Genomic DNA, 55418 nt, shown 5'->3' on the forward strand with positions numbered 1-55418 from the left:
ACCGGCCGCAAGGCCACGCTGACGGCCCTGCCCATCGCGGCCGGCGTGGGCGCCGTGGCCGGCGGCATCGCCGCCGGCATCGCCCTCCGCCGCCACTACCGAAATTCGATTTAGTCTTTTACGGCTGAGCACGGGCGGCCCCTCACCCGCCGCACGTAGCCGGGCTTCTCCAGCTTTTACGGCTGAGCACGGGCGGCCCCACCCACCGCACGGGGCCGGGCTCTGTCCAGGGGGACGGTTACCAGGTGGGCGGGGCTGAGCGCCGTTACGGCGAGTCGTTACCCTCCCAGGCGGTTGAAGAGCTTGGCGGCCTCCGGTTGTTTCCACTGCAGGCGGTTCTTGTCAGCCGGATACGGCACCCACGGGACCGTTACGAGGTTCAGCTTGGTGCCCGACAGCTCGGTGGCCAGCTCGTATATCGACTCCAGGCTCAGATCGGTCTTGACCGACTTGCGCATCTCCCCCAGGAACGACTCGAGCCGCTCGGGCGACGACAATTCCCCCCGGGCCTTCATCAGCATCGCCAGCACGAGCATCTGCTGCCGCTTCACCCGCTGGACGTCCGACCCGTCGCCGTAGCGCCGCAGCCGTACGTAGCCCAGCGCTTCCTCCCCGTTCAGCACGTGCGTCCCGGCCGACAGCTTGAGCTTCGACGCCTTGTCGTCCACCGCCTTGGGCAGCGTGACCTCGACGCCCCCCAGCGCGTCCACCATGCCCTTGAAGCCCGTGAAGTCCACCTCCACCGAGTGCTGGATCCGCAGCCCGGTCAGGGACTCCAGAGTGCGCTTGAGACAGCCCGCCCCGCCGGTGTCGTACGCGGAGTTGATCACGTCGACCCTGGAGGGTGACGAGCCGCAGCGCGGGATCGTGACCATCGAGTCACGCGGGACGCTGACGATGGTGGTGCGGCCGCGGTCGGCGGGGACGTGAACGAGCATTATGGTGTCGGACCGCTTGCCGCCGTTCTGTCTGGGGCCGTACTTGGCGTTGCCGTCGCCCTCGCGAGTGTCGGAGCCGATCACCAGCAGGTTCCGCGTGCCGCTCATGTCCACGGACTGGGAGCCGGCGGGCGGCGTGGCCGTGTGGCGGCCGCTGACGAGCACCGCGGGCACGGCGACGGCGCTCGCCGTGGCCACCGCCACGAGCCCCGTCGTCCACCAGCCGGACCACCTGCGGCGGGGACGGGCGCGCAGCAGGCGTTCGCGCCGGCGGACGAGGGTCGCAGGCGGCTCGTGCCCGATCTCCTCCCCGAGGTCCCGGAGCAGCTTCAGGTCGTCCATCGTCACTCCTCCTCCATGGGGTTGGTGTCGCCGAGTGCGGCCCGTACCTTCCGCCTGCCCCTGTTGAGGCGGGAGCGCACGGTTCCGATGGGGATGCCGAGCGCCCGCCCGACCTCCTCGTACGTGAGGTCGCCCCAGGCGATGAGCAGCAGCACGTCCCGGTCCTTGGCGGGCAGCGCCGCGAGGGCCCCGGCCAGTTCGGCGCGGACGGCCTGGGCGGTGACCCCGGCGGCCACCCGGTCCGCGGGCGACTCCACCTCGGAGTCCACAGGGGCGCGCAGGAGGGCCCGGTAGCGGGTGGCCTCCTTGCGGTGGTGCCGGGAGATGAGCTTGGTGAGGATGCCGAAGAGCCACGGCCGGGCGTCCGGGTACGCCAGGTCGTAGCTCTTCCTGCGCGAGAAGGCGACCAGGAACGTCTCGCCGACGAGGTCCTCGGCCGGCTCGGGACCGAGGCGTTTGGAGACGTACCGGTAGAGCATCGCGGAGTAGCGGTCGAAGAGCTCGGCGAACGCCTCGGGTTCGGTCCACGAGGCGTTCACGAGCTCCGAATCCGCACCCCTGGTGGCGGGTTGCGTGATCATCTCCGCCCTTCTGTGGGGGATCGGTCACGGATGTCTCGCCACAACCCGCCTAAAGGGTTCACAGTTCCTTGAGCTGACCCCCGTCGATCACGAACTCGGCGCCAGTCGTGCTGCCTGACCGCGGCGACGCGAGCAGGACGACCGCGTCGGCGATCTCCTGCGGGTGGACGAGCCGCCCCGTGGCCAGCTTCATCATGGCAGGAGCGAGCTCGGCGATCACGCTCTCCTTGTCGGAGCCGGTCATGCCCGCGATGACCTCGGCCGCGCCGCCCTCCTTGGTCCACCAGTCCGTGAGCACCGGGCCGGGCATCACCGTGTTGACCCTGACGCCCTGGGGCGCGTACTCCTCCGAGACGGACTTGGTGACCTGGTTCATGGCCGCCTTGGCGGCCCCGTAGTCGACGTTCATGGCGCCGGCCTGCCTGCTCATGGTGGAGGAGACGTTGACGATCGAGCCGCCGCCCCGCTCCAGCATGACGGGCAGGGCCGCCCGGATCATGCGTACGGCCGAGAACAGGTTGAACTCGAACATGGCCGCCCAGTCCTCGTCGGAGGGCGTCAAGAACCCGACGCGCGGCAGCGTCGCCCCGGGCGGCGGGCCGCCGGCGTTGTTGACCAGGATGTCGACCCCGCCGAACTCCTCCACGGCCCGCGCCACGACCCGCGCGGGCGCCTCGGGGTCCATCAGGTCGACGGCCACGTGCACGACCTTGTCGGGCAGTTCGTCCGTACGGGTCCGCGAGGCCGCCACGACGTGGGCGCCCTCCTCGGCCAGGGTGGAGGCCACGGCCAGTCCGATGCCCTTGGACGCGCCGGTGACGACGGCGACGCGGCCGGAGAGCTGAAGATCCATGAGCATTCCTTACGGTGTTCGGCGAATTTGTCGCCCGTTGAACACCGAAGGCGCCCCGCAGGTTTCACACGAAGGGCGGGAAGGCGTGCCCTCGGCGCAGCCGCAGCTCGTGGAGCATCTGCTGGATGACCTCGCGCACGTGGTCGGTGAGGTTGAAGACCAGCATCGGGTCGTCGGCCGCGGACGGCTCGTACTCGTCGGTGCGGATCGGCTCGCCGAACTCGATCATCCACTTGGACGGCAGCGGTATCAGCCCCAGCGGCCCGAGCAGCGGGAAGAACGGCGTGATCGGCACATAGGGCAGCCCGAGCATCCTGGCCAGGAACTTCACGTCGCCGATCTTGGGATAGATCTCCTCCGCCCCGACGATCGCGGTGGGCACGATCGGCGCACCGGCGCGGATGGCCGAGGCCACGAAGCCGCCGCGGCCGAACCGCTGCAGCCGGTAGCGGTCGGAGAACGACTTGCCCACGCCCTTGAAGCCCTCGGGGAACACCCCGACCAGCTCGCCCTTGCGCAGCAGCCGGTCGGCGTCCTCGGGACAGGCCAGCGTGTGGCCGGTCTTGCGGGCCAGGTGGCTGAAGACCGGCAGCTGGTAGACCAGGTCGGCGCCGAGCAGCCGCAGCGCCCTGCCGGCCTCGTCGTGCAGGGCCACCTGCAGCATCAGCGCGTCGAGCGGAAGCGTGCCCGAGTGGTTGGCGACGATCAGCGCACCGCTGTCGTCGGGGATGTTGCCCAGCTCGACCGTCTCGACCCTGAACCAGTCGTTGTAGAGCGGCCTGATCAGCTCCAGGACCACCTTGTCGGTCAGCTCCGGGTCGTAGCCGAACTCGTCGACCTCGTAGTCGCCTTCGACGCGCCTGCGCAGGAAGGCCAGCATCCTGGCCACCCGGTCGGGCTCCTCGAACGACGGCGCCGCGCTGATCGGGATCACCACGGCGTCCTCCTGCTTGCGGGGAACGCTCAACTCCGCACACCTCCGAGCGGGTGCAGGCCGTGCGAGCGCAAGAAGTCGTCGAACGCCGCCCCGGTCGTGAACTTGGGCTTCCATCCGAGCGCCGCCTCCAGCGCGGAGGTGTCGACCGCGCGCCCATGGCACATCAGCTTGACCTGCTCGGGCGAGTATTCGACCAGCCCGATCCTGCGCACGGCGTTGCCCAGCACCTTGAACGCGGGCGAGAACAGCGGCAGCGAAGGCCGGCCCGCCCGCCGGGCGCACTGCGACAGCAGCAGCACCCCTGCCCCGGCCACGTTGAACGTGCCGGGGTGATCTTCGATCGCCATCCGGCGCAACACCTCGACCGCGTCGTCCTCATGGATGAACTGCAGTCGCGGGTCGAAGCCGAACACGGTCGGCAGCACCGGCTGGGTGAAGTAACGAGTCAGCGGCGAGTCGACGCCCGGACCCATGAAGTTGGCGAAGCGCAGCATCGACACCGTCACGTCGGGACGGCGCCGGGCGAAGCCCCGGACGTAGCCCTCGACCTCGGCCGCGTCCTTGGCGTAGCCGTGGGTGGGGCCCTCGTTGGGCTCCAGGTCCTCGGTGAACACCGCCGGATCCCGCGGCGACGAGCCGTAGACGGCGGTGGTGGAGCGCACCACCACGCGCCGCACGGTCGCCGACCGCTGGCAGGCACCGAGCAGTTGCATGGTGCCGATCACGTTGTGCTCTTTCATGGCGGCCCTGCCACCGCTCCTCGACGGAGCGCTGACCAGGCTCATGTGCACAACGGTGTCGATGTCGGCAGCCGCGATCACCTGAGCGATGTCAGGGCTGCGCAAATCCACCCGAACGAACTCAGTCCGGCCGAGAGAGATGCCGCCGTCCCGCATCAGCGAGGGGGGCGGCACGGTGTCAACTCCAATGACGCGGCTGATGTCCGGGTCGGACGCCAGAACGCTCGCCACCCGGGCGCCAATGTGGCGCGAGACCCCGGTGACCAGCACGGTGTGGGTCATCAGCGCCTCGCAGCTGCGTAAGTTACTTCTTGTTACGCCGCTGGATGCGCGTCTTCTTGAGCAGCTTGCGGTGCTTCTTCTTAGCCATCCGCTTGCGGCGCTTCTTGATCACAGAGCCCACGGGACCCCCAGGTACTTATAGCAAGTCTGACCGGTGCGCGAACGCACACCGGCTCACAGACTACCGGCGATCGACGGTGGATCGCCCCACCGGGGGGTGAGAGCCCGGTCGCGTGTGTCGGCGGCCGGGCCTCTCCCGGGACAGCTTGCACGACATTCACGACGTGACATGTCACATCGCTACTTCAGCCTGCCTCGATGTAGGCCTCCCGCAGATAGTCGTGTACCGCCTGCTCAGGCACCCTGAACGACCGGCCGACACGGATGGCCGGCAACTCGCCAGAGTGAACGAGCCGGTACACCGTCATCTTGGACACCCTCATGACCGTCGCCACTTCCGCGACGGTCAGGAACTTCACCTCACTGAGAGGTCTTTCGCCTGCACCCATCGGACGCCTCTTCCGCACGTGTTTCCGGGTTATCCCCACTGGTGCCATTGCTCACGCACGTGTACTGCCGTCAGCGTAAGTCGGGACTCCGGGTGCGCAAACCCCCTAGTTTCTCAGTCGCCGGAGCCGCCTGTCAGCCGAACCAGCGAAATCGCTGGTGAGCAGCCGGGCAGAGCACCTCACCTGGACGTTGGAACTGTCCAAGTTGCCACACATAAGAGTCGCCGGAGCCCCATCAAAAGTTGGCAAAGGGACAGCGAGCCCCTTGGAATGCAGGCGCGAAAAGACGGTATGGGGAGGACCGAATTCGACTCAAAGGGCTCGTGAGACCTGAGTGACGATCCGCTCCGTCAGCGGAGCGTAAAAGCGCGGTAGCACCGCGTCATCAAGCGGGACGACCACGTCAATCTTTCCTTCGGCCTCGCCGACGAAGAGCCCGGGGTCGTTGCTGTCGGCGAACGCCACTGTGCGCGCACCCGCCTCTCCAGCCGCTCCCGCCCAGCCGTGGTCGGCGATGACGAGGTCGGGAAGCTCCCCGTCGAGCTCGTCGATCATGTGGCGCATGGGCGCGGCGTCGTGGGTGTGCACGAACGCGCCCCGGTCGTCGAGCATGGCGACGTCCTGCAGGTAGCGGATATGCCGCCGGCGCCCGAAACCCGGCCCGGAGTAGGCCCATCCCTCGCCCGGCACGAGCAGCTCGGCCCCGCGCTCGGCGCAGAGCCGCGCCAGCGGCAGGTGCACGGCGAGCAGCCCGGTCGGGTGCCCGGTGGCGAACAGGACGCGCGGGTTCTCCCGCGACAGCACGGCGGCGATGGACTCGGCCATGTCGTCGAGCGCGTCGATCGTCAGCTCGGGGTCGATGGTGTCCTGGCCCCAGCGGTGGTCGGGGTCGGGGACCACGCCGGCGGACTTGGCCATCAGCGCCAGGATGTCGCGGTACGGCCAGGGCTGGTCGAAGCTCAGGCCGAGCTTGTAGTGCGGGTCGCCGTTGGCGAGCGAACTGTAGTGATCGAGGTTGTTCTCTCGGGGGGTCGCGACGTCGCCCGCTATTCGGGTCCGGACAAGGTGATCTCGTAGTTGGTCGCGGCTCAGCACAGCACTTCCCTCATTAGGGCATTGGATCGAGGCCGTGCAGGGGGAACACCGCATGTCGGGTCGCCATGAGAGCACGGTCAATGGGGTCCGATGGGTCATAACCACCAGAGATGTCACGAAATTCCGGATTGCGGCCATCCGTCATCGTGAGCGGTGGCGTCTCACCCGTACGTTCCCTGACGAACCGGCGCCAGCTCTCGCTCGTCGGCGTGGCCGGATCGATCGGGTGGCCCGCCAGCTCGGCGATGAGGTGGGTCCACGCCCGCGGCACCACCTGCACCAGCTCGTAACCGCCGCCGCCGGTGGCGATCCACCGGCCGCCGGCCGTCTCGTGGGCCAGGCGATGGAGGGCGGCGTACGCGGCCCGCTGGCCGTCGACGCTCAGCATCAGGTTGGCCAGGGGGTCGAGCGCGTGGCTGTCGCAGCCGTGCTGGGTGACCAGGATCTCCGGACCGAACTCGCGCAGCAGCGGCGGCACCACCGCGTGGAAGGCCCGCAGCCACCCGGAGTCGCCGGTCCCCGCGGGGAGCGCGACGTTGACGGACGTGCCCTCCGCCCCGGTCTCCTCCGGGAAGCCGGTGCCGGGGAACAGCGTGCGCGGGCTCTCGTGCAGGCTGATCGTCAGGACCCTGGGGTCGTGGTAGAAGGCCGCCTGCACGCCGTCGCCGTGGTGGACGTCCACGTCCACGTACGCGATGCGCTCGACGCCCTGCCGCAGCAGCCAGGCGATGGCCAGCGCCGGATCGTTGTAGACGCAGAAGCCGCTGGCGGTGGAGGGCATCGCGTGGTGGAGGCCGCCGGCGACGTTGACGGCGTGCTCGGCCGTGCCCTCCCAGACCGCGCGGGCGGCGGCCAGCGAGGCGCCGGCGATCAGCGCGGAGGCCTCGTGCACGCCCTGGAACGCGGGGTTGTCCGCGGTGCCGAGCCCGGCGCCGAGATCGGGCCGCCCGGAGGCGGACACACCCTTGACGGCCTCGATGTAGTCGCTCGTGTGGACCATGGCCAGCTCGGCGTCGGTCGCGGGCGCGCAGCCGGCCACCTCGACCTTGTCGAGCACGCCGAGCGCGCGGGCGAGCGCCATGGTCAGCTCCACCCGCACGGGTGCGAGCGGATGGCTCGGGCCGAAGTTGTAGGACGTGAGAGCGTCGTCCCAGATCACCCGCGCCGACCGGCTCATCCCCTGTCCCCTTCTCATGGCCTCCACTCCGTGGAGGCGGCTCGGTCGCTGGGGAGCCGTCGCCTTCCCTCGTCGCTCTGGTCGCTACGCTCCCGCCGCTCCTCAGTCCAGGCGACGGCGCTCCCTCGCTCGCTTGGGGCCGACGTTACCGCAGGGCAGACGCGGCGTTGTAGTCCAGGCCCAGCCCGCCGATCTAGAAATTTCGTGATTAGGGTCTTAGCGTGCGGCGAACCTTCCTCAAGATCGTGCGCTACTTCAGACGTCCCAGGGTCTTCGACACGACGCTGGTGATCGTGCTCTCCCTCCCCGCCCTGTTCGCCCTGGTCTACCTGCTCCCCCGGGGCGCCATGGAATCGGTCCGGGGCGCGGCGTTCTACCTGGCGGGCATGCCGTTCCTGCTCATGCGCCGCGCCAGGCCGCGAGTCACCGTCGCGCTGGTGACCGCGATCGACGTCGTGAGCATCGCGACCGGGACCGCGTTCAACAGCAACGTGGCCTCGTCCGTCGCCCTCTACAGCGTGGGCCGGTACACCGCGGGCCGCACGACCGCGATCACGACGGCGGCGGTGTTCGCCGCGTACGCGACGGCGGCGGAAGTGATCAGGCAGTTCACCGGCGGCTGGGTGATCTCCCTGTTCTCCGTCGGCGTGCCCGTGGGGGTGGGGCTGATCGTCCGGCTCAGGGCCGAGCTCGCCGAGCGCGGCCGGCGCGAAGCCGCCGACGCGGCCGTGCGCGCCGAGCGGCGGCGCATCGCCAGGGAGCTGCACGACGTGGTCGCCCACCACATCACCGTCATCAACGCCCTGGTCGGCGGCGCGCGGGCGACGCTCCCACCCGGGCAGGAGGTCACCAGGAACGCGCTGGAGAGCGCCGAGCAGACCGCCCGCCAGGCGATGTCGGAGATGCGCCGCCTGCTGGACGTGCTCAGGGCCGACGGCGGCGAGGGCCCGGACGCCGCGACGGGGGTGGGCGCGGACCGGTTACCCTCGTTGATCAAGGAGGCGAAGTCGGCGGGGCTGCCCGCCAGCCTGACCGTGACGGGCGAGCCCGTCGCCCTGCCCGCGACCGTCGACCACGCCGTCTACCGGATCGTGCAGGAGGCGCTGACCAACACCCGCAAGCACGCGACCAGCGCCAGGGCGAGCGTGCGGCTGGCGTACGAGGACCGGGCCGTGGAGGTCGAGGTGGTGGACGACGGTCTGGCGGTGAGCGGCGGCACGCCGGGGTTCGGGCTCGGCGGCATGGCCGAGCGGGTGGCGTTGTGCGGCGGCCAGCTCTCGACCGGCCCCCGGCCGGAAGGAGGCTTCCGCGTGCACGCCCGCATCCCCCTGGAGGCGACGCGATGATCAAGGTGCTGCTGGCCGACGACCACGAGCTGGTCCGCAAGGGCTTCCGGCTGATGCTCGACGCCCAGCCCGACCTCGGCGTGGTCGGCGAGGCCGCGGACGGGGCCGAGGCGGTGGAGCTGAGCAGGCGGCTGCGGCCCGACGTGGTGCTGATGGACCTGCACATGCCGGGGCTCGACGGGGTGCGCGCGACCGAGCTGATCACCGCGGAGCTGCCGGAGGTGCGGGTGCTCGCGCTGAGCACGTTCGACCTGGACGAGAACGTGGTCGCGGCGCTCAGGGCGGGCGCCGGCGGGTTCCTGCCCAAGGATGTCTCCCCCGAGGAGCTCATCGAGGGCGTGCGCGTGGTGCACCGGGGCGAGTCGGCCGTCGCGCCGCGGCTGCTGACCCGGCTGATCGGCACGTTCATACGTGAGGTGGATCCGCAGCGAAGCGAGGACCTCCACCACACGACGCCGAGCGGAGCTCGGCCAGAAGGCAGGGCCCGCCCGAGACCGGTGCCCGCCTCCCTGAACGGGCTGACCGAGCGCGAGCGGGAGGTCCTCGTGCTGATCGCGCGTGGCAGGTCCAACGCCGAGATCGCCCAGGAGCTGTCCGTCTCCCCCTCGACGATCAAGAACCACGTGACGAGCCTGTTCGCCAAGATCGGCGTCAGGGACCGGGCGCAGGCCGTGATCGTGGCCTACGAGGCGGCGCTGATCCGCCCTGGAGAGTAGGACCAGGCTCCCAGTGCCCCTCGCCTGAGACGGTTCCCGGGCAGGAGGAAAGCAGGGGTGCGCGACGGCACGCTGAAGCCATGAGCGCGATTCGAGCCATGAACCTGAGCAAGCGCTACGGCGGCACCGTGGCCGTCTCAGACCTGTCCTTCGACGTCGAGCCGGGTCAGGTGACCGGGTTCCTGGGGCCCAACGGGGCCGGCAAATCGACGACCATGCGCATGATCCTCGGGCTGGACCGGCCGTCCGGCGGTTCGGTGCTCGTGGACGGCCGGCCGTACGGGGAGCTGACGCATCCGCTGCGCAAGGTGGGCGCGCTGCTGGACGCCAAGGCCGTGCACGGCGGCCGCAACGCGTACAACCACCTGCTGGCCATCGCACAGAGCAACGGCATCCCGGCGGGCCGCGTGAACGAGGTGCTGGAGGCCGTGGGCCTGCGCGAGGTGGCCAGGCGGCGGGTCGGCGGGTTCTCGCTGGGCATGTCGCAGCGGCTGGGCATCGCCGCGACGCTGCTCGGGGACCCGGAGATCCTGATCTTCGACGAGCCCGTCAACGGGCTCGACCCCGACGGCATCCTGTGGATCCGCACGTTCATGCGCAAGCTGGCCGCCGAGGGCAGGACCGTGTTCGTCTCCAGCCACCTGATGAGCGAGATGGCGCAGACGGCCGACCACCTGATCGTGATCGGCAAGGGGCGGCTCATCGCCGACACGAGCGTGCAGGAGTTCATCGGGCGCAGCTCGCAGGGGTACGTACGGATCCGCTCGCCCCGGCTGGCCGAGGTGGCCGAACTGGTCAAGGTCGGCGAGCTGCACCCCGACCACCTGCGCGTGACCGCGATGAGCACGCTCGAGATCGGCACCCTCACCGCGCGGGCCGGGATCCCGCTGGAGGAGCTGACGTTCGTGCAGCCCTCGCTCGAAGCCGCCTACATGGAGCTCACCAAGGACAGCCTGGAGTTCACATCATGATCGACATCCTCAGGTCCGAATGGACCAAGATCCGCTCGGTCCGCTCGACGGTGTGGACGCTGGCCGTCACCGCGCTGCTGATGCTGGGCATGAGCGCGCTCATCAGCGCCGCCGCGAAGAACTCGGCCGACGGGCCGATCCCCGCGGATCAGGCGATCATGATGGGCCTGGTCGGCACCATGTTCGCCTCGCTGTCCATGGCCACGCTGGGCGTGCTGGTCATCTCCAGCGAATACCGCACGGGCGGCATCCGCACGTCGCTGATGGCCGTGCCCAGGCGCATGAGCCTGCTGACCGGCAAGATCGCGGTGTTCACGGCGGTCTCCCTGGTCGTCTGCACGGTCGCCTCCGCGGCCTCGCTCCTCGTCGGCCTGGCGATCACGCAGCCGCCGTCGCTCGGGGCGGGCGAGGTGGCGCAGGCCGCGCTCGGGGGCGGCCTCTACCTGACCGCCTGCGGGCTGTTCGGGCTGGGGCTGGGCACGCTCATCCGGCACACGCCGGGCGCGATCGTGTCGGCCATCGCGCTGATGCTGGTCCTGCCGCAGGTGACGACCATGCTGCCCGGGCAGTGGGGCAAGACCGTGTCCGACTACTTCACCACCAACGCGGGCTCCCAGATCGTGATGCCCCAGGGCGGCAGCTCGCTCGGCCCGTGGAACGGGTTCGGCGTCTACCTCGTCTGGGTCGTGGTCGCCGTGATCGCGGGGGCCGTCCTGATGCGGAAGCGGGACGCCTGAGATCACCCGGGCGTCCTGATGCGGAAGCGGGACGCCTGAGATCATTCGGCGCGGAGGGCGATGACGGGGTCCAGCCGGCCCGCCCTCCGCGCGGGCGCCACGCCGAAGAACACCCCGACCGCCGCCGACACCCCGAACGCCAGCGCGATCGACCACCACGTGATCGACGCCGGCACCTCGGTGAACGCCGTGATGGCCAGCGCCCCGCCCACCCCGAGCACGATCCCGGCGAGCCCGCCGATCGTCGTCAGCAGCACCGCCTCGATGAGGAACTGGGCGAGGATGTCGCGCTGCCTGGCGCCCAGCGCCTTGCGCAGCCCGATCTCCCGGGTCCGCTCGCGCACGCTGACCAGCATGATGTTCGACACGCCGACGCCGCCGACCAGCAGCGAGATGCCCGCGATGGCGGCCAGCACGCCGGTGAGCATGCCGAGCACGCTTCCGATCGTGCCGAGCAGCGCGGTCTGCGTGACCGCCGAGAACTGCTCTCCCGGATATCGCGCCCGCAGCGCCGCCGTCACCTTCTCCGACAACGGGTCGATCTCGTCCGGCCCGGACGCGCCGACCGCCAGGCCGTTGATCCGCTCGATCCCGAACAGCCGCTGCGCCGTCGTCACCGGGATGTGGATCTCCTGGTCACGGGACAGCCCGAACGTCTGCCCGATCTCGGCGTACACGCCCACCACCCGGAACCTGGCCCCGGCCACCGTCACCTGCCGCCCGATCGGGTCCAGGTCGCCGAACAGCCGGTCGGCCACCTCCGAGCCGAGCACCGCCACTCTGCGCCGGGTGTCCACGTCGGTCTCGCTCAGCGGGCGGCCCTTGTCCAGGGGGCGGTCGAAGATGTTGACGAGGTTCTGGTCGGTGCCGATCACCGTGACGAACGCCTCGACCCTGCCGACGCGTACGGTCTCGCCCGACTGCAGCGAGACCGTCACCTTCGACGGGTCGCCGATCACGCGCCGCAGGTAGGCGACGTCGGCCAGGCCCAGCTTGCTCTGCGTCGGAGCCGCGCCCAGGCTGATGCGGCCGGGGACGACGAGGATGATGTTCGTGCCGAGTCCGGAGATCTGCTTCTCGATCTCGTCCTTCGCGCCCGTGCCGATGGCCACCAGGATCACCACGGCCAGCACGCCGATGATCACGCCCAGCATGGTCAGCGCGCTGCGCAGCCTATTGACGCGCAGGGCTTCCAGCGCCATGGCCAGCGCCTCGCCGCCCTTCACGCGCTGTCCCTTTCGATGAGCCCGTCCCGAACGTGGATCTGCCGCCGGGCGTGGGCGGCGACGTCGGGTTCGTGCGTGACGAGCACGACGGCCACGCCGCCCTCGCCGTTGAGGCGGTCGAGGATGGCCATGACCTCGGCCCCGTTGGCGGTGTCGAGGTTGCCCGTGGGCTCGTCGGCCAGCAGCACCTTGGGCTCCCCGACCAGTGCCCTGGCGATGGCGACGCGCTGCTGCTCGCCGCCGGACATCTGGGACGGCCGGTGCTCCAGCCGGTGCCCGAGCCCGACCGCCTCCAGCGCCGCACGGGCCCGCGCGCGCCGCTCGGCCCGGCCGACCCCCCGGTAGACCAGCGGCAGCGCCACGTTGTCCAGCGCCGACGTCCTGGCCAGCAGGTGGAACGACTGGAAGACGAAGCCGATGGTCTTGTTCCGCAGCTCGGCGAGGTCGGTGTCGGACAATCCGGAGATCTCCACCCCGTTGACCTTGAGCACGCCCGAGCTGGGGCGGTCGAGGCAGCCGAGCAGGTGCATGAGCGTGGACTTGCCCGACCCGGACGGCCCGACGATGGCGGCGAACTCGCCCTGGTCGATCCGGAGCGTCACGCCGCGCAGCGCCTCCACGACCACGCCGTCGAGCTGGTAGCGCCGGGTGAGGTCCACCGCCTCGATGGCGGCCGTCATGGGATCGGCTGCCCTTGCCGTACGGAGTCCGCGCCCTTGACCACGATCCGGTCGCCCACGGACAGCCCGCCGAGCACCTCGACCACCGCGTCGCCCTGGGCCCCCAGCTTGACCACGCGGCGCTCCGCCACGCCGTTCCTGATCGCCCAGACCACGCTCTCGCGCCCGCTGGAGACGATGGCCGAGGCCGGGGCGGAGACGGCGGAGGGCGATTCGCGCACGGTCAGCCGCGTGACGGCGCTCATGCCGGGCTTCGGAGTGGGCGCCTTGGAGCCGTCGTCGAAGGCGCCGGGGCCGAGCGTGAGCCGCACCGGGTAGCTGACGCCGCCCGTGGTGCCCTCCATGGGGCTGACGCCGATGCCGGTCACCACCGCCGTGTACGTGGCGCCCGGCACGGCGTCCAGCTCGACGGCGGCCCGCACGCCCTTCTTGACCAGCAGCACGTCGGTCTCGTCGACGTCGGCCTCCAGGGTGAGCTTGGAGATGTCCGTGACCGTGACGATGGAGTCGCCCGCCGAGACGGGGACGCCCGCCGCGACCGGGCTGCCGGAGGTGCCACCGCCCGTCGAAGGCAGGGACGGGAGCTGCTGCCCGCCGCCGGGGAGCTGGCTGAGCAGCCCTTCGACGCCGCTCGCCGCCCCGCCGCCGCCCGAGGCGCGGCCGAGCGTGACGACGCCGCCGAACGGCGCCTTGATCGTCAGCGACCTGACCGTGCTCTCCGCCGCCTTGACCGCGGCCTTGGCCTGCGACTTCGACGCCGCCTGCAGCGAGGCCATGGAGCTGGACAGCCCGCTGGTCATGCCGGACACCAGGCCGCTGATCGAGCGGTTGAGCTGGGCGGTGATCGAGGCCAGGGCCCTGGTCTGCGCCTTGTGCTGGGCCTGGGCGAGGTCGATGGCGTTCAGGAGCTGCCGGCGCGTCCCCGCGTCAGCCACCTTCTTCGCCTCCTTGCGGGCCCTGGCGAAGTGCGCGGCCACCTTGCGGTCGAACGCCCCGGTGTCGAACGACGGCAGCCGGACGTCCGGCGTGGCGAAGCTCACGGGGGTGGCCGCCTTGGAGGCCTGGCGGGCCTGTCGGAGCTGGCTCTGGGCCTGGGGCGAGCGGATCCTGGCCAGGATCTGGCCCTTGCGCACGCGATCGCCCTCGCGGACGTAGAGCTTGGCGATCGTGCCCTGGGCGGGCGAGCGCAGTGTCGCGGAGGCACGCGCGCCGATCGTGGCGGGGGCCTCCACGACCTCGGTGACCGGCCCCCGGGCGACCTCGCCGACCTGGACTCCGGACGGCTCCTCGGACGTGCAGCCGGTCAGTACGAAAAGGACGAGCAGCGGCGCGATGCCGCGACGTAACGTCACCCGACCCATCGTAGGAGTGAGGCCGGCCGGTCTCTCAGCCGGAGGCGAGCTGGCGCCCCCGGTCCCGGGCGGCCTCGATGGCGGCCAGGAACGCGGCCCGCACGCTGTGCCGCTCCAGCTCCGCGATGGCGGCGATGGTCGTGCCGCCCGGCGAGGTGACGGCCTCGCGCAGGATCACCGGGTGCTCGCCCGAGTCGCGCAGCATCACGGCGGCCCCGACGATGGACTGGGTGACCATGTCGAGCGCGGCGGCGCGCGGCATGCCGAGCAGGATGCCCGCGTCGACCATGGCCTCGACCAGGTAGAAGAAGTAGGCCGGGCCGCTGCCGGACAGGGCGGTGGCGGCGTCCTGCTGGGACTCGGGGATGCGCAGCACCTTGCCGACCGGGCTGAGCAGGCCCTCGGTGAGCTTGAGGTGCTCCTCGCCCGCGTGGGCGCCCGCCGAGATCACGCTCATCGCCTCGTCGAACCTGATCGGCGTGTTGGACATCACCCGGACCACGGGCACCTCCACGCCGAGCCGCTGCTCCACGAACGCCGTCGTGATGCCGGCCGCGGCCGTGATCACGAGCCGGTCGGCGGGCACGTACGGGGCGATCTCGGCCAGCAGCGTGGCCATGTCCTGCGGCTTGACGGCCAGGATGAGGGTGTCGGCGGACTTGGCGGCCTCTGCGTTGGAGACGGTGCGCACGCCGTACGTCTCGCGCAGCGCCTGCGCCCGCTCGGCCCGGCGGCTGGTCGCCATGATGTCGCCGGGCTTGAACCCCGCGCGCAGCAGCCCGGACAGCAGGGCCTCGCCCATCTTTCCCGTGCCCAGAATCGCAATCACGCTGGCAGCCTACTAACTGCGCGCCGGTGCCGGGCCCGGGGCCGGTCAGCGGCGTGAGAGCAGCGACCTGAGGAAGAAGGCCAGGTTGCGGGGGCGTTCGGCCAGGCGGCGCATGAGGTAGGCGTACCAGTCGTTGCCGTAGGGGAGGTAGACGCGCACCCTGGCGCCCTGTCCGGCCAGGCGGAGCTGCTCGTCGGGGCGCACGCCGTACAGCATCTGGTGCTCGTAGCCGGTCGCGTCGCGGCCCTCCAGGACGGCGAGCGTGGATGCGATCCGCACGAGCCTGGGGTCGTGGGTGGCGACCATGGGGTAGCCGGTGCCGGCCATCAGGACTCTCAGGCAACGTACGAAGGCGCGATCGATGTCGCCGGGCCTGGTGTAGGCCCCCGGGGCGGTGTACGCGCCCTTGCACAGGCGCACCCGGGCCCCGCCGAGCTTCTCGCAGCGCTCCAGCGAGTCCGGCAGGTAAGCCTGCACCACCACGCCCGCGTCGGGATGGTCCTTGCGCAGCGCGGCGTGCACGGAGTGCAGGCCCGGGATCGTGTCGTGCTCCTCGGCGTCGAGTGTCACGGTGACGTTCCCGGCCGCGGCGGCCCGGCAGATCGTGGCGGCGTGGTCGAGTGCGAGCCGCTCCGACAGCCGCAGCCCGAGCGCCGTGAGCTTGACCGACACGTCGGCGCCGGCGGGCAGCAGGGCCAGCAGCCGCAGGTATTCGGCGACCGCCTCCTCGGCCTGCGCCAGGTCCGTCACGTCCTCGCCGAGGTGGTCGACGCTGACGAGCAGCCCCTTGCGGGTCAGCTCGCCGACCACCGCGCCCACGTCGCCGGCGACATAGCGCCCGACCACGCCCGCGGTCAGCGGCGAGGTCGAGATGACGCGCTCGGCGCGCTCGCTCTTGGAGATGGCCAGCAGGGCCTGACGGAGCACGTGAACCACACTAGACCGCGGCGTGATGAACCGCGGAAGGCTCTTGTCCGTCGAAAGGGTATGCGTGCAATGACTGCGACTCTCCTGGCCGGATGTCTGGTGCTCGCGACGAGTTGCGGCGCGGCGCCACCCGCCGACCGGGCCGCCTCGACGGTCCCGGCCAAACCGCCCGCGGTGGCGAACCCGGTCACCACCACTCCGACGACGAGCCCCAAGAAGGGCCCCGAGCCGGTCAAGCCGACCGGCGACGCCATCAACGTCCACAAGGTCCGCTGGACCAAGGCCAAGGCGGTGTCCAAGAGGAAGATCCAGCTCACGTGGTGGTCGGGCGTCGCCCCGTGCACGGTGCTGGACCGCGTCAAGGTCAAGGAGACGGCCACGCGCGTCACGATCACCCTGTACGAGGGCACCTCGCCCAAGGCCAAGAACGTGTCGTGCATCATGATCGCGATCGAGAAGACCACGACGGTCACGCTCAAGAAGCCGATCGGCAAGCGCAAGATCGTGGACGGCGCCAAGTAACCCCACCGATGCGAACGGCCCCGGCACCGTGCCGGGGCCGTTCGCGTGCCAAGGAACCTTCCGCGGATCCGCCGCCGTTAGAGGGAATGCCGGTGCGCTCACGAGGGTTGAGTCGAGTAGGCTCAAGTCGTTTGACAAAGACGACCGGCATTCGTACCTTGAGTCCACAAGACTCAACTTTGACTACAAGGACGTACTCATGGCACGTGCGGTAGGTATCGACCTTGGGACGACCAACTCCGTCGTCTCGATCCTCGAGGGCGGTGAGCCCACCGTCATCGCCAACGCGCAGGGCTCGCGGACCACGCCGTCCGTGGTCGCCTTCGCGAAGAACGGCGAGGTGCTCGTCGGTGAGGTCGCCAAGCGGCAGGCCGTCACCAATGTGGACCGGACGATCCGATCGGTCAAGCGGGAAATGGGCACCAACTGGTCCCAGGAGATCGACGGCAAGAAGTTCTCCCCCCAGCAGATCAGCGCCTTCGTCCTGCAGAAGCTGAAGCAGGACGCGGAGGCCTACCTGGGCGAGAAGATCACCGACGCGGTGGTCACGGTTCCCGCCTACTTCAACGACGCCCAGCGCCAGGCCACCAAGGAGGCCGGCACGGTGGCGGGCCTCAACGTGCTCCGCATCATCAACGAGCCGACCGCGGCGGCCCTCGCCTACGGGCTCGACAAGGAGCAGGACCAGACGATCCTGGTCTTCGACCTCGGTGGCGGCACCTTCGACGTGTCGCTGCTCGACGTCGGCCAGGAGGACGGCCACGGCTTCGTCGAGGTCAAGGCCACCTCCGGCGACAACCACCTCGGCGGTGACGACTGGGACCAGCGCGTCGTCGACGAGCTCGTCAAGCGCTTCCAGAACGCGCACGGCGTCGACCTGGCCAAGGACAAGATGGCGCTCCAGCGTCTGCGCGAGGCGGCCGAGAAGGCCAAGATCGAGCTGTCCAGCCAGTCCGAGACCAACATCAACCTGCCCTACATCACGGCCTCCTCCGAGGGCCCGCTGCACCTCGACGAGAAGCTGACGCGCTCCGAGTTCCAGCGGCTGACGGCCGACCTGCTCGAGCGGACCAAGGGCCCGTTCCACCAGGTCATCAAGGACGCCGGCATCAAGGTCTCCGACATCGCCCACGTGGTGCTCGTCGGCGGCTCGACCCGCATGCCCGCCGTGACCGAGCTGGTCAGGGAGCTGACCGGCGGCAAGGAGCCCAACAAGGGCGTCAACCCGGACGAGGTCGTCGCCATCGGCGCCGCCCTGCAGGCCGGCGTGCTCAAGGGTGAGGTCAAGGACGTCCTGCTGCTCGACGTGACCCCGCTGTCGCTGGGCATCGAGACCAAGGGCGGCATCTTCACCAAGATCATCGAGCGCAACACGACGATCCCGACCAAGCGCTCCGAGGTCTTCACCACGGCCGAGGACAACCAGCCGTCGGTGCAGATCCAGGTCTTCCAGGGCGAGCGCGAGATCGCCTCGTACAACAAGAAGCTGGCCACCTTCGAGCTGACCGGCATCGCGCCGGCGCCGCGCGGCATCCCGCAGATCGAGGTCACCTTCGACATCGACGCCAACGGCATCGTCAACGTCTCCGCCAAGGACCTGGGCACGGGCAAGGAGCAGTCGATGACGATCACCGGCGGCTCCGCGCTGCCGAAGGACGACATCGAGCGCATGATGCGCGAGGCCGAGTCGTACGCCGAGGAGGACAAGAAGCGCCGCGAGGAGGCCGAGGTCCGCAACAACGCGGACGGGCTCGCCTACCAGACGGAGAAGTTCCTCCGCGAGAACGACGACAAGGTTCCCGGCGACATCAAGACCGAGGTCAACGACGCCCTGTCCGAGCTGAAGAAGGCTCTGGAGGGCACCGACACCGACGTCATCCGCACCTCGGCGGAGAAGCTCGCCACGGTCAGCCAGAAGATGGGCTCGGCGATCTACGCCGCCAGCCAGGGCCAGCAGGCCGGTGGCGAGGGCGCCCCTCAGGACGCCGCCGCCGGTGACGGCCAGAAGGCCGACGAGGACGTGGTCGAGGCCGAGATCGTCGACGACGAGCCGAAGAAGGACAAGTGATGCCGCCGCGCGACAACGGGCAAGACGAGCCGGTGATCCGCGACAACCGCAAGATCGACCCGGAGACGGGGCAGGTCAGGGAGACCACCGTCGCCGACCAGGCGCCCCAGCCTGCGGCGGCGGAGGCCATCGCCAACGGTGAGCTGGCGGCCCAGCTCGCCGAGCGGACCGCGGACCTGCAGCGGCTCCAGGCCGAATACGTGAACTACCGCAAGCGGGTCGAGCGCGACCGGGCCGCGGTCAGGGAACAGGCTGTCGCGGGCGCGCTGGTGGAGCTCCTGCCCGTGCTCGACGACATCGGCCGGGCCCGCGACCACGGCGAGCTCACCGGAGGCTTCGCGAAGGTGGCGGAGTCGCTGGAGGCGGCCGTCACCAAGCTCGGCCTCAGCGCCTTCGGCCAGAAGGGCGAGCCTTTCGACCCGACCGTCCACGAGGCGCTGATGCACAGCTACTCGCCGGACGTCACCGAGCCGACCGCGATCGAGGTGCTGCAGCCTGGATACCGGATGGGTGACAGGGTGCTGCGCCCGGCGCGGGTGGCCGTCGCGGAGCCCGGGGACGCCACTCCCGCGTCCAATGACGACGACGAAAACTGACAACAAGGACGAAGGGCCGTAGATGAGCACCAAGGACTACCTGGAGAAGGACTACTACGCCGTCCTTGGTGTGCCCAAGACCGCCACCGCCGAAGAGATCAAGAAGGCGTACCGGAAGCTGGCCAGGCAGTACCACCCGGACACCAACCAGGGCGACGCGACCAAGGAGACCAAGTTCAAGGAGGTCTCCGAGGCGTACGACATCCTGTCCGACAGCAAGCGCCGCAAGGAGTACGACGAGGCGCGCACGCTGTTCGGGTCCGGGGTGGGCGGCCAGCGGCCCGGCGGTGGCGGTTTCCCGTTCGACTTCGGTGACCTGTTCGGCGGCACCGGGCAGAACACGGGCGGCGGCGGTGCGGGCGAGCGGCTCGGCGACCTGTTCGGCGGGCTGTTCAACCGGACGGGCGGCGCCGGCCGCACGACCACCACGGCGAGGCCGAGGCGTGGCCAGGACATCGAGTCCGAGGTCACGCTGACGTTCACCGAAGCGGTCGAGGGCACCACGGTGTCGCTCAGGCTGACCAGCTCGGCCGCCTGCGCCGCGTGCACCGGCACCGGCGCCAAGGCGGGCACGACCCCCAGGGTCTGCCCCACCTGCGAGGGCACGGGCGCGGCCAGCCGCAATCTGGGCAACTTCGCCTTCTCCGAGCCCTGCCGCGACTGCAAGGGCCGCGGGCTGATCGTGGACGACCCCTGCCCCGTGTGCGAGGGCAGCGGCCGGGCCAAGAGCACCCGCACCATCCAGGCCCGCATCCCCGCCGGCGTGGCCGACGGCCAGCGGGTCAAGCTCAAGGCGAAGGGGGCGCCGGGCGAGAACGGCGGGCCCGCAGGCGACCTCTACATCCTCACGCACGTCAAGCCGCACGCCGTCTTCGGCCGGGCCGGTGACAACCTGACGGTCACCGTCCCGGTGACGTTCACGGAGGCGGCGCTCGGCGCGGAGATCAAGGTGCCGATCCTCAAGGGCATGCCGGTCACGCTGCGCATTCCCACGGGCACGCCCAACGGGCGCACGTTCCGCGTGCGCGGCAGAGGCGTCACCCGCAAGGACGGCACCAAGGGAGACCTGCTGGCCACGGTCGAGATGGTGGTGCCGAAGACGCTCGACGACAAGTCACGTGAGCTCCTCAACGAGTTCAACACCGCGACCGCGGGCGAAGACCCGCGCGCTGAGCTGATTCAGCGAGCCAGAAGCGAGTAGCCGATGGACGCCAACTATTTCGACCTGTCAGATGACACTCCCGTCTATGTGATTTCGGTGGCCGCGCAGCTGTCAGGGCTCCACCCGCAGACGCTGCGCCAGTACGACCGGCTGGGCCTGGTCAGTCCTGGCCGCACGGCGGGGCGCGGCCGCCTCTACTCGACCCGCGACATCATCCAGCTCCGCGAGGTGCAGCGGCTCTCCCAGGAGGAGGGCATCAACCTCGCGGGCATCAAGCGGATCCTCGAGCTCGAGAACGAAGCTCTGCGGCTGCGTGAGGAGGTTCACCGCCTGCGTGCCGAGATGCGCATGGTCAGAGCGTTGATCCGATATGAGCTGCCACCGGGGGCATAGGAAGAATGGACTACAAGCTCACCCAGAAGAGCCAGGAAGCGCTCTCGGGTGCCATGCGGCGTGCCGCCGCGGAGGGCAATCCTGAGATCTCCCCTGCTCACCTGCTGACCACCCTGCTCTCCCAGACGGGCGGCACCGCCGTTCCCCTGCTCGAAGCCGTCGGCGCCGACTGGCGCACGCTGCGGGCACGGGCCGAGGAGCAGCTCGCGGCGCTGCCGAAGGCGCAGGGCGCGACGGTGGGAGCGCCGTCGAGCTCCCGCCAGCTGCTCACGGTGCTCAACACCGCCGCCCAGCACGCCAACCGCCTCGAAGACCTCTACGTCTCGACCGAGCACCTCCTGGTCGGCCTGGCCGCCGACGGCGGCCAGGTGGCCGAGCTGCTGAAGTCGCAGGGCGCGACGCCGCAGGCGCTGCTCGACGCGTTCGAGAAGGTACGCGGGCACGCCCGCGTCACCAGCGAGACCCCCGAGGACACCTACCAGGCGCTGGAGAAGTACGGCGTCGACCTGACCGAGCGGGCCCGCGCCGGCAGGCTCGACCCGGTCATCGGCCGCGACTCCGAGATCCGCCGCGTCGTCCAGGTGCTCAGCCGGCGCACCAAGAACAACCCGGTGCTCATCGGCGAGCCCGGCGTCGGCAAGACCGCGGTCGTCGAGGGCCTGGCCCAGCGCATCGTCGCCGGCGACGTGCCCGAGTCGCTGCGCAACAAACGGCTGATCTCGCTCGATCTGGGCGCGATGGTGGCCGGCGCGAAATACCGCGGCGAGTTCGAGGAGCGGCTCAAGGCCGTGCTCTCCGAGATCAAGGAGAGCGACGGGCAGATCGTGACGTTCATCGACGAGCTGCACACCGTCGTCGGCGCAGGGGCCGCCGAGGGCGCGATGGACGCGGGCAACATGCTCAAGCCGATGCTGGCCCGCGGCGAGCTGCGCATGATCGGCGCGACCACGCTCGACGAATACCGCGAGCGCATCGAGAAGGACCCGGCGCTGGAGCGCCGCTTCCAGCAGGTCTACGTGGGCGAGCCCTCGGTCGAGGACACGATCGCGATCCTGCGCGGGCTCAAGAGCCGCTACGAGGCCCACCACCAGGTGCAGATCGCCGACAGCGCGCTGGTGGCCGCCGCCGCGCTGTCCGACCGCTACATCACCAACCGCTTCCTGCCCGACAAGGCCATCGACCTGGTCGACGAGGCCGCCTCGCGGCTGCGCATGGAGATCGACTCCCGTCCCGTGGAGATCGACCAGCTCCAGCGCAACGTCGACCGGATGAAGATGGAGGAGCTGGCTCTCTCCAAGGAGACCGACGAGGCCTCCGTCCAGCGGCTCGAACGCCTCCGCAAGGAGCTGGCCGACCGCCAGGAGGAGCTCAACGCCCTCGTCGGCCGCTGGGAGCACGAGAAGGCCGGGCTCAACAAGGTCGGCGAGCTGAAGAAGCAGCTCGACGAGGCGCGCGGCGCCGCCGAGCGGGCGCAGCGCGACGGCGACTTCGAGGCCGCCTCCAGGCTCATGTACGCCGACGTGCCCAGGCTGGAGCAGGCGCTGAAGGCCGCCTCCGACGCCGCGCCGCCGGACAACGCCATGGTCAAGGAGGAGGTCGGGGCCGACGACATCGCCGAGGTGATCTCGTCGTGGACCGGCATCCCCGCGGGGCGGCTCCTGGAGGCAGAGACGGCCAAGCTGCTGCGCATGGAGAGCGAGCTGGGCAGGCGGCTGATCGGGCAGCAGACGGCCGTACAGGTCGTTTCCGACGCCGTACGCCGCAGCCGGGCGGGCATCGCCGACATCGACCGGCCGACGGGCTCGTTCCTGTTCCTCGGGCCCACGGGTGTGGGCAAGACCGAGCTGGCCAAGGCGCTGGCGGAGTTCCTGTTCGACGACGAGCGGGCGATGACCCGGATCGACATGAGCGAATACTCCGAGAAGCACAGCGTGGCCAGGCTCGTCGGAGCGCCTCCCGGCTACGTCGGCTACGAGGAGGGCGGCCAGCTCACCGAGGCCGTGCGGCGGCGTCCGTACACGGTCGTGCTGCTGGACGAGGTCGAGAAGGCCCATCCCGAGGTCTTCGACATCCTCCTCCAGGTGCTCGACGACGGGCGGCTGACCGACGGGCAGGGCCGCACGGTGGACTTCCGCAACACGATCCTGATCCTCACCTCCAACATCGGGTCGCAGTTCCTCATCGACCCCAAGCTGGAGAACGGCGCCAAGCGTGAGGCCGTCATGGGCGCGGTGCGGAGCTCGTTCAAGCCGGAGTTCCTCAACCGGCTCGACGACGTGATCCTCTTCGACGCGCTCGGCACGGAGGAGCTGGCGCAGATCGTCGACCTCCAGGTCGAGCGGCTGGCGCGGCGCCTGGCCGACCGCCGGCTGACGCTGGAGGTCACGCCCGCCGCCCGCGAGTGGCTGGCGCTGACGGGCTACGACCCGCTGTACGGCGCCCGCCCGCTGCGCCGTCTGGTCCAGTCGGCCATCGGCGACAAGCTGGCCAAGGCCGTGCTGTCCGGCGAGGTCGTGGACGGCGACAAGGTCAAGGTCGACCTGGGGGACGACGAGCTCCTGATCCAGCGCGGCTGACCGTTCTCGCGGAGCCCGGAGACCCTCACGGGGTCTCCGGGCTCCCGGCGTTTTCGGGGTATACGCCGTACACCCTGAGGGTTTACGCTGTATACCATGAAGACGACGTCAGAGCGGATCGCCGAGGCGGCGCGCGACATCCTGGTGGGCGAGGGTTCCGAGGCCGTCACCATGCGGCGGGTGGCCGACGCGGTGGGCATCACCGCCATGGCGATCTACAAGCACTATCCCAACCGTCAGGCGCTGCTGCGCACCGTCGTGGACCGCACCTTCCAGGACCTGGCGGCGAGCTGGGGCCACCGGGTCGCCGGCGGGGACTGGGAGGGCCGTGTCTTCGGGCTCCTGGACGACTTCCTGGACTTCGCCCTGGGCGCTCCGCACCTGTACACGTACCTGATGACCGAACGGAGAGAGCAGGCCAGGCGCTTCCCCGACGACTTCGCCGCCGGCGACTCCCTCGCCTTCGGGCACCTGGTGATCCTGGTGGAGGAGGGCATGCGCGCCGGGCACCTGCGCGAGGACGATCCGCTGGAGGTGACGCTGGCGCTCACCTCGTCGGTGCAGGGCCTGGTCCAGCTCTACCTGGGCGGCCGCATCGGGCTGCCGGAGGAGGAGTTCCGCGCGCTGTGCCGCAGGACGGCCGGAAGGGTCCTCAATGGCGTCAAAGCTTAGGCGCGTCCTCGTCGCGGTCCTCCTGCTCCTGGTCGCCGCGGCAGGTTACGGCGCCTGGTACGGCAGCGATCAAGCCGTCGGCGTCGTCCACTACGGCCAGAGCAACACCATGGTGCTGTCCGCGCAGCCCGGCGCGGTCACCCTCACCGACACCCCCGACACCCGCAAACCGGGCGTCTACTGGCTGGAGTGGACGGGCTCGTTCACCATGCTCGGACCGGTCACCGCGCGCCGGGACGGCCGGGTCACGCGAACGGTGCTGCGCGGGCACCTTCCGTCGGCGGGCACGCCCGGCTGGTTCGGCGACGTCCCGCCCGGCGATCCCAAGGTCGCCTGGGACATCGACTTCTCCGAGATCGCCGTTCCCACCGAGCTCGGCCCCGCCCCCGCCTGGTACGTGCCCGGCCGCGGCACGACCTGGGTCATCGCGGTGCACGGCCAGAACGGCAGGCGCAAGGCCGAGCTGAAGGTGTTGCCGGTCGTGCACGAGCTGGGCCTGCCGTTCCTGGCCATCACCTACCGCAACGACGAGGGCGCGCCGCGCTCCCCTGACGGGCTGCTGCACCTGGGCGCCAGCGAGTGGCGCGACCTGGAGGCGGCCGTGCGGACGGCCCAGCGCATGGGGGCGCGGCGATTCGTCCTGTACGGCACCTCCATGGGAGGAGCGGTCGTCGGCCAGTTCCTGACCCACTCGGCGCTGGCCGGCACGGTGGACCGGGTCGTCCTGGACGCGCCCATGATCGACGCCGGCATGACCAACGAGCAGGGCGCGAGAAAGCACGGCCTGCCGCCGTTCTTCGGCCTGCTGGTCAGCCAGGTCATCACCTGGCGCACCGGCGTGGACCTCGATCGGCTCAGTCTCATCCGCCACCCGCCCCGGGTCCGGCCCCCGTCGCTGGTCCTCCACACCGTGGGCGACGCCGACCACCCCGTGCGCGAGGCCCGCGAGCTGGCCGCCACCGGGGCCAGGCTCGGCTGGGACGTCCGGCTGGAGGAGTTCCCGGACGGCGGGCACACCGAGGCGTGGAACACCGACCGCCCGCGCTACGACCGGCTGGTGCGCGACTTCCTGTCCACGAGATGACCGCGCCGGAAGTCGCAGGCCCGGTCGGCGTGTCATGTCCCGGTCATCCGGCCACGTCTTTGGTAAGGTCCGGTCCACTCTTCGGACAAGCCGCACTCCTGCGGCCGAATGTGTGACTACGTTCAGCGTTCGTCAGATCACCGAAATCGATCAGGGACGTGAAGTGTCATCTCAGAAGATCCGGAGCATCATCGCGGTGGCCACTCTGACCGCGGGCATCACCTGGCTGGCCGCGACCCCCTCGACGGCCCGCTCGTGCGCGGACAGGCAGCCTGCCCTGCTTTCGCCCAAGTCGGCCGCCTCCTACTGTGACGAGCGCACCCAGGGGCGCGTGAACGGCAGCGGCAAGCTGGTCACCACCGAGAGCAACGAGCTCGCCCAGGCGGCCGGGGAGCTGGCCAGGAAGCTCGGCCTGACCGGGCTCGCCTCCGGGCGCGAGGTGCTCGGCATCGCCGACCTGGGCGGGATGGCGGCGACCTGGGGCATGCCCTCGCTGGTCTCGGCCTCGCCCGCGCTGTTCCCCATGGTGCCGGGTCCGGCCGGGATGAAGGATCTGGCGACCGTGGCCGAGGTGCCCGGTCTCCCCGCCCTGCCCGAGCTGCCGCGGGTGGACAATCTGCCCGCCGAGCTGTCGTTCGGGCCCCCTGAGTACCGGAACCGCATCGCGGGCTCCCCCATCGAGTCGCCGTTGGACCTGCAGAAGCCGGTCGCCGAGGTCGGGTCCCAGGTGGTCGACACCCTGCTGCCCAAGGCGGCGGAGAGCGTCGAGGGCGCCTCGATGCTGACGGGCGGCCAGTCCCCGGTGGACGGGTTCACGGGGCTGGCGCGGGAGCTGGGGCTGCGCTGATCCGCCGGTCCGGGCGTGGGCCGTGCCCGCCGCGCCTGGCTTCCCTGACCGGAGGGGTCGCGGGCCGTACCCACCGCGGCCCCTCCGCCTCCCGCTCATCGCGGCGCAGGCGTCATCGCGGCACGGTACGTTGCCGCCCGAAGACGCCCCAAGGGCGAGCGATCTCGGGTGCACGGCCGCGGGTGAGCGCGGCCGTGCAGCGGTGGTCAGTGGACGAGGGCGTCCAGTTCGTCCTCAGGGAGCCCGAGGTCGACCCGGATGCGGTAGCGGGTGCGCAGGAGCGCCCCCTGCTCCGGATCGTTCTCGTCGCATCCCAGGACCGCCTGGGTGGCCCATTCGAGCCCGCCCTGGAGGTCCCCGTAGGCGACCAGCGTCTCGGCGATCGTGTGAGCGGTCGCCGTGGAGACGCCGCCCTCCGCGCGTATGGTCTCGATGACCTCCCTAGCCTCATCGGGCCGGTCGAGCTCGAAGAGCGTGTCGGCGATGCCGGCACGCGGGTCGAAACCCGCCTCGCCACCGTCCTCGACCGCGCGCTGGAAACACTCCATAGCGCGCGCCGGCTGGCCTGCCGCCCGCCATTCTTCGGCAGCGAGGACCAGGATGGACGCCCTGGAGACGTCGCCCGACGAGTAGCCGAGCGCGACGTCGTACAGCCGACTGGCCAGGGAACTGTGGTCGTCGGCCAATAGGGCCTGCTCAAGCAGACGATCAAGGTGCTCACGGGTCACATGCGCCACACCGCGAGACTACCGAGCCGGTCGGCGCTTTGCCCGGTCAATGCGCATCGCCGGTCAGTCACAAATTAGGTAACGCCGCGTCCAATAGTGCTGACCGAGAGCGTGTTCGCGCAGGTGACAGGGCATATACGGGTCGCTTTGCTGCTACGCGAGCAAGGGGGCTGTGATGGGCGTGTCCAAGCAGATGACCTTCACACTGGCCTGTGTCGTCGTGTTGGCGGCCCTCGTCCCCGGTGTGGCGGGTTATTTGTCGGCCCGATTGGAGGCCATCGAATCCGCCGAACGCAACCTGCATGCCCTGGAGGCCCGGCTCCATGTCCGTGAGGCCAGGGAGGCCCGTCCCGCCTCGATGTCCTCGCCGTGCCTGCGCACGCCGGCCACCCCGCGGTTCCAGCAGGTGCCCGCGATCGCGCTCAGCGAGCACGGGAAGCGGTTGCCTGCCTGGCTGGCAGGCCTGATCAGGGATGCGGCGGACTTCGACCCGGACTAGCGCAGCGACCAGGAGCGCAGCTGGCGCGACAGGAAGCCCCGGATCAGCTGCTTGGCCGCGTCGACGATCTCCGGCGAGCCCTTGGGGTCACGGCGGAAGGCCAGCTTGAGCACGGCGTCGCCCGCCTCGACCGCCACCAGCACGGCCAGGTCGAGCTCTGGGCTGTCCGCCAGCCCGAACTCCTTGAGCAGCAACCCCCGCAGCCGGCCCGCGATCACCGTGTTGTTGTCGGAGTCGGAGTCGAGCAGGTTGAGGTCGACGACGTCGCCGAAGTGCAGGCTCCTGAAGCCGGGGACCGTCCTGTGCATGTCGACGTACTCGTCGATGATCGCGTCGATGGCCTCCCACCAGCCGCGATACTCCTCCGTCAGGAACCTGCGGTCGACCCTCCGCACGAACTCCTCGACATTGCGCCGGGTGAGCTCCTGCGTGACGGCCCGCTTGTCGGGGAAGAACTGGTAGATCGACCCGATCGCGACCCCTGCCCGCTCGGCTATGCGGGTGGTGGACAGGGCTTCGTATCCGGTCTCGTCGAGCAGCTCGGCGCACGCGTCGAGCATCCGCTCCACGCGTCGCGCGCTGCGGCGCTGTGCCGGCTGGCGCCTGAGCGCTCCGGACTGGGCGCAATCATCATCGAGTTGCGGCGAGGACACGCAGCCATCTTCTCCCGGATGGGCGATCGTTACCTACCAATTCCTGGATTTCTTGTGGCTCCGTTCCAGCGCGCGAGCGCGCGCATAGCTCCAGGCGAAATCCGGGAAAGGGCATACCCGATTTTCCCTTCCAGGTTGACCGGCACAACGGCCTGATTCCGGTGTACTGCCCGCAGAATGTGGGCGGCCACCCGCTCGGCGGGATAACCGCGCCGCGCCAGGTTCCGTACGGCCTCCTCCCGCAGGTCAGCGCCCACGTACGTGGCATGGCGCGCGATCGGCGTCGAGACGAACCCCGGGCAGACGGCGCTGACCCCGATCCCGTGCCCGTCCAGCTCGGCCCTGAGACAGTCGCTGAGCATCTTCACTGCCGCCTTGGAGGTCGAGTACGCGGGCAGCAGCCGGGACGGCGCGAACGCGGCCAGAGAGGCGACGTTGACGATGTGACCACCCTCCCCGCGCTCGACCATGGCGGCGCCGAATAGCCGGCAGCCGTGGATGACGCCCCACAGGTTGACGTCGATGGTCCTGCGCCAGTCGTCCACCGTATGATCAAAAAAAGACCCGGCAACGGCGATCCCGGCATTGTTCACCACAATGTCCGGCACTCCATATTGAGCGATGATATTTCGCGAAAAATCTTCCATTTGGTCGATATTCGATACATCGACCTGCACGGCGTGCGCCGTACCTCCGAGGTCCTTGGCGATGGCGTCGGCGGCCCGCGCCGCGGCTTCGGCGTCGATGTCCGCGCAGACGACCTCCGCGCCATGGGCCGCGAACGCCCGCGCCGTCGCCAGCCCGATCCCCGACCCCGCCCCGGTGACCACCGCCAACCGCCCCTCGAAGGCCCGCCGCGGCCGCCGGGCGGCGGGGGCGCCGTCGGCGAACTCGGCGATCATCCGGGCCACCGCCTCGGGACGGCTCCGGTGCGCCCAGTGCCCGGCCGCCACCTTCCGGTGCCGGAGCCTGGGCGCCCACCGCCCGATCGAGGCCAGCAGCGCCGGGGTCACGAAGGAGTCCCCGGTGGCCTCGATGATCTGCACGGGCACGTCGCCGACGCCCGGGTCGCCGGTCGTGCCCATGTTCAGCCGGTACATCCACAGCCCGTTGCGCCCGTCCTTGACCAGGGTCCGCGCCGGGTGCCCAGGCCGCGGCGAGACCCCCTCGCGCCGCAGCGTACGGGAGATGATCCGCGGCATGACCGAGCCCCACGCCAGCTCCGGCACCACCGGAACCTGGAACGCCCCGATGTACCAGGACTTGAGGCGCTGCGCCGCGACGTCCCCCCGCCGCCCGTGCCGCAGGAAATGAGCGGTCTGCCGCAGCCCCGGCCCGCCCAGGCTCGTGAACGACGCGATCCGGTCCCGCAACTCGGCCCGCCCGAGGGCCTCCCAGCCCTGGAGCGACCCCCAGTCGTGCCCCACGAGATGGACGCGGGGCCCGCCCCCGGCATCGATCACGGCGTCGATCACCGCGGCGAGGTCGGCGACCAGGTGGTCGAAGCCGTAGTCCCGGCGGTTCCGCGGCGTCGCGGACTCCCCCGCCCCGCGCACGTCGTACCGGACGACGTGGTAGTGGTCGCGCAGGAGCGCAGCCACCTCGTCCCAGACGCGGTGCGTGTCGGGATAGCCGTGGAGCAGCAGCACCGTCGGGTTCGCCGGGTCGCCTTCCTCGAAGACCGCCAGCCGCACGTCACCGGACTCGACCCATCGCATCGCGACCTCCTATTGGACAGATCATCGAATAGCGTACCGACAAGAAACCTGCTCATCAGCCTGCCGCCCCACTGTCGTGCCCAGCCAAGGCCGTAGCGGCAGGCCATTTAGCAGGTTTCTCATCGGATCACTCAGGGGCGCGCGGCCAGCCCGGCGCAGGAGCGCAGCGCCTTCCAGTCCGCGACCGCCTGGGTCCGCGCGACCCCCGTCATCGGTATGGGCACGCCCCCCTGGATGGTGGCCGGGGTCCAGCTGTCCTTGAGCACCTTCCGCCCGTTGATGGTCAGCGTCAGGACGCCGGTCAGGCCCGTGGTGCCGGCGGTGGAGTTGTAGAAGACGAAGTTGCCCATGCCGTAATTGACGTATGCCCTGTCCAGGTACCCGGATCCGAGCAGGATGTGCGCGTGTCCGCCGATCACCACGTCGGCGCCCGCCTTGACCAGCCTGGGGGCCAGCGAGAGCTGCGCCGGGTTCGGGCACTTCTGCAGCTCGGTGCCCCAGTGCAGGTGGACGATCACGGTGTCGGAGTTCTTCCGCGCCTGCCGCACGGCTCTCAGCAGGCTGACCTCGTCCTTGGCCGAGGCCAGTCCGCCCTTGTCGGCGGTGGCCGTCCACGCCTGGATGAACTCCGCGTCCAGCACCTGCGTGGCCCCGATGATGGCCACCCGGTTGCCGTTCACGGTCTTACGGAACGGCTTGTACGCCTGCGCCGCGTCCTTCCCGATCCCCACCACGGGGAACTTGCTGGTCTTGATCGCCGCCAGCGTGTCCGCCAGGCCGGTCTCCATGTAGTCCATGCCGTGGTTGTTGGCCATGGACGCGACGTCGACCCCGGCGGCCTTCAGCGCGGCGAAGGCGGTCGGCGGCGCCCGGAAGGTGAACTGCTTCTTCGGCGCCGGCGTCCCGCCCGTGGTGATCGCCGTCTCCAGGTTCACCATGGATAAGTCGGACCTGCGCAGCACGCTCGCGATCGGCCCGAGCGCCGTGCTCGGGCTGGCCAGGCGCGCCCGCAGCATCCCCTCGAAGTGCACGTCCCCGCCGAAGGAGATCGTGTACGGCCGCCGCTTCGGCTTCGGCTTCGCCGTCGGCGACTCGGCCACCTGCCGCTCCACCTGCTTGCTCAGCGGCTCCTTCTCGGGGGCCGATGAGCAGGCCACCAAGGACGCGGCGACGGCGAACAACGGGAGGGCACGGGGGAGTCTCATCTGCCGCCACTTCCGCTCGAATCCGGTCGTCTAGGGATTGAGCATGCCATGTAGGGCGGATTACCGCGCAGACTCCCCCGTCTCCAGCAGCCCGCGCATCGCGCCCCAGGTCGCGTCGTCCATCGGCGTGTACACGACCAGCCGGATCTCGGGCACGGCCATGAGGCTGGTCGTGCTGAAGCGCAGCTCCCCCAGCTCCACGTGCTTGAACCGCTTCACCCTCGGCCCCGGCTCGGCCACGTCCTGCCTGGCCCAAAGCCGCGCGAACTCGGCGCTCTCCGAGCTGAGCCGGCGCACGAAGTCCTGCCAGCACGGGTCGTCCACGTGGCGGCTGTAGGCGCCCCTGAACACGGCCACGGCCCGCGCGAGCTCCTGGTCGCGGTTGAGCAGCAGGGTCGTGGGGGCGGGGGTGAGGCAGGTGTGCCAGAGCGAGTTCCGCTCGCCCTCCGGCGCGCTGACCACCTCGGGGAACAGGGCGGCGTACGTGGCGTTCCAGGCCAGGGCGTCGCACCGGCTGTTGGTCACGACGGCGGGCATGTCGCCGAGCCGGTCGAGGATCTGCCGCATCTCGGGCGTCACCTGGCCCGAGTCGGTGCCGGCCGGGATCTGCGCCTGGCCCGCCAGCCGGTAGAGGTGCTGGCGCTCGGCGGCGTCGAGCCTCAGCGTACGGGCGATCGCGTCCAGCACCTGGGTGCTGGCGTTGATCGGACGGCCCTGCTCCAGCCACGTGTACCAGGTCACGCCGACGCCCGCGAGCTGGGCGACCTCCTCGCGCCGCAGTCCGGGCGTCCGCCTGCGCGGCCCCGGCGCGAGGTCGACCATCTCGGGAGTGATCCGCTCGCGACGCGTGCGCAGGAACGCCGAAAGATCAGTGCGCTTTACCTCTGCCACCCTCACATCTCCACTATGGGACTAAGCACCCTGTTAGTGTCAATACCAGTATAAATGGGCTCTCGTTACTGGTACTGAATCCCCGGCAGACTGCTACACATGACGCAAACTGCCGCTATCTCCCCTTCAGTGGACACAAAACCACAGGCGGGACCCCGGGCCAGCGGCCTGCTCCTTGCGATCATCCTCGTGGGGCAGTTCCTGGCCATCCTGAACGTCAACATCGTCAACGTGGCCACCCCGACCATCGAGTCCGACCTGCACTCCTCAGGCGCCGGGCTGCAGATGATCGTCGCCGGATACACCATTGTCTATGCCGTCCTGTTGATCACCGGAGCCAGGCTCGGCGACCTGTTCGGCTACCGCAAGGCGTTCCTGGGCGGGCTCGCGGTGTTCACCTTGACCACGCTCGGCGCGGGCCTGGCGCCGTCGACCGGCTGGCTGGTGGCCGCCCGCCTGCTGCAGGGCGCCGGGGCGGCGATGATGATGCCGCAGGTCCTGACGTTGATCCAGCGCAACTACCACGGCGCGGCCAGGGGCCGGGCCATGGGCCTGTGGTCGCTGGTGATCAGCGGTGGCATCGTGATCGGCCAGGCGTTCGGCGGGATCCTGCTGGGCTTCGGCACGGGCTGGCGGATCGTGTTCCTGGTGCTGGTGCCGATCGGCGCGTTGCTGCTGGCGGCCGGGATCAAGGTGCTGCCGGCCGACGAGGGCGGTGGCAGGGCGGGCCTCGACCCCTGGGGGCTGGTGTCCCTGTCGGCGGCCGTGCTCCTGCTCGTCGTGCCGCTGGTCCTGGGCCGCGAGCTCGGGTGGCCGACGTGGGGCTGGATCTCGATGGCGCTGAGCGTGGTGACGTTCTTCGCGTTCGTCCGCATCGAGCGGTGGGTGACGGCCCGCGGCGGGCGTCCCCTGGTGGACGCGCGGGTGCTGCGCGCGCCCGGCATGCGGCCGGGGCTGGCGATCCTGCTGTTCGGCCCGGCGACCTGGGGCGCATTCCTGTTCACCTCGGCCCTGCACCTGCAGGGTGAGCTGCACCTGACACCGCTGTCCTCCGGCATGATGCTGGTGCCGTGCGCGCTGGCCTTCGGCCTCGTCGGGCTCGCCTGGCCGCGCCTGCCCCTCCGCCTGCAGCGCCCGCTGGTGCCCTTCGGCTACGTGGTGGCCGCGCCCGCCTACCTCGGGCTGGGGCTCGCCGCCGGCGGCGGCCTCCCGTACGCGGTCATGAGCGCCCTCGTCGGCGCCGGGCTCGGCGTGCAGGTCGCGGTGACGAACATGGCGACCGAGCAGGTGGACGACGCCTACGCGGCGGACGCGAGCGGCGCGCTGCTCACCGTGATGCAGCTCGGGCAGGTCATCGGCGTCTCCACGGTGGGGACGCTGTTCATCACGCTGAGCCAGGGCCACGGCACGGTGTCCGCCTCGCTGGTGTCCTCCATCGCCATGGCGGGCCTCGCCGTGGTCGCGGGACTGAGCTCGATTTTCCTGGTACGGAGCCGCGTACCGGCCCGCGCGTAAAAGCGCCCGGGAATTCCGCGCACAACGCGCGACGGCCCGCGCCCCCATTTCCGGGGCGCGGGCCGTCTTTATGCGCGACGAGAAAAGTTTTCCCCGAAAGAGAGCTCAACTCGCGAAATATCCCTGACCCGACCTGCTGCGCGAAGAAATGCTGCGGCGGTTACGGGCTTTCAGGCGCCTGGTACGAGCGCGGCCAAGTCGAACTCGCCCTCACGCACTCCCGCGGTGAAGGCGGCCCACTCTTCAGGAGTGAAGACGAGAACGGGCCCGTCCTGCTCCTTGCTGTCCCTGAGCGCGACGTTGCCGTCGGCCAGGGGGGCGACCTCGACGCAGGCCGATGCGCCGTTGCAGAATCTGCTCTTCCGCCAGGCGGCCGCCGTAGTGTGGATGTACATTCTCTCCCCAAATGCGTAAAGGGGCCCCTTTGCCCCTTTCTGAGGTGTTTCGCCTCTAGCGTCTCCAGAGCATGGCTTTCCGCTGGATGAGCACGCGCGACTCGTCCTCATCCAGGGCCTCCGACTTGATGTGGTCGAAAGCCGCTTCGTATCCGGCCACACGTTCGAGATCTTCGACGAAGTGAGCAGTATACAACTGCTCTAGGTAGACAACATCGTCAAATGCCGAAAACTTCAGATGAATAAACGCACCGGTGTTAACCGGGTGAAGTGAGTCCAGGGTCAGGACGTGAATGCTGACGTGTGGCAGCAGGGAGACCTCCAGGAGGTGCTCCATCTGCTCGCGCATGACCGCGGGCTCACCGAAGCGGCGTGTCAGGGCCGACTCGTCGAGAACCACGGTCAGCTCGCAGGGATCCGGCCGATGCAGAACCCGCTGCTGCCTGTCGAGGCGGGCTTCGACCCGGCTCCTGACACCGCTGTGCGTGATGCGCGCGATGCCCCGGGTCGCCAGGATGACCTCCCTGGCATATGCCTCGGTCTGCAAGGTGCCAGGCAAGATCTGGGGTTCCCAGTTGCGCTGGAATTTCGCCTCAGCCTCCAACCCGAGGAATCTTGTGTACTCCTCGGGCAGAGCGTCCTCGTAATCTTCCCACCAACCGCGCTGCTCCGCATCACGCAACAAGCCGAAGAGCTCGTCAAGTTTCTCCTGGTCAGCGCGGTACAGCTGCGCCATGACCTTGATGTCTTCGGCGCTGGGCATGGTCTTGGCGGCCTCGATCCGGCTGACCTTGCTCGCGGACCAGCCGAGCTCCCTGGCCGCCTTGGCCCCGGTGAACTTCTTCCGCTCCCGGAGAAGACGCAACTCCTGGCCGAGCCGGAGCCTGCGTACTGTCGGACTGCCCTGCTGCGATGGCACCGCCACTCTCCTTGTTCGGGAATGAAGGTGTAGCCGGTGGGGATCGTTTGGGGCCCGGCTTTTGGGGCCGTTCGCCCAATCTTACACTGCAAGTTGCACGAGGAGTGCCGCGTGGCCTTGTCAGAAGGCTTTCACGGGGAGAGCGTAGGGGCAAGACGAACTCCGGCAAGGGGTAGGTCTGGGGTGGAACATCTCCTGCGACACGCTACGCATGACACTTCTGGTGCAAGTTGCACGGCAAGGGTGAAGAAACGTAAATCTTCCCTTGCTCAAAGTATTGCAGCATCGCACACCTAGGGGGACCATCGGTTCCAGGAGGGTTCTCGAGTGGTAAGGAGGCCGGACATGACGACACGGCCGTACGCATCGGGCCTTCCGTCGATGATCGCGCGGCCCCGCCCGGGCCGCCTCTCCGGCAACGTCGCCGCCCCGGAAACGAAACTCTGCCCCAGGGAGGCCGCTTGCCGGAAGGACCTCGGAATCGCCTGAAGAACTCAGCGAGAGTCCGCTCATTCGAGCCTGGAAAAAACCGGGCCGCGACTGACCACCAGCGCGCCGCATTCGGGCTGCCACCCTGCGGCGAGACCGGTCATCAGCCGTCGGTCCGGCTAAGAAGCCACCTCTGAAAATGCCGCGAAAGGGGTCTTCTCATGTACTCACAAGGTACCAAGGGACTCGCCCGAATCAAGTCCCGGATCCGAGAGCTTATGGCTTGGGCCGATCGCGAAATCTGCATGGAGCCCGACGAGTTCGCCCACCACGTCGGCTGGACCGTGAGCAGGACGGGATTCGGCTCCCGGCGCTACCGCGACCCACGTTTCGACCAGCTCAGCGTGCCACACCGGGTGACCGAGGAGGTGTCCTGACGTGCCGAGGAACCCGCGCAACCAGATCTACCCCGCCAACGAGGACCTCCCCGCCGCCGGGCGCGGCGGGCCGCTGGTCAGGCTGTGGCGGATCCGTACCGAGCTGATGCTGCTCGCCGGGCTGGCGGTGCTCACGCTCGCGCTGCTGGGGGCCACGCAGGAGGGCCGGTGGTGGCCGTTCGTCCTGCTGACGAGCGCCATCTCGGTGCCGGCCGTCACCAGGACCGGGCGTAACTGGGTGAGCGCGCACTTCTGGTGCGTGGTCTCCAGGCACCGCCTGCACCGGGTCTGCCTGGAGACCACGATGCACACCAGGGCCGGGCGGATCCCGCTGGTGCTCTGGATCACGCCGACGACCACGGGCGAAAAGGCCCTGATCATGACCAGGGCCGGCATCTCCGCCGAGGAGTTCGAGGCGTACAGCGAGGAGATCGCGGCCGCCTGCTGGGCCAGGAGCGCGAACGTCTACCGGCACCGGCGGCGGGCGCAGTTCGTGATCGTGGAGATCGTCAGGCGCGACGAGGTCCCGGGGACGACCTCTCCCGGGCTCGACCGGCTGTACGGCAGACAGGCCTGGATCTCGCTGAGACCCGACCTTGAGGAGCCGCCTGATCTGCGCGCAGGGGTCGCGCTGTCACAGGCGGGCTAAGGACCTGGGGGAATCCGGGACATTTCCCCGGGTGGGAAGCCCCGGAGACCGCGGGGGCTCCGGGGCTTCCCCATGTACGCGGTACGGGCCAAGATGAGTCCAGCCGGCGAACTCAGAGGAGTCGTGATGACGTCGACCGTCCACCGGACCTGTCCCCTCTGCGAGGCCGTCTGCGGCCTGACCCTCACCCTCGACGAGGGCGGGCACGTGACCAGCGTCCGCGGCGACAAGGACGATCCGTTCAGCAAGGGGTTCATCTGCCCGAAGGGGGCCAGCCTCGGCCGGCTGGACGAGGACCCCGACCGGCTGCGCAAGCCGCTGATCAGGGAGGGCGACCTCTGGCGCGAGGTCGGCTGGGAGGAGGCGTTCGCCGCCGTGAAGGCGGGCCTCGACCGGGTCGCCGACCGCCGGTCCGTCGCGATCTACCTCGGCAACCCGAACGCGCACAGCATGGCGGGCTCCCTGTACGGCGCGCCCCTGATCAAGTCGCTGGGCACCCGCAACGTCTACTCCGCCAGCACCGCCGACCAGATGCCCAAGCACGTCGCGAGCGGGCTCATGTTCGGGCACCCGCTGGCCATCCCGGTCCCCGACCTCGACAGGACCGATTACCTGCTGATGCTGGGGGCCAACCCGCTGGAGTCCAACGGCTCGCTGTGCACCGCGCCGGACTTCCCCGGGCGGCTGAAAGCGCTGCGCGCCCGCGGCGGCCGGCTCGTGGTGGTCGACCCGCGCCGCACGCGCACCGCCGCGCTGGCCGACGAGCACGTCTTCGTCCGCCCCGGGACAGACGCCTACCTGCTGTTCGGCATCGTCCACACGCTGTTCGCCGAGGACCTCGTAAGGTTCTCACACCAGGTCAACGGGCTGGCCGAGGTGCGCGAGGCGGCCAAGCACTTCCCGCCGGAGGCGGTCGCCACGCGCACCGGCGTGCCCGCCGAGGTGATCGTGCGGCTGGCCAGGGAGCTGGCCGGAGCCCCCACGGCCGCCGTCTACGCCAGGATCGGCACCTGCACGGCCGAGTTCGGGACGCTGGCCCAGTGGCTCGTGGACGTGCTGAACGTGCTCACCGGCAACCTCGACCGGCCGGGTGGCGCCATGTTCGCCAAACCTGCCACGGAGTTCGGCGCACGGCGCAGGCCGTACCAGGTGGGCAGGTGGAAGAGCCGGGTCAGGGGCCTGCCCGAGAGCAACGGCGAGCTGCCGGTGGCCACGCTCGCCGACGAGATCGAGACGCCCGGCGAGGGGCAGGTCACGTTCCTGATCACGGTGGCGGGCAACCCCGTGCTGTCGGCCCCCCACGGGGCCAGGCTCGACGCGGCCTTCGGGCGACTCGGTTTCATGGTGAGCGTGGACCCGTACCTCAACGAGACCACCAGGCACGCGAACGTCATCCTCCCGCCGCCGCGCATGCTGCAGTCGGGCCACTACGACTTCGCGCTGCTCGGGTTCGCGGTCCGCAACTACGCCCGCTACTCGCCGCCGCTGCTGCCGCTGGACGGGCAGCCGTCCGAGGCCCAGATCCTGGCCCGGCTGGCCATGATCGCCTCGGGCCTGGAGGGGGATCTGGACGAGTTCGTGATCGGCGAGATGCTGCGCAAGGCCACCGAGACGCCCGGCTCCGGGATCCAGGGCCGGGACGTGGCCGAGCTGCGCGCCGAGCTGGAGGGCGAGAGCGGCGGCGAGCGCCGGCTGGACCTCATGCTCAGGCTCGGCCCCTACGGCGAGTGGGCCGGCAAGGGCGACCTGTCGCTGCGCAAACTGCTCGACAACCCGCACGGCCTGGACCTCGGCCCGCTGGAGCCCCGGCTCGGCGAGGTGCTGAGGACCGCCTCGGGCCTGATCGAGCTGGCGCCGCCGCCGCTCATCGAGGACGTGGAGCGGCTGCGCGGCAGGCTGGACGAGGACCCGCCGGAGATCGTCCTGATCGGGCGGCGCCACCTGCGCTCCAACAACAGCTGGCTGCACAACGTGGGCCCGCTGGTCGGCGGCAGCAACACCTGCACGCTGCAGATCAACCCGGCCGACGTGGCCAGGCTCGGGCTCGACGGCGAGGCGGTGGTCCGCTCCGCGAAGGGGCAGCTCACGGTGCCGCTCGAACCCACCGACACGATCATGCCGGGCGTGGTCAGCCTGCCGCACGGCTGGGGTCACGCGGGCAGCTCGCAGAGCGTGGCGGCCGAGCACGCCGGGGTCAGCGTCAACACGCTCACGGACGAATCCACCATCGACGTACTGAGTGGTAACGCAGTGTTCAACGGAGTTCCGGTCACGATTTCACCAACCGGGGTGATCATCGCACAATAGGGTGTCGCGCGTGACTATCGCGCCAGAAGAGGACCGCCTGAACGCCCAGATCGCCTTCGCCATCGAGATCGACAAGTTGAAGCGGATCATCCGCCGCAACCATTTGATGGACGGCTCGCGGCGGGAGAACACCGCCGAGCACTCCTGGTACGTGGGCACGTTGGCGATGATCCTCGGCGAGCATGCCCCGCCGGGGACCGACCTCCAGCGGGTGGTGGCCATGTTGCTGGTGCACGATCTGGTCGAGATCGACGCCGGCGACACGTTCATCTACGACCCCGTGGAGGTGGCCGCGCAGCCCGATGCCGAGCGCGCCGCCGCCGACCGCATCTTCGGCCTGCTGCCCGACGACCAGGGGCGGTGGCTGCGGGAGCTCTGGGACGAGTTCGAGGCCAGGAAGACGCCGGAGGCCAGGTTCGCCAAGGCGCTCGACCGCTTTTCCCCGATCCTGGCCAACCACCTCACCGAGGGCGGCACGTGGCCGCTGTTCAAGGTCAAGGCCGCGCAGGTCAGGGAGAAGGTACGGATCATCGAGGAGGGCTCGCCGTCCCTCGGCGCGTACGCGCTGGAGCTGGTCGAACTCTCCGTGGCCAGGGGTCACCTGTCCGAGTGATCCCCACATGGGCGGGGTAGGGGACTTGTCGTGAAAGAGGAAGTGCGAGCGAAACGTCGGCCGCTGCGGGGTTTGGCCGGGCCGGTTGCTCTCGCCGACAGGCTCGAGAAGTCCAAGGCCCTGGACACGCCGATCCGGGTGCTGGCCAAGACCGTACGCCGGCGCATCCGCCCCGGCCGGCTGCGTGACCTGCTGCACGGCGTGCCCACGGGCAAGCCGCTGCACCCGCCGCTGGCCACGGTCAGCCTCGGCTGCTGGCTGTCCACCGCCGTGCTGGACCTGGCCGACGGCGACCCGCGGGCCGCGCGCGTGCTGCTGGCCACGGGCATCGCCAACGCGCTGCCCACGGCGGCGGCCGGCCTGACCGACTGGTCCTCTCTCCACCGTGAGCAGCAGCGCGTGGGCTTCGTCCACATGCTGTCGAACGTGGCCGCGCTGGGCCTGTTCTCCGGCTCCCTGCTGGCCCGGGTACGCGGGCGCGAGCGGGTGGGCCGCACGCTGACCCTGGCCGGGCTCGGCCTGGCCGGGCTCGGCGGCTATCTCGGCGGCCACATGGCCTACCGGCAGGCGGCCGGGGCCAACCACGCCCCGCAGGTCACCCACCTGGTGCCGCTGGGCTGGCACGACCTGTGCCTGCTCAGGGACCTGCCGGAGGGCCGGCCCGTCGCGCGGCGGCTCGGCTACATCCAGCTCTTCGTGCTGCGCCAGGGCGAGGCCGTGACCGTGCTCGCCGACCGTTGCCCCCACCTGGCCGGCCCGCTGCACCAGGGCAGGCTGGTCATGGAGAACGGGGAGGCGTGCGTGGTCTGCCCGTGGCACGGCAGCACGTTCAGGCTGGCCGACGGCTCGGTGCGGCACGGTCCCGCGACCGCTCCCGCGCCCGTGTTCGAGACGCGGATCCGGCGCGACGGCACGCTCCAGGTGCGGCCGGGGTTGACCTGAAGCTCGCTTGAGGTTTTACCGTCGGGCTCATGAACACGATTCTGGTGACCGGCGCGACCGGCAATGTCGGCAGGCACGTGGTGTCCCAGCTCGCGGCGGCGGGGCTGGAGGTGCGGGCGCTCGTCAGGAGCCCCGAGCGGGCGGGCCTGCCCGAGCGCGTGGACGTGGTGCGCGGCGACCTGTCCGCGCCCGAGACGCTGGAGCCGGCGCTGAAAGGCGTGGAAAGCGTGTTCCTGCTGTGGCCCCATTTCGCGGCGGACGGCGCCGCGGAGGTGGTCGCGGCCGTCGCCGGGCACGCGCGGCGCATCGTCTACCTGTCGGCCAACGTGGCGGACGAGCCCGTGACGCACTACCACGAGATCGAGCGGCTGATCCGGCATTCGGGGCTCGGGTGGACGTTCCTGCGGCCCGGCGGGTTCGCGGTCAACACGCTGGGCTGGGCCGAGGACATCAGGCGGGGCGTGGTGCGCTGGCCGTACGGGCAGGCTTCGCGGTCGTTGATCCACGAGCGGGACATCGCGGCCGTGGCCACGCACGTGCTCACCTCGGCGGGCCACAGCGGCGCCACCTACGTGCTGACCGGCCCCGAGCGGCTCACCCAGGCCGAGCAGGTACGCGTGATCGGCGAGGTGGCCGGGCACGAGGTGCGCTGGGAGGAGCAGCCGCCGGAGGAGGCCCGCGAGCGGCTCACGGCGGCCTGGGGGAACCCGGCCTTCGTGGAGGGCGCGCTGAGCGCGTGGGCGGGCTTCGTGACGGCTCCCGAGCAGGTCACCCCCACCGTGGAACGACTGCTGGGCAGGCCCGCGCTGACGTTCCGCCGGTGGGCGGAGGACCACGTGGCCGACTTCAGCTGACCTCGTCCGCGGGGTGCTCCACGAGGGCCAGGATCCGGTTGGACATGAACCTGGCCGTGCGCACCGGCGTGCCGGTACGGGTGACCTCGCTCACCTCGACGAGCCCCCGCCGCGTGGTCACGTCGACCCGCCGGCCGGCGCGAGTGGCCCTGATCTCGTACGTACGCGGTGTTCCTCCGGCATCGATGACGATCTCTACCCGGTCACCCTTCATGTAGGGATTCATACCCGCGAACGCGGTTCCCTATCCGTACACCAGTACGAAAATAGCCGCAATCCCGACGCAGACGATGACCCCCCGGAGCACGGGCGCCGGGATGCGCCGCCCCACCCTGGCGCCCAGGAAGCCGCCCGCCATCGCCCCCATGGCCACCCCCGCCACGGCGAGCCAGTCGACGTGCGCGACCAGGACGAACAGCACGGCGGCCACCGCGTTGACGATCAGCGCGAGGACGTTCTTGGCCGCGTTCACCCGCTGCAGGTGCTCGTCGAGGAAGCTGCCGAGCAGCCCGATCAGCAGAACGCCCTGGGCGGCGCCGAAGTACCCGCCGTAGATCCCGGCGGCCAGCACGCCGAGCCACAGTTCCAGCCCGCCGTGCGGGTGCGTGTGCGTGCGCCGCTCGGCCAGCCAACGGTTGAGCCTGGGCTGCACCAGGACCAGCAGGCAGGCCAGCGTGATCAGCGCGATGACGACGACATGGAACACCGACGGGTCCAGGAACAGCAGCAGGATCCCGCCGATCAGGGCCCCGAGCGCCGAGGCCAGGCCCAGGCGCAGCAGGCGCTCGCGCTGGCCCCGCAGCTCGGGGCGGTAGCCGTACGCGGCCGTGAACGAGCCGGGCACGAGCCCGATGGTGTTGGAGACGTTGGCGGTGACGGGATCGACGCCGATCGCCACCAGTGTGGGGAACGTGATCAGGGAGCCGGAGCCGACGACGGCGTTGATCGCGCCGGCCACCACCCCGGCCGCGCAGACCGCGGCCAGTTCCCACCCCGTCACGAGCCCTCCTTACGTGTCCGGGCTCTTGGGGGGTGTGAAGAGGCCGCCCAGATTCTCCAGAACTTTGCCCATTTCCGATGGGACGATCCAGATTTTATTGGCGTCGCCCTTGGCGATCTCGGGCAGGGTCTGCAGATATTGGTAGGCGAGCAGGTGCTGGTCGGGGTTGCCCTCGTGGATGGCCTTGAACACCATGCCGATCGCGTCCGCCTGGCCCTTGGCGCGCATGGCCTGGGCCTCGGCCTCCGCCTGCGCGCGCAGCACCGCCGCCTCCGCCTCGCCGCGCGCCCGCAGCACGGCCGCCTGCTTCTCGCCCTCCGCCTGCAGGATCGCCGCCTGGCGCTGTCCCTCCGCGGTCAGCACGGCGGCGCGCTTGTCACGGTCGGCGCGCATCTGCTTCTCCATCGAGTCCTGGATGGAGGAGGGCGGGTCGATGGCCTTGAGCTCGACCCTGTTGACGCGGATGCCCCACTTGCCCGTCGCCTCGTCGAGCACGCCGCGCAGCGCGGTGTTGATGTCCTCGCGCGAGGTCAGCGTGCGCTCCAGGTCCATGCCGCCGACCACGTTGCGCAGCGTCGTGACCGTGAGCTGCTCGACGCCGACCAGGAAGTTCGCGATCTCGTACGTGGCCGCCTTCGGATTGGTGACCTGGAAGTAGATGACGGTGTCGATGGACACGACCAGGTTGTCGGAGGTGATCACCGGCTGCGGCGGGAAGGAGACCACCTGCTCGCGCAGGTCGATCATGTCCTTGATGCGGTCGATGAACGGCACCACGAGGTTGAGCCCCGGGGTCAGCGTCCGGTGGTAGCGCCCCAGCCGTTCGATGATGGCGGCCGTGGCCTGGGGAATGATGCGGATCGTGCGGGCCACCCCGAAGCCCACCGCCGCGACCACGACAAGGGCGACGATGAGCTGCTCGACGGACATGGCGACGCTCCGAAGCCGAGGGGACCGACTCCGTAGATCCTATTTCGTTTCAGCTACCGGTGGCTTTTATGTGCATAAATGGCGATCAATAGGCGCGCGCGTACCAGCGTCCCTCCGCGCTGCGCTCCAGCGAGAGCGGCACCCCGAACGTCTGCGACAGGTTTTCGGGCGTCATCACGTGCTCCAGCGGCCCCTGCGCGACCACCGAGCCGTGCCGCAGCAGCAGCCCGTGCGTGAACCCGCTCGGCACCTCCTCCACGTGGTGCGTCACCAGCATGAGCGTCGGCGAGCGGTAGTCGCCCGCCAGCACCGAGAGCCGGCGCACCAGGTCTTCGCGCCCGCCCAGGTCGAGCCCCGCCGCGGGCTCGTCGAGCAGCAGCATCTCGGGGTCGGGCATGAGGGCGCGGGCGATCTGCACCCGCTTGCGCTCCCCCTCCGACAGCGTCCCGAACCGCCGCCTGATCAGATGGGCCGCGCCCATCATGTCGATCAGCTCGACGGCCCTGGTCACGTCGTTGGAGTCGTACTCCTCCGTCCAGCGGCCCATGATCCCGTACGAGGCGGTCAGCACGAGGTCGATGACCTTCTCCTCCGGCGGGATGCGCTCGGCCAGCGCGGAGCTCGCCAGCCCGATCCGCGGTCGCAGATCGAAGACGTCCGCTTGTCCCAGCCTCTCCCCGAGCACCTCGACCAGGCCCTCGCTCGGGTAGAGCAACGTGGCCGCGACCTGCAGCAACGTGGTCTTGCCCGCGCCGTTGGGGCCGACGACGACCCAACGCTCGTCCGCGTTGACCGTCCAGTCGATGCCGCGCAGCAGGGCCGCTCCGTCCCGCCTGACGGCGACGTCCTGGAGCCGCAGCACCTGACCACCCATCCCCGATACCTCCTTAGGAGCACGCTCGGGACAAACCTATTGCAGGGCGAGCGCTTATCGTGGATCGGTGCGCCCTGAATCACCTGTCTGTCCCTCCCTGGTCGCCTGGGGCAACGCCTGGCTCGCCGGCCACGTCGGCCTCGACGAGGCGGCTGACCACGTGGAAGCCGCCGGCGGACCCGCCGTGGCCGGCGACGTCCCGTTGCGTAAATACCTCGCAAACCTCCGCTCCGACGGCCTGCGGGAGCTCCGGCTCGCGCTGCCCGCGCCCGGCGACCCGCTGGGGCTGTCGGGGCCCGCGGCGTTCAACTCGGCCGCGGTCGACGCCGGCCAGGCCGCCATCGCGGTGCTCGACGGCCGCAACCTCGGCCTGGTGCCCACTCCCGACCTGCGCGGGTCGTCCTATGCCGGGGTTCGCCTGGAGGTCCACGACTCCGGGCCCGTACGCCATGATCTGCCGTCGCTGTCGGAGGCCGAGCGGGAGCTGTCGGAGGCCATGCGCGCGGCCACCGACGCCCTGTCCGCCGTCGAAGGCCCCATGCAGTCCCGGCCCTCGGCCGTCGCGCACCGGGGCGGCGAGCTGGCGCCCGGCTATCCAGCGCGGGCGCACCGCGTCTCCGCCCTCGCCACGCGGCTGGCCACCGTGGTGCGGCTGGCCGACGAGCGCGGGCTCACGTCGGGGCAGATCGCCGCCCGCGCCACGGCCCTGCGCGAGCTGGACCGGGCGGTACGCCGCGCGCTCGTGGCCGCCCATCACGCGATCTTCGAGCCGCTCAGGAGCTCGTAGCCGGTCCGCTAGGAGCTCGCGATCTTCCACAGCCTGACCACCTTGTCCTTGCCCGCGGACACGATGGCCGCGTCCCCGTCCAGCGGGACGATACCGACGGCGTAGACGCCCTTCTTGTGTGCCTTGACCGGTTTGCCGAGCGTCTTGCGGGTCTCGGGGTCCCAGAGCCTGATCGTGCCGTCGGTGCTGCCGGACAGCAGCACCGTGCGGCCGTCGAGGGTGCCGAAGGACAGCGAATAGACGATCTTCTTGTGGCCGGAGAGGGTGGCGACGGTCTTGCGGCTCTTCGGATCCCAGAGCCTGATTTTTCCGTCTTTACCGCCAGATGCCACGACCGTCTTCCCGTCCACCTTGCCGACCGCGACCGAGTACACGCCCCTGGAATGGCCCTTGTACGCCTTCCCGTACGCCTTGCGCTTGGCCATGTCCCACATGCGGACCGTCTCGTCCTCGCCGGCCGAGATGGCGACGGCCTTGTCGCCTAGGTGGGTGGCGCTGAGCCAGTTGACTGGCTTGCGGTGGGCTCTGAGGACCTTGCCGATGGACTTGCGCTTCTTCAGGTCCCAGAACCTCAGATAGCCGTCGGCGTCGCCGGTGACCGCGACGTACCTGCCCTTCACCTTGGTGACGGCCACCGCGTAGACGGCGTCGCCGTGCCGGCCGAGCACCTTGCCCTTGCGGGTCTTGAGGTTCCACAGGCGCACGCTGCCGTCGTAACCGCCGGAGACGGCCATGGGGGTCTTGCCGACCATCACGCAGGCGACGGCGTACACCTCCTCGCTGTGGCCCTTCATCGTGGCCAGCGACTTGTGCCTGGCCAGGTCCCACAGCCGCACCCGGCCGTCCTGCCCGCCGGTGACCAGCCACGTCTTGCCGCCCGCGGAGATCGCGGAGATCGTCTGGACGCCCTTGGTGTGCCCCTTGAACGACTTCCCGTCCTGCTTGCCGAGGACGGGGACGACCTCCTTCACGGGGGTCGGGGTCGGGGTTGGGGTCGGCGTGACCAGGGTCGGCGTCGGCGTCGGGGTCGGGGGCTGGGTCTGGGCCTGGGCCTGTGTCTGGGCGGGGCCCGCGCTCAGGGAGGTGGTCGCCTGGGCCGCGTTCCCGCCGGTCGGCGAGCCGGTGTTGAACATCTTCGGCCCGAAGTACAGCACGCCCCCGGCCAGGGCGAGCGCCACGACGAGCGCGCCGGAGACCATGGCGGCCCGCCTGCGCCTGGCGTTGACCTCGTCGGGCCGGTCCTCGACCGGCGCGTGCCTGAAGAACGCGTCGTTGTCCCCCCGCCCGCCGGCCTCCCCGGCCGACGGCTGACCAGGCGGGCGCGACCGCCCCGGTCCCTGGCCCTGCCCCTGGCCGTGTCCCTGGCCCTGGTCGGGCGCGGTCGCCGCCCGCCCGGACGGCCCCTTCCCGCCCGCGGCGTCCTCCGCCCCAGACGCCGCCGGTGCCGTCGGACCGGGCTGGGCCAGGTGCGAGGGGGCCGAGTGGGGCAGGGCGTTCATCGGGTACGGCGGCGGCACCTGGGACGAACCCGGCGCCGGCTGCTGCCGAGGCACGAAAGGCACACCGCGCGCCGCGCCACCCCGCCCCGGAACACCACCATGTTGCGGCGGGCCACCCCGCCCAGGCGCGCCACCGTGTTGGGGCGGGCTGCTCTGCCCAGGCGCACCACCAGGCTGGGGCGGTATGTAGGGCGCGCCCGGGGGCCTGGCCGGAGGCGTCCGGGGTGGCGGATACGCCTCCCCCGACGGGTTCGCCCACCCGGATCCGCCAGGAGGAGCGGACGCCGGCGGACCACCGGGGTTCGCCCACCCGGTGCCCGCCCCGTGACCGCCACCAGCACCAGGCGCGGACCCCTGGGGGTTCGCCCACCCGGCAGCGGGCGGATCCGGCGGGGTCTGCTCGGCCGCGAGCTGCGAGCCCGTGTCGAGCGCGTCCTCGGGCCGCGGCGACTCGCCCTCGTTCGCCAGCAGCCCGAACAGCACGTCGGCCGCCGCGGGCCGCTCGCCGGCCCGCTTGCGCAGGCACGACCGCACGATCGGCCGCAGGGACTCCGGCAGCGCCGAGAGGTCGGGCTCCTCGTGCATCACCCGGTAGACGACCGCGGGCAGGCTGTCCTGGCCGAACGCGGGCCGCCCCGTGGCCGCGTACACCATGGTCAGGGCCCAGCTGAACATGTCGCTGGCCGGCCCCACCCGCTCGGCCGAGATCTGCTCGGGCGACATGTACGCGGGCGTCCCCACGACCCCGCTGCTGATCGTCATGGCCGAGTCGAGAGCCCGCGCGATGCCGAAGTCGATCACGCGCGGCCCGTCGTTGCCGAGCAGCACGTTGCTGGGCTTGAAGTCGCGGTGCACGATCCCGGCGCGGTGGATCGCGGCCAGCGCGGTGACCGTTCCGACGGCCAGGCGGTAGAGCGCGCCGCCCGTGCGCGGCCCGTCCCGCTGCACCACCGTCTGCAGGGAGACCCCGTCCACCAGTTCGCTGACGATGTACGGGTGCTCGCCGTCCATGTGGGCCCCCAGCACCTGGGCGGTGCAGAACTGGGCCACCCGCCGCGCCGACGCGACCTCACGCATGAACCGTTCGGAGTCCAGACCGGGCTTGTCCAGCCGGGTGCTCAGCAGCTTGATCGCCACGCGCCGCCCGTCGGGCGACTCACCCTCGAAAACGATCCCCTGCGCCCCCTTGCCCAGACGGCCGAGCAGCCGGTAGTCGCCCAGTGTTCGCGGATCGCTCGGCTGTAAGGGGTGCGTTTCCGGCACCTGGCCCTCCCCGTCGTGCTAGACCCCCGCTCACAAGTGGGATAAGAGCGGGCAAAAACCCGCAAACCACCCCAGGTCACGAAAGATCATCGCTCTTTGCGAAAAATTTGCCCTACGCAATAATCGTGGAGATGATCGGGGATTTCCAGCACCGTACGGGGAGCCGTCAAATGCGCAGAAGCCTCACTCTCCTCTTAACCGGCAGTCTGGCCGCCGCGCCGCTGGCCGTGCCCGCTCCGGCGAGTGCCGCCACCACCAGCGCCACGACCGTCCCCGCCGCCGCGACGGTCGCGCGGGTGAAGCCGTTCTCCAGCTTCAAGATCTCCGCCAAGGGCACCGACCGGACCAAGCGCGGCGGCAAGATCACGTACTCCATCCGGGCGAAGAACCTGGGCCCCTATTACGCCGACTACTACTGGATGGGCGGCGAGGTGCCCAAGGGCGTCGTACCCAGGCTGCGCTGGGGCGGCCCGAAGGGCACCAAGTGCACCTGGGAGGGCCGCTGGTTCTGGTGCTGGGGCCCGCTGCGGCTGGAGAAGGGCAAGACCGACTGGCTGAACTTCCAGCTGACGCTGAAGAAGGGCACCAAGGGCACGGCCACGGCCCGGCTCGGCGTGATGTCGTTCGACGTCGACCAGGGCATGGAGAACATCGACGAGGAAGAGCTCAAGCGCCTCGGCATCAAGGGCTACTACTGGCTCAAGAAGGTCAACACCAAGATCGTCTCCCCGCCGCGCCGGCCGGGCCGGAGCTGGTCGCCGCCTCCGCCGGTCAAGACCTACAACCCGCCCGCCAGCCACGAGGAAAGCAACAAGAAGAAGGACACCTGACCTTCATCCCAGGCCGTGCCGTACGGCGTACAGCGCGGCCTGGGTGCGGTCCTGGACGCCCAGCTTCATCAGCACGTTGGAGACGTGGGTCTTGACCGTCTTCTCCGCGACCGCCAGGCTCCTGGCGATCTCCCGGTTCGACCGGCCGGCCGCAATGAGCGCGAGCACCTCGCGCTCGCGGTCGGTCAGCGGCACCGGCGACGGCGGCTCGTCCGGCGCCGACAGCATCGCCTCGGCCGCCTCGGGGGCCAGTAACACCTGCCCGCCGTGCACGGCCCGCACGGCCTGCACCAGCGCGGGCGGATCGACGTCCTTGTAGAGGAACCCCGACGCCCCCGCCCGCATCGCCGGACCGACGTCGGACCGGTCGCTCACCGACGTCAGCACGACCACCCTGGTCGCCGACCCGGCCAGCCGTTCGAGCGTGCCGAGCCCGTCGAGCACCGGCATCTTCAGGTCCAGCAGCAGCACGTCGGGCGCCAATTCCTCGACCAGCTCGACGGCCTGTGCCCCGTCACCGGCCTCGCCGACGACCGTGATGTCGTCCTGCAGGTCGAGGAACGTACGCAGCCCCTGCCGCACCACCGGATGATCGTCGGCGATCAGCACCCTGATCAAACCCCCACCTCCACACGTACCGTGGTCCCCCTGCCGCGGGCCGACTCGACGGTCATGACCCCGCCCACGGACTCCGCCCTGTCGCGCATCGACACCAGGCCCAGGCCGCGCGACTCCGCCTGCTCGAAGCCGTCGCCGTCGTCGCTCACGATCAACACCAGTTTGCCGTCCTGGTACGCCAGGCGCACGGAGACACCCGCGGCGTCCGCGTGCCTCAGCGCGTTGTGCAGCGCCTCCTGGGCCACCCTGAGCACCGCCACCTCGACCTCCGGGGCGACCGGCGGCAGCTCCGCGCACTCGAACGTGACCAGGGACGGGTGGAGCCGGTCCAGCATGCGCACGTGCTTGCGCAGCGTCTCGGCCAGCCCGTGCCGGTCGAGCTCGGCCGGCCGCAGCTCGACGATCACGGCCCGCAGCTCGGACAGGGCCTCCCCGGCCAGGCGCTGGACGCGTTCGAGCTCGGCGGCGGCCCTGTCGGGAGCCCGGTCGAGCATGGCGGAGGCGGCCTGCGCGGTGAGCCGGAGCGAGAACAGCTTCTGCGTCACGGCGTCGTGCAGCTCGCGGGCCACGCGGTTGCGCTCCTCCAGCATGGCCAGCTCGCGGCCGCGCTCGTAGAGCCTGGCGTTGGTCAGCGCGATGGCCGCGTGCGCGGCGAACAGCGTCAGCAGCTCCTGGTCCGCCTGCGTGAAGCCGCCCGGCGTGCGCTTGTTGGCCAGGAAGATGATGCCGAGCACCTGGTCGCCGTCGCGGATCGGGACGCCGAGGAAGTCCTTCATCACCGGGTGGGCCTTCGGCCACCACTCGAACCTCGGGTCCTTGCGCAGGTCAGGCAGTCTGACGGGGCTCCCCTCGCGGAGCATCGCGCCGAGCATGCCATGCTGTCTGGGCAGCGGCCCGATCGCGTCCCACTGCTTGTCGGTGATGCCCTCGGCGACGAACTCGCCGAACGACCCCTCGTCGTCGGGCACCCCGAGCGCGGCGTAGCGGGCGTCGAGCAGCCGTTGCGCCGAGCGTACGATGACCTGCAGCACCTCCCGGACCGACAGATGCCGGGTGACCGCGAGCACCGCGGAGCTCACCGCCTGCAGGATCTCGTCTCGGTCGGAGGTCACGGCACCCAGCTTATGGTCCTAGGACGATGTGCCCAGGCGGCGGCGGGCCTTCCGCCCGATGTGCGCCGCCCGCGGCGTTCCTAACGTCGGCATCATGACGAACACCGCACTCATCACCGGCGCTTCCCGCGGTCTCGGACTCGCCCTGGCGAGGTCTCTGGCGGGCGCCGGCTGGAACCTCGTGCTCACCGCCCGCGGCGCGGACGACCTGGAGCGGGCCGCGGCCGAACTGGGCGCCACCGCGATCCCCGGTGACGTGACGGAACCCGCGCACGTCGAGCGGCTGGCCCGGGCGGTGCCCGAGCTGGACCTGCTGGTCAACAACGCCAGTGACCTCGGGGTGACGCCGCTGCCGCCGCTGGCGGGCTACCCGCTGGAGGCGTTCAGGGTGCTGCTGGAGACCAACGTCACCGCACCGCTCGCGCTGATCCAGGCCACGCTGCCCGCCCTGCGCGCGGCGGGCGGGGCCGTCGTGAACATCACCTCGGACGCCGCCACGGGCGCGTACGAGGGCTGGGGCGGCTACGGCGCCACCAAGGCGGCCCTGGAGCAGCTCTCCAACGTGCTGTCGGCCGAGGAGCCCGCGGTCCGGGTCTGGTGGGCCGACCCCGGCGAGATGAACACCCGCATGCTCGCCGACGCCGTGGGCGCCGAGGAGGCCGCCGCCGCCACCGACCCCGCCAAGGTGGCCGCCGCGCTGCACGACCTGGTGCGGTCCCGTCCGGCCAGCGGCAAGGTGAGCCTGCAATGACCGTCGCACTCGACTTCGCGCTGCCGCCGGGCCTGTCGGCGAGCGAGCCGCCCGAGGCGCGGGGGATGTCCAGAGACGCCGTGCGCCTGATGGTCTCGCGCGGCGACCTCGCCCCCTCGCACCACCACTTCGTCGACCTGCCGGGGCTGCTCGACCCCGGTGACCTGATCGTCGTGAACAACTCGGCGACCCTGCCCGCGGCCGTCCGGCTCGACCGGCTGGCCGTGCACTTCTCCACCGCCAACGAGGACGGCACCTGGCTGGTCGAGCTGCGCCGCCGTACCGCCGTCGCCTCCGAGCCCTACGGCGGGGGCGAGCCCGGCGAGTGGCTGCCGCTGCCTGGGCGGGCCACGTTGCGGCTGATCGAACGGGAGACGCCGCGTCTGTGGCGGGCGTCGCTGGACCGGGAGGTGGAGCCGTACCTGCGGGCGCACGGGGCGCCGATCCGCTACTCGTACGTGAGCGGGGACTGGCCGATCGAGGCGTACCAGACCGTGTTCGCAACCGTGCCGGGAAGCGCGGAGATGCCGAGCGCGGCCCGGCCGTTCACCGCGGAGCTGGTGACGGCGCTGGTGGCGCGCGGGATCGGGCTCGCGCCGATCACCCTGCACACGGGGGTGGCCTCGCCGGAGAAGGACGAGCCGCCCTACGCCGAGCGGTACGAGGTGCCGGCCGCCACGGCGCGGCTGGTCAACCTGGCCCGCGAGAGCGGCAACCGGGTGGTGGCCGCGGGCACCACCGTCGTACGGGCGCTGGAGACGGCCGTGGGGGCGGACGGGCGGGTGGCCGCCGCCACCGGGTGGACCAGGCACGTCGTCACACCTCGGCGGGGCGTACGGGCCGTCACGGGGCTGATCACCGGGCTGCACGAGCCACGCTCCAGCCACCTGCTCATGCTGACCGCGATCGCGGGCGAGACGGCCCTGGCGCGGGCGTACGGGGAGGCACTACGGAACGGATATCTGTGGCACGAGTTCGGTGACACGCACTTGATTCTACAGAAATAGCCTTTACATAGATTTTGCCATCATGATAGGAACAGCGGGCATTTAACGGGGGCTTCAATCGTGTGCGCCTCCCCGTGACCACTTCCTCACCGGAGACGTTTAATGCGTAACCTGACCAAGGCCGCGTCGCTGGCATTGCTGGCCGCGGCCCTGCTTGTCCCGGCTGTTCCCGCTTCCGCCGCTGCCACGACGGTCGCCGACGAAGCGTTCTCGGTCTTCGACGTCAAAGTGAAGGCCGCGAAGACCGCCAAGGCCGGTGGCAAGCTCAACTTCGGCATCATCGCCACCAACAAGGGGCCCTACGAGGCCGACGCCTACTTCGTCGGCGGCGAGTTCCCCAAGGGGGTCGACCTCAGGCGGATCATGTACAGCACGAGCGTCAAGGGCACCGAGTGCGGGCTCGAGGGCCGCGCGTTCTACTGCCTCGTGCCGAAGGTCCTGAAGAAGGATGACTCCATCACCCTGATCTTCGAGACCAAGCTCAAGAAGACGGCGAAGGGCACGCAGACGGCGAAGCTCGGCGTGGTCTCCTACGACGTCCAGACGGGCATGGAGAACATGAGCAAGGAAGAGCTCGACCGGCTCGGCATCCCCGAGCACGGCTACGTGAAGACGGTCAAGACCAAGATCGTCCGCTAGCACGACGCTCTTCGCGTCCCTTGGAACGTTACGGCCGACGGAATGTTGTCCGAGCGTCCACGGGACATTCACCTCGGTGTCACCTGCTGGGACACCCGCGGTCGCGCCCGCGCCCGAATGCCCGCCCTGCTGCGCGGGCATCGGGCCGGGCGCAGTACCGTGGCTGGATGTGGACCAGCGCAGCCTCCTGATCACCCTGACCGGCCCCGACCGGCCCGGCGTCACCTCGCGGCTTTTTTCCGTTCTGTCCGCCTTTCCGGTGACGGTGGCGGATATCGAACAGGTCGTCATTCGCGGCCGGCTCACGCTCGGCGTGCTCGTCATGTACGCCGGCGGCCCCCCGACGGGCACCGGCACCACCCTCGGCGCCATGTGGACCGCGGTCGAGCGGGTGGCCGAGGACCTGGGCATGGAAGTGGAGCTCTCCACCGGCTCCCAGACCAAGGAGCAGCGCCGCCGCGGGCGCCTGTCGGTCAGCGTGCTGGGCGCCACGCTCCAGCCCGCCGCCATCGCGGGCATCGCCGGGCGCATCGCCGCCGCCGGCGCGAACATCGACCGCATCGAACGCCTCGCCCAGTGGCCCGTCACCTGCATCGAACTGTCCGTCTCCGGCGCCGACCCCAGCTCGTTGCGGGTGGAGCTGGCGGCCGAGGCGGCCGTCCAAGAGGTGGACGTGGCCGTGCAGCGCACCGGCCTGTCACGGCGGGCCAAGCGGCTGATCGTCATGGACGTCGACTCGACCCTCATCCAGGGCGAGGTCATCGAGCTGCTCGCGGCCCACGCCGGGTGCCTGGACGAGGTCGCCAAGGTCACCGAGCAGGCCATGCGCGGCGAGCTCGACTTCTCCGAGTCGCTGCGGCGCCGGGTGGCGCTGCTGGAGGGGCTGCCGGCGGAGGTGTTCGAGGAGGTGCGCAAGGAGGTCGTGCTCACGCCCGGCGCCCGCACGCTGGTCCGCACCCTCAAGCGGCTCGACTACCGCTTCGCCATCGTCAGCGGCGGGTTCACGCAGATCACCGACGGGCTGGTCGAGGAGCTCGGCATCGACTACTCGGCGGCGAACGTCCTGGAGGTCATCGACGGACGGCTGACCGGCCGCGTCGTGGGCGAGATCGTGGACCGGCCGGGGAAGGCGCGGGCGCTGGAGCGGTTCGCGCGGGAGGCCGGGCTGCCGATCTCGCAGACGGTGGCCATCGGCGACGGGGCCAACGACCTCGACATGATCGCCGTGGCCGGGCTTGGCGTCGCGTTCAACGCCAAGCCCGTGGTGCGGCAGGCGGCCGACACTGCGGTCAACACGCCCTACCTGGACTCGATCCTCTACCTGCTGGGGATCTCCAGGGACGAGGTCGAGGCGGCGGACGCGGAGGACGGCGGCCTGGCCGGCTGACCCCGGCCGGGCGCCCTCACCACCGGCTGACCTCAGGCCGGGTGCCCTCGCCGCCAGCCGACCGCCCTCGCCGCCGGCTGATCTCAGCCCGGCCCATCCCAGGACGGGCCGGGCCGGGCCGGTCAGTGCTCCTTCGGGTCCCAGAGCGTGACCAGGCGGCCCTCGCCCATCCAGAGCTCCGCCCAGTCGGACTCCACCTCGATCACCGCGAACGCGCCCGGCCGGAACGCGTACTCGCCTCCGGCCAGCCCCACGGCCAACTCGTGCACGCCCGGGTTGTGCCCGCACAGCACCACCGTGCTCAGCTCTGGGTCCGCCCGCCGGACCAGCTCCAGCAGCTCATCGGGGTACGCCTCGTAGATGTCGCGCTCGTAGCTGATCTCCACCTCGGGAAAGGCGATCTCGGCGGTGCGCTTGGTCCTGAGCGCCGGCGAGCACAGCACGAGGTCCGGGGCCAGCCCGGCCGCCCGGATCTCGTCGCCCGCCCGCTTGGCGTCCCGCTCACCCCGCCCGGTCAACGGTCTCTCCCGATCGGCCAGCCCGGGGATGTGAGCGGCCTTCGCATGCCGCAGCACAATCAAGGTCCGCATCCGATCACCCCGTCCTCGAAGCCCAGACGGCCAGCCCGACGATCACGGCCAGGATGACGAGCATCGCCAGCAGAATCAGGCCCAGGGTCTTCCCGCCGCTGGGCTGCTTGTCACCTTTCACGCGCCCAGTTTCCCACCGAGCCACCACGGTCCCACTCCCGCCTTCTACCTGAACATCCCACCCGTCCCGCCGAACTCCCCCACCCACCATCCCCCGGCCTCCCCGTCCGCCATTTCCTGGCCTCCCTCGCCCGCCCTGCCCGCCGTTTGCCGGCCGCCCTCATCCGCGCCCCGACCCGCGGCCCGCTGGATCCGTCGCCCGATCTCCCACCCACCTGCCGCCACCCTCGAACGCCCGCACACCGCACAGCCCGGCAACCAGCTCCACTCCAGCAACCGGCCATCCCAGCAGCCGGAAGCAGCCCTGCTCCCCGGGAGACGCCCCGCCACGTCAGAAGGAGCCCTCGGAAGGAGCCCTCGGTAGGAGCCCTGCATCCGAGAGGCGCCGGAAAACGAGACGCCCGCCCCTACGCAGTAGGGCGGGCGTCTCTCCAGGGTATGGCGGTGTTACGAGGCCACGGGCTGGTGCTCCCGGTTGTCGTTGTTCGCCGGTTCAGTGCTCACCGAGCGCCGCTTGGAGACCACGATGGCCCCGACCACGACGCCCACCGCCACCACCGTGACGCCGATGCGCAGGGCCGGGTTGCCCGCGTACAGCACCACCGCAGGGGCGACGAGCAGCGCCACCAGGTTCATCACCTTGATCAGCGGGTTGATGGCAGGCCCGGCCGTGTCCTTGAACGGGTCGCCGACCGTGTCGCCGATGACGGTGGCGGCGTGCGCCTCCGAACCCTTGCCGCCGTGGTGACCGTCCTCCACCAGCTTCTTGGCGTTGTCCCACGCGCCACCGGAGTTCGAGAGGAAGACGGCCATCAGGGTGCCGCACGCGATCGCTCCCGCGAGGAAGGCGCCCAGCGGCGCGTACCCGAGGGCGAACCCGACCGCGATCGGCGTCATGACCGCCAGCAGGCCGGGCGTGGCCAGCTCGCGGAGCGAGTCACGGGTGCAGATGTCCACGACCCGGCCGTACTCCGGCATCTCCGTGCCGTCCATGATGCCCGGCTTGTTGCGGAACTGGTCGCGTACCTCGAAGACCACGCGCATCGCGGCCCGTCCGACCGCCATGATCGCGAGCCCCGAGAAGAGGAACACGACCGCG

57 protein-coding genes and 1 pseudogene (2 of these 58 cut by a window edge) are annotated in these 55418 nt (G+C 70.4%); 28 read left to right on the forward strand and 30 right to left on the reverse strand.

What is annotated here, in order from left to right; translation table 11 throughout:
• Window positions 1-114 carry the 3' portion of an HAD family hydrolase gene (locus ACIBQ1_RS45045; RefSeq protein WP_397287147.1) on the forward strand. The gene continues 762 nt to the left of window position 1, outside the view, so the window shows 114 of its 876 coding nt (coding positions 763-876); its start codon lies beyond the left edge, outside the window; the stop codon is at window positions 112-114.
• Window positions 115-278: 164 nt separating this feature from the next.
• Here the strand turns inward: ACIBQ1_RS45045 and ACIBQ1_RS45050 are convergent, their stop codons facing one another.
• From ACIBQ1_RS45050 to ACIBQ1_RS45090, 9 genes are all read right to left on the reverse strand, one after another.
• Window positions 279-1280 carry an LCP family protein gene (locus ACIBQ1_RS45050; RefSeq protein WP_397287149.1) on the reverse strand — a complete coding sequence of 334 codons (1002 nt, stop codon included), beginning with the start codon at window positions 1278-1280 and terminating at the stop codon, window positions 279-281.
• Window positions 1281-1282: 2 nt separating this feature from the next.
• Window positions 1283-1861: an RNA polymerase sigma factor gene (locus tag ACIBQ1_RS45055; protein ID WP_397287151.1), complete on the reverse strand. Its 579-nt coding sequence runs from the start codon at window positions 1859-1861 to the stop codon at window positions 1283-1285.
• A 58-nt stretch (window positions 1862-1919) separates the two neighbouring features.
• Complete coding sequence (locus ACIBQ1_RS45060) at window positions 1920-2714, reverse strand: SDR family NAD(P)-dependent oxidoreductase (protein ID WP_397287153.1); 795 nt, start codon at window positions 2712-2714, stop codon at window positions 1920-1922.
• Between the two features lie 64 nt (window positions 2715-2778).
• Window positions 2779-3681, reverse strand: coding sequence for a lysophospholipid acyltransferase family protein (locus tag ACIBQ1_RS45065; protein WP_397287155.1), 903 nt, complete (start codon window positions 3679-3681; stop codon window positions 2779-2781).
• A complete protein-coding gene (locus ACIBQ1_RS45070) occupies window positions 3678-4673 on the reverse strand; it encodes an NAD-dependent epimerase/dehydratase family protein (protein WP_397287157.1) in 996 nt (331 codons plus the stop codon). Before ACIBQ1_RS45070 ends, ACIBQ1_RS45065 begins: the two co-directional genes overlap by 4 nt.
• A 22-nt stretch (window positions 4674-4695) precedes the next feature.
• Window positions 4696-4794: a 30S ribosomal protein bS22 gene (locus ACIBQ1_RS45075; RefSeq protein ID WP_018654693.1), complete on the reverse strand. Its 99-nt coding sequence runs from the start codon at window positions 4792-4794 to the stop codon at window positions 4696-4698.
• Between the two features lie 184 nt (window positions 4795-4978).
• Entirely contained in the window at window positions 4979-5182 is a 204-nt protein-coding gene (locus tag ACIBQ1_RS45080; protein ID WP_026214222.1) for a helix-turn-helix domain-containing protein, read from the reverse strand.
• 312 nt (window positions 5183-5494) lie between these two features.
• On the reverse strand, window positions 5495-6277 hold the full coding sequence (locus ACIBQ1_RS45085; protein WP_397287159.1) for a phosphatase: 783 nt from the start codon (window positions 6275-6277) through the stop codon (window positions 5495-5497).
• Between the two features lie 13 nt (window positions 6278-6290).
• Entirely contained in the window at window positions 6291-7454 is a 1164-nt protein-coding gene (locus tag ACIBQ1_RS45090; protein WP_397287261.1) for an acetoin utilization protein AcuC, read from the reverse strand.
• 221 nt (window positions 7455-7675) lie between these two features.
• Here ACIBQ1_RS45090 and ACIBQ1_RS45095 point away from each other — a divergent pair, with 221 nt between their 5' ends.
• From ACIBQ1_RS45095 to ACIBQ1_RS45110, 4 genes are all read left to right on the forward strand, one after another.
• Complete coding sequence (locus ACIBQ1_RS45095) at window positions 7676-8800, forward strand: sensor histidine kinase (protein ID WP_397287161.1); 1125 nt, start codon at window positions 7676-7678, stop codon at window positions 8798-8800.
• Window positions 8797-9516, forward strand: a complete 720-nt coding sequence (locus ACIBQ1_RS45100) for a response regulator (RefSeq protein ID WP_397287163.1) — start codon at window positions 8797-8799, stop codon at window positions 9514-9516. Before ACIBQ1_RS45095 ends, ACIBQ1_RS45100 begins: the two co-directional genes overlap by 4 nt.
• Before the next feature lie 80 nt (window positions 9517-9596).
• Window positions 9597-10487, forward strand: a complete 891-nt coding sequence (locus ACIBQ1_RS45105) for an ABC transporter ATP-binding protein (protein ID WP_397287165.1) — start codon at window positions 9597-9599, stop codon at window positions 10485-10487.
• The gene (locus ACIBQ1_RS45110) at window positions 10484-11224 is read left to right on the forward strand and encodes an ABC transporter permease (RefSeq protein WP_397287167.1); all 741 of its coding nucleotides are present in this window, start codon (window positions 10484-10486) and stop codon (window positions 11222-11224) included. Before ACIBQ1_RS45105 ends, ACIBQ1_RS45110 begins: the two co-directional genes overlap by 4 nt.
• Before the next feature lie 41 nt (window positions 11225-11265).
• Here the strand turns inward: ACIBQ1_RS45110 and ACIBQ1_RS45115 are convergent, their stop codons facing one another.
• From ACIBQ1_RS45115 to ACIBQ1_RS45135, 5 genes are read right to left on the reverse strand one after another with little or no spacing between them, the layout of a single operon-like run.
• Window positions 11266-12450 carry an ABC transporter permease gene (locus tag ACIBQ1_RS45115; RefSeq protein ID WP_397287169.1) on the reverse strand — a complete coding sequence of 395 codons (1185 nt, stop codon included), beginning with the start codon at window positions 12448-12450 and terminating at the stop codon, window positions 11266-11268.
• Window positions 12447-13130: an ABC transporter ATP-binding protein gene (locus ACIBQ1_RS45120; RefSeq protein ID WP_397287171.1), complete on the reverse strand. Its 684-nt coding sequence runs from the start codon at window positions 13128-13130 to the stop codon at window positions 12447-12449. Before ACIBQ1_RS45120 ends, ACIBQ1_RS45115 begins: the two co-directional genes overlap by 4 nt.
• A complete protein-coding gene (locus tag ACIBQ1_RS45125; RefSeq protein ID WP_397287173.1) occupies window positions 13127-14482 on the reverse strand; it encodes an efflux RND transporter periplasmic adaptor subunit in 1356 nt (451 codons plus the stop codon). The genes ACIBQ1_RS45120 and ACIBQ1_RS45125 overlap by 4 nt, the downstream gene beginning before the upstream one ends.
• A gap of 34 nt (window positions 14483-14516) precedes the next feature.
• The gene (gene proC, locus ACIBQ1_RS45130) at window positions 14517-15311 is read right to left on the reverse strand and encodes a pyrroline-5-carboxylate reductase (RefSeq protein WP_397287175.1); all 795 of its coding nucleotides are present in this window, start codon (window positions 15309-15311) and stop codon (window positions 14517-14519) included.
• Window positions 15312-15356: 45 nt separating this feature from the next.
• Window positions 15357-16238 carry a proline dehydrogenase family protein gene (locus ACIBQ1_RS45135; RefSeq protein ID WP_397287177.1) on the reverse strand — a complete coding sequence of 294 codons (882 nt, stop codon included), beginning with the start codon at window positions 16236-16238 and terminating at the stop codon, window positions 15357-15359.
• 69 nt (window positions 16239-16307) lie between these two features.
• Here ACIBQ1_RS45135 and ACIBQ1_RS45140 point away from each other — a divergent pair, with 69 nt between their 5' ends.
• The 9 genes and pseudogenes from ACIBQ1_RS45140 to ACIBQ1_RS45180 all read left to right on the forward strand — a co-directional run bounded on the left by ACIBQ1_RS45140 (window position 16308) and on the right by ACIBQ1_RS45180 (window position 26158).
• A complete protein-coding gene (locus tag ACIBQ1_RS45140) occupies window positions 16308-16760 on the forward strand; it encodes a hypothetical protein (RefSeq protein WP_397287179.1) in 453 nt (150 codons plus the stop codon).
• A gap of 199 nt (window positions 16761-16959) precedes the next feature.
• The gene (gene dnaK / locus ACIBQ1_RS45145) at window positions 16960-18828 is read left to right on the forward strand and encodes a molecular chaperone DnaK (RefSeq protein ID WP_397287181.1); all 1869 of its coding nucleotides are present in this window, start codon (window positions 16960-16962) and stop codon (window positions 18826-18828) included.
• Window positions 18828-19424: a nucleotide exchange factor GrpE gene (gene grpE, locus ACIBQ1_RS45150; protein WP_397287182.1), complete on the forward strand. Its 597-nt coding sequence runs from the start codon at window positions 18828-18830 to the stop codon at window positions 19422-19424. The genes dnaK and grpE overlap by 1 nt, the downstream gene beginning before the upstream one ends.
• Window positions 19425-19446: 22 nt before the next feature.
• A complete protein-coding gene (gene dnaJ, locus ACIBQ1_RS45155) occupies window positions 19447-20625 on the forward strand; it encodes a molecular chaperone DnaJ (protein WP_397287184.1) in 1179 nt (392 codons plus the stop codon).
• A 3-nt stretch (window positions 20626-20628) separates the two neighbouring features.
• Window positions 20629-20952 (forward strand): annotated as a pseudogene (locus ACIBQ1_RS45160) (heat shock protein transcriptional repressor HspR); the annotation flags it as partial.
• Window positions 20953-20984: 32 nt separating this feature from the next.
• Window positions 20985-23555, forward strand: a complete 2571-nt coding sequence (clpB, locus tag ACIBQ1_RS45165; RefSeq protein WP_397287186.1) for an ATP-dependent chaperone ClpB — start codon at window positions 20985-20987, stop codon at window positions 23553-23555.
• 96 nt (window positions 23556-23651) lie between these two features.
• The gene (locus ACIBQ1_RS45170) at window positions 23652-24227 is read left to right on the forward strand and encodes a TetR/AcrR family transcriptional regulator (protein ID WP_397287188.1); all 576 of its coding nucleotides are present in this window, start codon (window positions 23652-23654) and stop codon (window positions 24225-24227) included.
• Window positions 24211-25311, forward strand: a complete 1101-nt coding sequence (locus ACIBQ1_RS45175) for an alpha/beta hydrolase family protein (protein ID WP_397287190.1) — start codon at window positions 24211-24213, stop codon at window positions 25309-25311. The genes ACIBQ1_RS45170 and ACIBQ1_RS45175 overlap by 17 nt, the downstream gene beginning before the upstream one ends.
• 196 nt (window positions 25312-25507) lie before the next feature.
• A complete protein-coding gene (locus ACIBQ1_RS45180; RefSeq protein WP_397287192.1) occupies window positions 25508-26158 on the forward strand; it encodes a hypothetical protein in 651 nt (216 codons plus the stop codon).
• Between the two features lie 206 nt (window positions 26159-26364).
• Here ACIBQ1_RS45180 and ACIBQ1_RS45185 read toward each other — a convergent pair whose 3' ends face one another.
• Entirely contained in the window at window positions 26365-26895 is a 531-nt protein-coding gene (locus ACIBQ1_RS45185; RefSeq protein ID WP_397287194.1) for a hypothetical protein, read from the reverse strand.
• A 166-nt stretch (window positions 26896-27061) separates the two neighbouring features.
• On the opposite strand from ACIBQ1_RS45185, the gene ACIBQ1_RS45190 reads away from it, so the two are divergent.
• Window positions 27062-27385, forward strand: a complete 324-nt coding sequence (locus ACIBQ1_RS45190; RefSeq protein ID WP_397287196.1) for a hypothetical protein — start codon at window positions 27062-27064, stop codon at window positions 27383-27385.
• On the opposite strand, the gene ACIBQ1_RS45195 is transcribed toward ACIBQ1_RS45190, so the two are convergent.
• The 4 genes from ACIBQ1_RS45195 to ACIBQ1_RS45210 all read right to left on the reverse strand — a co-directional run bounded on the left by ACIBQ1_RS45195 (window position 27382) and on the right by ACIBQ1_RS45210 (window position 31852).
• Window positions 27382-27945, reverse strand: a complete 564-nt coding sequence (locus ACIBQ1_RS45195; RefSeq protein ID WP_397287263.1) for a TetR/AcrR family transcriptional regulator — start codon at window positions 27943-27945, stop codon at window positions 27382-27384. The two genes, ACIBQ1_RS45190 and ACIBQ1_RS45195, sit on opposite strands and share 4 nt — an antisense overlap.
• A gap of 122 nt (window positions 27946-28067) precedes the next feature.
• On the reverse strand, window positions 28068-29756 hold the full coding sequence (locus ACIBQ1_RS45200; protein ID WP_397287197.1) for an SDR family oxidoreductase: 1689 nt from the start codon (window positions 29754-29756) through the stop codon (window positions 28068-28070).
• Window positions 29757-29887: 131 nt separating this feature from the next.
• Window positions 29888-30961 (reverse strand): CapA family protein, encoded by a 1074-nt coding sequence (locus tag ACIBQ1_RS45205; RefSeq protein WP_397287199.1) that lies wholly within the window; start codon window positions 30959-30961, stop codon window positions 29888-29890.
• A 60-nt stretch (window positions 30962-31021) separates the two neighbouring features.
• Window positions 31022-31852: a helix-turn-helix transcriptional regulator gene (locus tag ACIBQ1_RS45210; RefSeq protein WP_397287201.1), complete on the reverse strand. Its 831-nt coding sequence runs from the start codon at window positions 31850-31852 to the stop codon at window positions 31022-31024.
• A gap of 129 nt (window positions 31853-31981) precedes the next feature.
• On the opposite strand from ACIBQ1_RS45210, the gene ACIBQ1_RS45215 reads away from it, so the two are divergent.
• Window positions 31982-33367 (forward strand): MFS transporter, encoded by a 1386-nt coding sequence (locus tag ACIBQ1_RS45215; RefSeq protein WP_397287203.1) that lies wholly within the window; start codon window positions 31982-31984, stop codon window positions 33365-33367.
• Window positions 33368-33537: 170 nt separating this feature from the next.
• Here the strand turns inward: ACIBQ1_RS45215 and ACIBQ1_RS45220 are convergent, their stop codons facing one another.
• Entirely contained in the window at window positions 33538-33762 is a 225-nt protein-coding gene (locus ACIBQ1_RS45220; protein ID WP_387572517.1) for a DUF397 domain-containing protein, read from the reverse strand.
• Between the two features lie 55 nt (window positions 33763-33817).
• Entirely contained in the window at window positions 33818-34681 is an 864-nt protein-coding gene (locus ACIBQ1_RS45225) for a helix-turn-helix domain-containing protein (RefSeq protein ID WP_397287205.1), read from the reverse strand.
• Window positions 34682-35415: 734 nt separating this feature from the next.
• On the opposite strand from ACIBQ1_RS45225, the gene ACIBQ1_RS45230 reads away from it, so the two are divergent.
• From ACIBQ1_RS45230 to ACIBQ1_RS45255, 6 genes are all read left to right on the forward strand, one after another.
• Window positions 35416-35547 (forward strand): hypothetical protein, encoded by a 132-nt coding sequence (locus ACIBQ1_RS45230; RefSeq protein WP_355378747.1) that lies wholly within the window; start codon window positions 35416-35418, stop codon window positions 35545-35547.
• A gap of 1 nt (window position 35548) precedes the next feature.
• Window positions 35549-36196 carry a hypothetical protein gene (locus ACIBQ1_RS45235; protein ID WP_397287207.1) on the forward strand — a complete coding sequence of 216 codons (648 nt, stop codon included), beginning with the start codon at window positions 35549-35551 and terminating at the stop codon, window positions 36194-36196.
• Window positions 36197-36322: 126 nt separating this feature from the next.
• Window positions 36323-38503: a molybdopterin-dependent oxidoreductase gene (locus tag ACIBQ1_RS45240; RefSeq protein WP_397287209.1), complete on the forward strand. Its 2181-nt coding sequence runs from the start codon at window positions 36323-36325 to the stop codon at window positions 38501-38503.
• Window position 38504: 1 nt separating this feature from the next.
• On the forward strand, window positions 38505-39116 hold the full coding sequence (locus ACIBQ1_RS45245; protein WP_355378752.1) for an HD domain-containing protein: 612 nt from the start codon (window positions 38505-38507) through the stop codon (window positions 39114-39116).
• Between the two features lie 42 nt (window positions 39117-39158).
• Complete coding sequence (locus ACIBQ1_RS45250) at window positions 39159-40058, forward strand: Rieske 2Fe-2S domain-containing protein (RefSeq protein WP_397287212.1); 900 nt, start codon at window positions 39159-39161, stop codon at window positions 40056-40058.
• 29 nt (window positions 40059-40087) lie between these two features.
• Window positions 40088-40912, forward strand: coding sequence for an NAD(P)H-binding protein (locus tag ACIBQ1_RS45255; protein ID WP_397287214.1), 825 nt, complete (start codon window positions 40088-40090; stop codon window positions 40910-40912).
• On the opposite strand, the gene ACIBQ1_RS45260 is transcribed toward ACIBQ1_RS45255, so the two are convergent.
• The 4 genes from ACIBQ1_RS45260 to ACIBQ1_RS45275 form a co-directional block, all read right to left on the reverse strand.
• Complete coding sequence (locus ACIBQ1_RS45260) at window positions 40905-41126, reverse strand: hypothetical protein (protein WP_355378757.1); 222 nt, start codon at window positions 41124-41126, stop codon at window positions 40905-40907. The two genes, ACIBQ1_RS45255 and ACIBQ1_RS45260, sit on opposite strands and share 8 nt — an antisense overlap.
• Window positions 41127-41156: 30 nt before the next feature.
• Entirely contained in the window at window positions 41157-41912 is a 756-nt protein-coding gene (locus ACIBQ1_RS45265; RefSeq protein ID WP_397287216.1) for a sulfite exporter TauE/SafE family protein, read from the reverse strand.
• 9 nt (window positions 41913-41921) lie between these two features.
• On the reverse strand, window positions 41922-42842 hold the full coding sequence (locus ACIBQ1_RS45270; RefSeq protein WP_397287218.1) for an SPFH domain-containing protein: 921 nt from the start codon (window positions 42840-42842) through the stop codon (window positions 41922-41924).
• Window positions 42843-42927: 85 nt separating this feature from the next.
• The gene (locus ACIBQ1_RS45275) at window positions 42928-43716 is read right to left on the reverse strand and encodes an ABC transporter ATP-binding protein (RefSeq protein ID WP_355378763.1); all 789 of its coding nucleotides are present in this window, start codon (window positions 43714-43716) and stop codon (window positions 42928-42930) included.
• Window positions 43717-43783: 67 nt separating this feature from the next.
• On the opposite strand from ACIBQ1_RS45275, the gene ACIBQ1_RS45280 reads away from it, so the two are divergent.
• Window positions 43784-44503, forward strand: coding sequence for a hypothetical protein (locus tag ACIBQ1_RS45280; RefSeq protein ID WP_397287220.1), 720 nt, complete (start codon window positions 43784-43786; stop codon window positions 44501-44503).
• Window positions 44504-44511: 8 nt separating this feature from the next.
• Here the strand turns inward: ACIBQ1_RS45280 and ACIBQ1_RS45285 are convergent, their stop codons facing one another.
• Window positions 44512-47265, reverse strand: coding sequence for a protein kinase (locus tag ACIBQ1_RS45285; RefSeq protein ID WP_397287222.1), 2754 nt, complete (start codon window positions 47263-47265; stop codon window positions 44512-44514).
• A 170-nt stretch (window positions 47266-47435) separates the two neighbouring features.
• On the opposite strand from ACIBQ1_RS45285, the gene ACIBQ1_RS45290 reads away from it, so the two are divergent.
• The gene (locus tag ACIBQ1_RS45290; protein WP_397287224.1) at window positions 47436-48095 is read left to right on the forward strand and encodes a hypothetical protein; all 660 of its coding nucleotides are present in this window, start codon (window positions 47436-47438) and stop codon (window positions 48093-48095) included.
• A 3-nt stretch (window positions 48096-48098) separates the two neighbouring features.
• On the opposite strand, the gene ACIBQ1_RS45295 is transcribed toward ACIBQ1_RS45290, so the two are convergent.
• Window positions 48099-48713 (reverse strand): response regulator, encoded by a 615-nt coding sequence (locus tag ACIBQ1_RS45295; RefSeq protein ID WP_397287226.1) that lies wholly within the window; start codon window positions 48711-48713, stop codon window positions 48099-48101.
• Complete coding sequence (locus tag ACIBQ1_RS45300) at window positions 48710-49825, reverse strand: GAF domain-containing sensor histidine kinase (protein ID WP_397287228.1); 1116 nt, start codon at window positions 49823-49825, stop codon at window positions 48710-48712. The genes ACIBQ1_RS45295 and ACIBQ1_RS45300 overlap by 4 nt, the downstream gene beginning before the upstream one ends.
• Window positions 49826-49919: 94 nt before the next feature.
• Here ACIBQ1_RS45300 and ACIBQ1_RS45305 point away from each other — a divergent pair, with 94 nt between their 5' ends.
• The 4 genes from ACIBQ1_RS45305 (at window position 49920) to serB (ending at window position 53609) form a co-directional block, all read left to right on the forward strand.
• On the forward strand, window positions 49920-50576 hold the full coding sequence (locus tag ACIBQ1_RS45305) for an SDR family oxidoreductase (protein ID WP_397287230.1): 657 nt from the start codon (window positions 49920-49922) through the stop codon (window positions 50574-50576).
• A complete protein-coding gene (locus ACIBQ1_RS45310; RefSeq protein ID WP_397287232.1) occupies window positions 50573-51583 on the forward strand; it encodes an S-adenosylmethionine:tRNA ribosyltransferase-isomerase in 1011 nt (336 codons plus the stop codon). Before ACIBQ1_RS45305 ends, ACIBQ1_RS45310 begins: the two co-directional genes overlap by 4 nt.
• A gap of 102 nt (window positions 51584-51685) precedes the next feature.
• On the forward strand, window positions 51686-52222 hold the full coding sequence (locus ACIBQ1_RS45315) for a hypothetical protein (protein WP_397287233.1): 537 nt from the start codon (window positions 51686-51688) through the stop codon (window positions 52220-52222).
• Between the two features lie 169 nt (window positions 52223-52391).
• On the forward strand, window positions 52392-53609 hold the full coding sequence (gene serB / locus ACIBQ1_RS45320; protein WP_397287235.1) for a phosphoserine phosphatase SerB: 1218 nt from the start codon (window positions 52392-52394) through the stop codon (window positions 53607-53609).
• Between the two features lie 122 nt (window positions 53610-53731).
• Here serB and ACIBQ1_RS45325 read toward each other — a convergent pair whose 3' ends face one another.
• Window positions 53732-54199, reverse strand: coding sequence for a SixA phosphatase family protein (locus tag ACIBQ1_RS45325; RefSeq protein WP_397287237.1), 468 nt, complete (start codon window positions 54197-54199; stop codon window positions 53732-53734).
• 567 nt (window positions 54200-54766) lie between these two features.
• Window positions 54767-55418: the 3' portion of a sodium-translocating pyrophosphatase gene (locus ACIBQ1_RS45330; RefSeq protein WP_397287239.1), read on the reverse strand. It continues 1664 nt past the right edge of the window; 652 of the gene's 2316 nt are visible here — the last part of the coding sequence; its start codon lies off the right edge, out of view; the stop codon is at window positions 54767-54769.

This window comes from Nonomuraea sp. NPDC050153, assembly GCF_044460125.1.
Classification (GTDB): Bacteria; Actinomycetota; Actinomycetes; order Streptosporangiales; family Streptosporangiaceae; genus Nonomuraea.

Excerpts from the sequence above, each read along its gene's own strand:
- ACIBQ1_RS45270 (WP_397287218.1), bottom strand. The coding sequence starts at position 42,842 with ATGTCCGTCGAGCAGCTCATCGTCGCCCTTGTCGTGGTCGCGGCGGTG.
- ACIBQ1_RS45080 (WP_026214222.1), bottom strand. The coding sequence starts at position 5,182 with ATGGGTGCAGGCGAAAGACCTCTCAGTGAGGTGAAGTTCCTGACCGTC.
- ACIBQ1_RS45190 (WP_397287196.1), top strand. The coding sequence starts at position 27,062 with ATGGGCGTGTCCAAGCAGATGACCTTCACACTGGCCTGTGTCGTCGTG.
- ACIBQ1_RS45315 (WP_397287233.1), top strand. The coding sequence starts at position 51,686 with ATGCGTAACCTGACCAAGGCCGCGTCGCTGGCATTGCTGGCCGCGGCC.
- ACIBQ1_RS45175 (WP_397287190.1), top strand. The coding sequence starts at position 24,211 with ATGGCGTCAAAGCTTAGGCGCGTCCTCGTCGCGGTCCTCCTGCTCCTG.
- ACIBQ1_RS45105 (WP_397287165.1), top strand. The coding sequence starts at position 9,597 with ATGAGCGCGATTCGAGCCATGAACCTGAGCAAGCGCTACGGCGGCACC.
- ACIBQ1_RS45220 (WP_387572517.1), bottom strand. The coding sequence starts at position 33,762 with ATGTACATCCACACTACGGCGGCCGCCTGGCGGAAGAGCAGATTCTGC.
- ACIBQ1_RS45290 (WP_397287224.1), top strand. The coding sequence starts at position 47,436 with ATGCGCAGAAGCCTCACTCTCCTCTTAACCGGCAGTCTGGCCGCCGCG.
- ACIBQ1_RS45195 (WP_397287263.1), bottom strand. The coding sequence starts at position 27,945 with ATGCTCGACGCGTGCGCCGAGCTGCTCGACGAGACCGGATACGAAGCC.
- ACIBQ1_RS45140 (WP_397287179.1), top strand. The coding sequence starts at position 16,308 with ATGACTGCGACTCTCCTGGCCGGATGTCTGGTGCTCGCGACGAGTTGC.
- ACIBQ1_RS45230 (WP_355378747.1), top strand. The coding sequence starts at position 35,416 with ATGGAGCCCGACGAGTTCGCCCACCACGTCGGCTGGACCGTGAGCAGG.
- ACIBQ1_RS45200 (WP_397287197.1), bottom strand. The coding sequence starts at position 29,756 with ATGCGATGGGTCGAGTCCGGTGACGTGCGGCTGGCGGTCTTCGAGGAA.
- ACIBQ1_RS45325 (WP_397287237.1), bottom strand. The coding sequence starts at position 54,199 with ATGCGGACCTTGATTGTGCTGCGGCATGCGAAGGCCGCTCACATCCCC.
- ACIBQ1_RS45100 (WP_397287163.1), top strand. The coding sequence starts at position 8,797 with ATGATCAAGGTGCTGCTGGCCGACGACCACGAGCTGGTCCGCAAGGGC.
- ACIBQ1_RS45275 (WP_355378763.1), bottom strand. The coding sequence starts at position 43,716 with ATGGGTGGTCAGGTGCTGCGGCTCCAGGACGTCGCCGTCAGGCGGGAC.
- ACIBQ1_RS45110 (WP_397287167.1), top strand. The coding sequence starts at position 10,484 with ATGATCGACATCCTCAGGTCCGAATGGACCAAGATCCGCTCGGTCCGC.
- ACIBQ1_RS45240 (WP_397287209.1), top strand. The coding sequence starts at position 36,323 with ATGACGTCGACCGTCCACCGGACCTGTCCCCTCTGCGAGGCCGTCTGC.
- ACIBQ1_RS45055 (WP_397287151.1), bottom strand. The coding sequence starts at position 1,861 with ATGATCACGCAACCCGCCACCAGGGGTGCGGATTCGGAGCTCGTGAAC.
- ACIBQ1_RS45305 (WP_397287230.1), top strand. The coding sequence starts at position 49,920 with ATGACGAACACCGCACTCATCACCGGCGCTTCCCGCGGTCTCGGACTC.
- ACIBQ1_RS45060 (WP_397287153.1), bottom strand. The coding sequence starts at position 2,714 with ATGGATCTTCAGCTCTCCGGCCGCGTCGCCGTCGTCACCGGCGCGTCC.
- ACIBQ1_RS45070 (WP_397287157.1), bottom strand. The coding sequence starts at position 4,673 with ATGACCCACACCGTGCTGGTCACCGGGGTCTCGCGCCACATTGGCGCC.
- ACIBQ1_RS45120 (WP_397287171.1), bottom strand. The coding sequence starts at position 13,130 with ATGACGGCCGCCATCGAGGCGGTGGACCTCACCCGGCGCTACCAGCTC.
- ACIBQ1_RS45205 (WP_397287199.1), bottom strand. The coding sequence starts at position 30,961 with ATGAGACTCCCCCGTGCCCTCCCGTTGTTCGCCGTCGCCGCGTCCTTG.
- clpB (WP_397287186.1), top strand. The coding sequence starts at position 20,985 with ATGGACTACAAGCTCACCCAGAAGAGCCAGGAAGCGCTCTCGGGTGCC.
- dnaJ (WP_397287184.1), top strand. The coding sequence starts at position 19,447 with ATGAGCACCAAGGACTACCTGGAGAAGGACTACTACGCCGTCCTTGGT.
- ACIBQ1_RS45310 (WP_397287232.1), top strand. The coding sequence starts at position 50,573 with ATGACCGTCGCACTCGACTTCGCGCTGCCGCCGGGCCTGTCGGCGAGC.
- ACIBQ1_RS45170 (WP_397287188.1), top strand. The coding sequence starts at position 23,652 with ATGAAGACGACGTCAGAGCGGATCGCCGAGGCGGCGCGCGACATCCTG.
- ACIBQ1_RS45090 (WP_397287261.1), bottom strand. The coding sequence starts at position 7,454 with ATGAGCCGGTCGGCGCGGGTGATCTGGGACGACGCTCTCACGTCCTAC.
- ACIBQ1_RS45260 (WP_355378757.1), bottom strand. The coding sequence starts at position 41,126 with ATGAAGGGTGACCGGGTAGAGATCGTCATCGATGCCGGAGGAACACCG.
- ACIBQ1_RS45050 (WP_397287149.1), bottom strand. The coding sequence starts at position 1,280 with ATGGACGACCTGAAGCTGCTCCGGGACCTCGGGGAGGAGATCGGGCAC.
- dnaK (WP_397287181.1), top strand. The coding sequence starts at position 16,960 with ATGGCACGTGCGGTAGGTATCGACCTTGGGACGACCAACTCCGTCGTC.
- ACIBQ1_RS45255 (WP_397287214.1), top strand. The coding sequence starts at position 40,088 with ATGAACACGATTCTGGTGACCGGCGCGACCGGCAATGTCGGCAGGCAC.
- grpE (WP_397287182.1), top strand. The coding sequence starts at position 18,828 with ATGCCGCCGCGCGACAACGGGCAAGACGAGCCGGTGATCCGCGACAAC.